This is a genomic window from Streptomyces sp. E-08, from assembly GCF_049913095.1.
Taxonomy (GTDB): domain Bacteria; phylum Actinomycetota; class Actinomycetes; order Streptomycetales; family Streptomycetaceae; genus Streptomyces.
The window spans coordinates 7,927,084-7,984,754 of record NZ_CP183971.1 but is presented as its reverse complement, the minus strand read 5'-3'; the positions used below and the strand labels follow the sequence as shown (position 1 = coordinate 7,984,754).

Genomic DNA, 57,671 nt, shown 5'->3' with positions numbered 1-57,671 from the left:
CTACCTTCTGCTCACCGCCGAGGGCGGCACCGATGTGGACCACAGCGTGGTGGCCGCCCGTGCCGACCGGGTGACCGGCCCCTACCGGGGTGTCCCCGGCAACCCGGTCCTCGCGCCCTCCGGGGGTCCGGTCACCTGCACCGGGCACGCGGACCTCGTCCAGACCCCGCAGGGAGACTGGCGGGCCGTCCTCCTGGGCGTCCGGCCGGGCTCCGCCCTCGGCCGCGAGACGTTCCTCGCCGACGTCGCCTGGGACCAAGGCCGTCCGGTCTTCACCCCCGTCGCCCCCACCGGCCGCGGCGGAGCCGTCCACGACGACTTCGCTGCCCTCTCCGCCGACTGGAACACCCTGCGCACCCCGCGCTCGCGGTTCTGGTCCACGGGTGACGGGCTGCGGCTCCGGCTGCGTCCCGAGCGCCTGGGCGAGCGCACCACCCCGTCCCTCCTGGCCCGCCCGCAGGAGCAGCCCGACTGCGACGTCTCCACCGAACTGCGCTTCTCCCCGGTGGCGCCGGGTGAGGAGGCGGGCCTCGCCGTGGTCCTCGACGACGACGCCCACCTCCTGTTCCTCCGCACGGCGGAGGGGTTGAGTCTGCGCCGCGGGACCGAGATCCTCGCCGGCGTTCCCCTCCCTCCGGGCCCTGTCCGCCTGGGGGTCCGTATCCGCGGTTTCCGCCATTCCTTCTCCTACGCGGAACCCGGGGGTTCCTGGCAGGAGCTGGCCACCGTCGAAGCGACGTTTCTGACCCCGTTGTTCACCAGTGTGCAAATCGGTCTCTACGCCACGTCCCAGGGCAGCCCTTCCAGCAACGAAGCCCTTTTCTCGTGGTTCCACCTCGAAAACCGGCCATAGACGATAGGCGCAGATCAAGGGCGGTCCGCATCGAAATTCTTTCGAAGCGGGCCGCCCTTCGAAACATCTTCGAAAGCCTTGACTTGTTTCCGCCGCGTTTCCACACTGATTTCCGAGGCGGCGTCTCCCTTTTCGGTACGCCCAGTCAGCGCGCGGGTCTTTCGTTCATCCACGAAGACAGCACCGACGCGGATTCGTTCTGCCGCCTTCACAGCCTTCCGCGAATTCACTTCAGGAGGTTCTTTCATGCGCTCACGCGCTCTTCCCCCGACCACTCTCCGCCGGAGGACCGGCGGACTGTCCGCGGCGCTGATCGCCGGCGTCCTCGGTGCCGCCGCCGTGATCGTGGCGCCCCTCACCTCGCACGCCGCCGAGACCACGCTCGGCAGCGCGGCGAAGCAGAGCGGCCGGTACTTCGGCACGGCGATCGCCTCGGGCCGGCTCAACGACTCGGCGTACACGACGATCGCCGCCCGCGAGTTCAACTCGGTGACCGCCGAGAACGAGATGAAGATCGACGCCACCGAACCGCAGCAGGGACAGTTCACCTTCACCGCCGCCGACCGCGTCTACAACTGGGCGGTGCAGAACGGCAAGCAGGTGCGCGGCCACACCCTGGCCTGGCACTCCCAGCAGCCCGGCTGGATGCAGAGCCTCAGCGGGAGCGCGCTGCGCCAGGCGATGATCAACCACATCAACGGCGTGATGGCCCACTACAAGGGCAAGATCCCCCAGTGGGACGTCGTGAACGAGGCCTTCGCCGACGGCAGTTCGGGTGCCCGGCGCGACTCCAACCTGCAGCGCACCGGCAACGACTGGATAGAGGTCGCGTTCCGCACCGCGCGCGCCGCAGACCCGGCCGCCAAGCTCTGCTACAACGACTACAACGTCGAGAACTGGAACTGGGCCAAGACCCAGGCCATGTACGCGATGGTGAAGGACTTCAAGCAGCGCGGCGTACCGATCGACTGCGTCGGCTTCCAGTCGCACTTCAACAACGACAGCCCGTACAACAGCAACTTCCGCACCACGCTCCAGAGTTTCGCCGCCCTCGGCGTGGACGTGGCCGTCACCGAACTCGACATCCAGGGCGCCTCGCCGACGACGTACGCCAACGTGACCAACGACTGCCTGGCGGTCCCGCGCTGCCTCGGCATCACCGTGTGGGGCGTGCGCGACACCGACTCCTGGCGAGCCGAGCACACGCCGCTCCTGTTCAACGGCGACGGCAGCAAGAAGCCGGCCTACACCTCCGTGCTCAACGCGCTGAACGCCGTCTCCCCGACACCGACGCCCACGCCGACGCCCACGCCGACGCCCTCCCCCGGTGCCGGACAGATCAGGGGAGTCGCCTCGGGCCGCTGCCTGGACGTGCCCGGAGCCGTCACCACCGACGGCACCCAGGTCCAGCTGTGGGACTGCAACGGCCGCACCAACCAGCAGTGGACCTTCACCGCCGCCGGTGAGCTCAGGGTCTACGGCGACAAGTGCCTCGACGCCGCCGGCACCGCCAACGGCACCAAGGTCCAGATCTACAGCTGCTGGGGCGCCGACAACCAGAAGTGGCGCCTCAACTCCGACGGCTCCCTCGTCGGCGTCCAGTCCGGCCTCTGCCTCGACGCCGCCGCCAACGGCACGGCCAACGGCACCCTGATCCAGCTCTACACCTGCGGGAACGGCACCAACCAGCGCTGGACCCGCAGCTGATCCCACACCGTCGACGGAGGGGAGCCAGGATGATCCCGGCTCCCCTTTCGGCGTGTCAGAGGGGACGGTTTCCGTAGTACGCGTCCGGGCCGTGCTTGCGGGTGAAGTGACGGTCCAGGACGTGCTGCGGGGGTTCGACCGTGCCCAGGGCGATGGTGTGGAGCGCCATCTCGGCCACCGCCTCGCAGATGATGGCGTGCTCCAGGGACGTGGTGGCGTCCTCGCCCCAGGTGAAAGGGCCGTGGTGGGCGACGAGGGCGCCGGGGACCTCCCTGGCCCGGGTGTCGTCACGGCCCAGCAGGTCCACGATGACCTGGCCGGTGTTGTACTCGTAGTCCTTGGCGCACTGCTCGGGCGTGAGGGCCGCGGTGACGGGGACGGGCCCGTTGAAGGTGTCCGCGTGGGTCGTGCCGAGCACCGGTATCGGGCGCCGGGCCTGGGCGAAGGCGACGGCATGGGTGGAGTGCGTGTGGGTCACGCCTCCGATGGAGGGGAAGGCCAGGTAGAGGCTGCGGTGCGTCTCCGTGTCGGTGGACGGGCGCAGGCGGCCTTCGACGACGCTCCCGTCGGCCAGGGAGACGACGACGAGGTCCTCCTCCCTCAGGACGTCGTAGGCCACGCCCGAGGGCTTGATGACGAAGACGCCGGCTTCCCGGTCCACACCGCTGACGTTGCCCCAGGTGAGGGTGGCGAGCCCGGCCCGGGGGATGCGGAGGTTGGCCTCCAGCACCTCGCGGCGCAGCTCCTCGGGAACGATGGTGCTCACGGAGGACTCCGTTCTGGTGGGGGCGGAGGCGGAAGCGGAGGCGTTCACAGGCTCTGCGCCAGACGGTGGTAGGCCTGGTTCCAGCGCAGCTCGCGCGTGAAGCGCCGTACGGTCGTGTCCTCGTCGATGACGGCGAGTTCGGTCCGGAGCATCTCGGCGAGGTCGTCGAGCTCCTCGCCGCCGAGGGCGGTGGTCAGGACGGTGTGGTGCGGGGCTCCGGCCGTCAGCCAGGCCTCGGTGGACGTGCGGAGGTCGGGGCGGGGCCGCCAGACGGCGCGCGCGACGGGCAGCTGAGGCAGCGGCTCGGGCGGCGCGACGACGTCGATGTGGTTGGCGACAAGACGGAACCGGTCGCCCATGTCCGCGAGGCCGACGACGACGGCCGGACCGGGGTCCGCGTCGAAGACGAGGCGGACCGGGTCCTCGCGTCCGCCGATGCCGAGCGGATGGATCTCGCAGGCGGGCGTGGCCGTGGTCAGGGAGGGGCAGACCTCCAGCATGTGGGCGCCGAGGATGAGCTCCTGCCCGGGCGTGAGGTCGTAGGTGTAGTCCTCCATGAAGGAGGTGCCGCCGGGCCGGCCGTGGGCCATCGCCTTCAGGGTGCGCAGCAGGGTGGAGGTCTTCCAGTCCCCCTCGCCGCCGAAGCCGTAGCCGTCCGCCATCAGGCGCTGCACGGCGAGGCCGGGCAGCTGGCGCAGGCCGCCGAGATCCTCGAAGTTCGTGGTGAAGGCGCGGAAGCCGCCTTCCGTGAGGAAGGCGCGCAGACCGGCTTCGATGCGGGCGGCGTAGCGCAGGGATTCGTGGCGCTCGCCGCCGGGCCGCAGCTCGGGCGCGAGGGCGTAGAGGTCCTCGTACTCCTTGACGAGGGCGGTGACGGTGTCGTCGGGGGCGGCGTCGACGGCGGCGACGAGGTCGTTGACGCCGTAGGTGTTGACCGACACGCCGAACCGCAGCTGGGCCTCGACCTTGTCGCCTTCGGTGACGGCGACATCGCGCATGTTGTCGCCGAACCGGGCGAGCTTGAGGGTGGTGAGCTCGGCGCGGCCGACGGCGGCGCGGGCCCATCCGGCGATGCGGTCGACGACCTCGGGGTGGGACACGTGGCCGGCCACGGTCTTGCGCGGGACACCGAGGCGGGTCTGCACGAATCCGAACTCGCGGTCGCCGTGGGCGGCCTGGTTCAGGTTCATGAAGTCCATGTCGATGGTGGACCAGGGAAGCCGGCTGTTGGACTGGGTGTGCAGGTGCAGCAGGGGCTTGCTCAGGGCGTCGAGGCCGGCGATCCACATCTTGGCCGGGGAGAAGGTGTGCATCCAGGCGATGAGGCCGATGCAGCGGTCGTCGGCGTTGGCCTCCAGGCAGACCGCGCGGATGGCGGCCGCGTCGGTGAGGACCGGCTTCCACACGATGCGGACGGTCATCCGGGGCTGGTCGGCGAGGGTGTCGCGGATGGCGCGGGACTGTTCGGCGACCTGCGCCAGGGTGTCGTCGCCGTAGAGGGCCTGGCTGCCGGTGAGAAACCAGATCTCGCGGTCGGGCTGGGCGAGGGTCATGTCGGGTGTGCTCCTCGGAGGTGCGGGGTCGGGGGGTCGGAGGGGTCCGGCCTTTCGAGGCCGCGGGGTGGGCGGGCCTGTCGAGGCCGGGGGGGGTGGGCCTGACGAGGCCCCGGGGGTGGGCGGGCCTGTCGAAGCCCCGGGGTGGGGTGGACGGCGGCCCGGTCAGCCGGTGACGGTGGTGGTGCGTGCGGTGTTGCGCATCCGCCGCAGGCGGTGCAGGAGGAGGTCCGGGCCGGTGCCGAAGTGTTCGTGGAGGGCGCGGTACTCGGCGAAGAGCTCGTCGTAGGCATCGGCCCGTGCGGGGTCCGGGAGGTACGCGTGGCGCTGCACGCTTCCCATGACGGAGGCGGCGGCGCGGACGTCGGGGTGTGCGCCCGCGGCGACGGCGGCGTGGATGGCCGAGCCGAGGGCCGGCCCCTGCTCGGACGTGCCGAGGGAGACGGGGCGGCGGAGGACGTCGGCGTGGATCTGCATGAGCAGCGTGTTCTTCTTCAGGCCGCCGGTGACGATGAACTCCTCGACGGGGACGCCGGCGTCCTCGAAGGTCTCGACGATCAACCGGGTGCCGAAGGCGGTGGATTCCAGCAGGGCCCGGTAGACGTCCTCGGGGCGGGTGTCGAGGGTGAGGCCGGCGACGACTCCGGAGAGGTGGTGGTCGACCAGCGGGGAACGGTTGCCGTTCATCCAGTCCAGGGCGACGAGACCGTGTGCGCCGACGGGCTGCCCGGCGGCCTTCCGGGTCAGGAGCTGATGCAGGTCCTCGTCCGCGGCCTCCGCCTCGGCCCGGTAGTGGTCCGGGACGCCCTGGCGGAGCCACCAAGCGAAGATGTCGCCGACGGCGCTCTGGCCGGCCTCGTAGCCGTAGGCGCCCTCGACGATGCCTCCGTCGACGACCCCGCAGATGCCGGGGACCTCGGCGAGGGTGGCGCCGTTGAGGACGTGGCAGGTGGACGTGCCCATGATGGCGAGCATGCGGCCGTTCTCGACGGCGCCCGCCGCGGGCGCGGCCACGTGGGCGTCGACGTTGCCGACGGCGACGGCGATGCCCTCGGGGAGGCCCGTCCAGCGCGCGGCCCGGTCGCTCAGCCCGCCGGCGCGGGAGCCCAGGGGCGACAGCGGGTGCTCCAGGCGCGTGGCGGGGAAGTCGGCGAAGTCCGGGTGGAGCCGCGCGAGATAGCCGGGAGAGGGGTAGGCGCCGTCCTGGTGGATGCCCTTGTAGCCGGCGGTGCAGGTGTTGCGGGACTCGCTGCCGGTGAGCTGCCAGACGATCCAGTCGGCCGCCTCGATCCAGCGGGCGCAGGCGGCGTAGACGGCCGGGTCCTCTTCCAGGACCTGGAGGGCCTTGGCGTACTGCCACTCGGAGGAGATCCTGCCGCCGTACCGTGCGGTCCACTTCTCGCCGAGGGCGTGGGCGAGGGCGTTGATGCGGTCGGCCTGCTCCTGGGCCGCGTGGTGCTTCCAGAGTTTGGGCCAGGCGTGCGGGTGGTCCGCCCACTCGGGCGTCAGGGCGAGCGGGGTGCCGTCCTGGGTGGTCGGCAGGACCGTGCAGGCGGTGAAGTCGGTGGCGATGCCGATGACGCGGACCGGGTCGACCCCGGCGTCGGCGAGGGCCGAGGGAACGGCGGTGCGCAGGACGTCCCGCCAGTCCTCGGGGTGCTGCAGGGCCCAGTCGGGCGGCAGGAGGGCGCCGGTGGAGGGAAGGCGTTCTTCGATGACCGCGTGGCGGTACTCGTGGACCGCCGAACCGAGTTCGGCGCCGTCCCGGACCCTGACCACGACGGCGCGCCCCGAGAGGGTGCCGAAGTCGACACCGATGGTGCAGGCCTCGGGGTGGTGACGGGCTGCGGGGTCGGAAAGGGCGTGTGTGGTCACGATGGGGTCTCTCTCGTCATGAGCAGGGGTCGGAGGAGCATCCAGATTGTTAACGCTCACAATTGACTTGGACAAGAGGTAGGTGCGGTTCTGTCGAAGATTGGGCGAGAAATGAGACGTTGAAAGTGAGCGCTCACTTCATGCGGGGACAGAGCCCCGCAGCCGCGACCCACCGACCGACGCACGCCGACCGACGCGGGCGGGCCCGCGCGCCGCGCACCTGCGCCGCCCGCGACGAGACCCCTTTCGCGGGCGGCGAGGCGGCGCCGGTGGCGGCGGGGCCGCGCCGGTGGTGGCGAGGCGGCGCCGGTGGTGGCGAGGCGGCGCCGGTGGCGGCGGCCGTGACGGCGAGCGCAGTCCGACGCGTCCGTCCTCGTCCGACGCGTCCGTCCTCGTCCGACACGTCAGTCCTCGTCCGACACGTCAGTCCCCGCCCGACGCGTCAGTCCCCGCCCGACGCGTCAGTCCCCGCCCGACGCGTCAGGCCTCGCCCGACGGGCGGGTGCTCGCGCGCATGATGAGCTGCGGTTCCACCAGGAGGTGCTCGGCCTTCCGGGCGCGGCCCTCGATGTGGTCCACGAGGAGCCCGATGCTCCGGCGCCCGATGGCGGCGAAGTCCTGGCGGACCGTCGTCAGGGGCGGAGGGAAGTACTCGGCCTCCGGGATGTCGTCGAAGCCGGCGACGGCCACCTGCCCGGGCGTACGGATCCCGCCCTCGCGCAGCGCCCGCAGGACACCGAGAGCCATCTGGTCGTTGGCGACGAAGACGGCCGTGACCGGGGTCGCCCCACGGCGGGCCAGGGCGAGACCCGCGAGCTCCTGTCCGGCCCGGTACCCGGAGAGCGGGCTCCAGTCGCCCGCCAGTACGCGGGGCGGCCGGACGCCGTTCTCCTCCAGGACCGCGCGCCAGCCCGCCGTACGGGCCTCGCTCTCCAGCCAGTCCTCGGGTCCCGCCACGTGCCACACGGTCTTGTGCCCGGCGGCGAGCAGGTGCTCCGTGACCATGCGGGCGCCGAGCTCCTGGTCGAGGGAGACGCCGGGCAGGTCGAGCTGATGGCCCCCTTCCACCGTGACCACGGGGAAGGGCGCGTCCAGCTCGGCGAGCGCCTGCACGTGCGAGCGCTGCGGGGTGATGGCGACGACACCCTCCACGCCCCAGGACGCGAGGTGGTCGATGGCATCCTTGAGCCCCTGCCCCGATCCCGTGCGCAGACTGACGGTCGAGACGAGGTAGCCCTCCTCCCGGGCCGCCTCCTCCAGGCCGGTGAGGGTGCTGGCGGGACCGTACAGGGCGGTGTTGACGGCGATGACGCCCAGTGTCCTCGTACGGCGCGTCACCAGGGCGCGCGCGGCGGAGTTGCGGCGGTATCCCAGCCGCTCGATGGCCAGGGTGACCTGGTCCCGGGTGGCCGCGCGCACGTTGGGGTGCCCGCTCAGCACCCGGGAGACGGTCTGGTGGGAGACCCCCGCCTCTCGTGCGACGTCGGCCATCGTCGGCGGGCGGACGTCTTCCGCGGGCTGCGCCACGTTCGCCTCCCTTCTCCCTGCTCACGACTGCGTATCGATGCGAGAAAAACCTTAGCGCCTCTTGTATCACGCAGTTGTGAGCGCTAACAATCTACCTCGACCGGGGCGCCGACGCCCTGGCCACCCAGCCGGAACGGCGCCGTCCCGGTGGTGCGAGGACCCGCGCCGCCGTCGAGCCGTCTCCCGGTCGGAGCCGCCCTCGACGACGGGATTGCCAGGTAACGCCCATGAAGAAGTTCCGATCCGCATCCGCCCTCCTGGCCGTGACCACCGGCTGCGCCCTGCTCCTCACCGCCTGCGGGCAGAACAGCGAAGGGGGCAGCCAGGAGTCGAAGGACCAGCAGGACCTCACCATCGGCATCGCCATGCCCACCAAGTCCTCCGAGAGGTGGATCGCCGACGGCCGGAACATGACCGCGAGCCTGAAGAAGGCCGGCTTCTCCACGACCCTGCAGTACGGAGAGGACGACCCCGACCAGCAGGTCGCCCAGATCGAGAACATGATCACCCAGGGCGTCGACGCCCTGGTCGTGGCCGCCATCAACGGCGAAGCCCTGTCCAACGTCCTGCAGCAGGCGGCTGACGCGCACATCCCGGTCATCTCCTACGACCGGCTCATCCTGGGCTCCCCGCACATCGACTACTACGCCTCCTTCGACAACGAGAAGGTCGGCGAGCTCCAGGCCACGTACATCGTCGAGAAGCTGGGCCTGAAGGGCGGCGCGAAGAAGGGCCCCTTCAACATCGAGCTGTTCGCCGGGTCCAACGACGACAACAACACCAAGTACTTCTTCAACGGCGCCATGAAGGTGCTGAAGCCCTACCTCGACAAGAAGCAGCTGGTCGTGCGCTCGCAGCAGACCCGGCTCAACCAGGTCACCACCCTGCGCTGGGACGGCGGGACGGCCCAGAAGCGCATGGACGACCTGCTGACCTCCTCGTACTCCACGGCCCGGGTCGACGCCGTGCTCTCCCCCTACGACGGCATCTCCATCGGCATCCTGTCCGCCCTGAAGTCCGACGACTACGGCAGCGCCGCGAAGCCCCTTCCGGTCGTCACCGGCCAGGACGCGGAGGTCGCCTCCGTGAAGTCGATCATCGCGGGCGAGCAGACGCAGACCGTCTACAAGGACACCCGCGCCCTCGCGCAGGTCGCCGCCGACATGGTGACCGCCGTCCTCGCCGGCAAGAAGCCCGAGGTCAACGACGAGTCCACCTACGACAACGGCAAGAAGGTGGTTCCCGCCTACCTGCTCACCCCGGTCAGCGTCGACAAGACCAACTACCAGAAGGTCCTGGTCGACTCGGGCTACATCGACGCCAAGGACCTGCGGTGATCCCCGCGCCCAGCCCCGCACCCGGCCCCGCGCCCACCCCCACGTCCACCCCCGGCCCCGTCCTCGAGATGCGGTCCATCGGCAAGTCCTTCCCCGGCGTCAGGGCTCTCTCCGACGTGACCCTGTCCGTGGCGCGCGGCGAGGTGCACGCCCTGTGCGGAGAGAACGGCGCCGGGAAGTCGACGCTCATGAAGGTCCTGTCCGGTGTCCACCCGCACGGCAGCTACGAGGGGGAGATCCTCTTCGACGGCGAGCCGTGCCGGTTCAAGGACATCAGGGCCAGCGAGCGGCGCGGCATCGTCATCATCCACCAGGAGCTCGCGCTCGTCCCCTACCTGTCGATCGCCGAGAACGTCTTCCTCGGCAACGAGCCGGCCAGGCGCGGGATCATCGACTGGCGCGAGGCGCTGCGCCGCGCCTCCGAGCTGCTGCGGCGCGTCGGGCTCGACGAGCACCCCGAGACCCGGGTCGCCGACATCGGCGTCGGCAAGCAGCAGCTCGTGGAGATCGCGAAGGCGCTGGCGAAGGACGTCCGTCTGCTCATCCTCGACGAGCCCACCGCGGCGCTCAACGACGAGGACAGCGCGAAGCTGCTGCGGCTGATGCAGGAGCTGAAGGGCCAGGGCATCACCTCGATCATCATCTCGCACAAGCTCAACGAGATCTCCCGGATCGCCGACTCCGTCACCATCCTGCGCGACGGACGGTCCATCGAGACGCTGGACGTCAAGGACCCGTCCACGACCGAGGAGCGCATCATCCGCGGCATGGTGGGGCGGGACCTCGACAGCCGTTTCCCCGACCGCACGCCGTACGAGGGCCCGGCCGACGCCGATCCCGTCCTGGAGATCCGGGACTGGACCGTGCGGCACCCGCTCGACCGCGGCCGCAAGGTCGTCGACGGGGTCTCGCTCCGGGTCCGCCGCGGCGAGATCGTCGGCGTCGCGGGGCTCATGGGGGCCGGCCGGACCGAACTCGCCATGAGCGTCTTCGGCCGGTCCTACGGCCGGTACGAGCGGGGCACCGTGTTCAAGGACGGCCGCGAGGTCCGTACGCGTACGGTCCCCGAAGCGGTCGCCCACGGCATCGCGTACGTCACGGAGGACCGCAAGCACTACGGTCTCGACCTCGGGGACTCCGTGAGCCGGAACATCTCGCTCGCCTCCCTCGGCACCCTCGCCCGCCGCGGCGTCGTCGACGCCCACGAGGAACGCAAGGTCGCCGAGCGGTTCCGGCGGACCATGAGCATCAAGACGCCGAACGTCCTCGAACCGGTGGGCCGCCTCTCCGGCGGCAACCAGCAGAAGGTCGTCCTCAGCAAGTGGATCCTCGCCGGCCCGGACGTCCTCATCCTCGACGAGCCCACGCGCGGAGTGGACGTGGGCGCCAAGTTCGAGATCTACACCGTGATCGACCGGCTCGCCGCCGAGGGCAAAGCGATCCTCCTCATCTCCTCCGAACTGCCCGAACTGCTCGGCATGTGCGACCGCATCTACACCATGGCCGCCGGGCGGCTGACCGGTGAGGCCGGCCGCGAGGACGCCACACAGGAAGTGCTGATGCGGCACATGACGCAGGACTCCCCCGCACCACCGTCGGTCACCGCAGGCGCCGACTCCAGCGAAGGACACCAGGCATGAGCACCGACCTCAGTACGGAACCGACCACCCCCGCACCCCCGGGCCGCGGAGCTCCGTCCACCGGGGCGCCACTGACCCGCGTGCTCGTGGACGGCGTCCGGCGGAACATGCGCCAGTACGGCATGCTCTTCGCGCTCGGCCTGATCGTGCTCCTGTTCCAGATCTGGACGGGCGGCGACCTCCTGCTGCCGCGCAACGTCTCCAACCTGGTGCTGCAGAACAGCTACATCCTCATCCTGGCCATCGGCATGATGATCGTCATCATCTCCGGGCACATCGACCTGTCGGTGGGCTCCCTGATGGCGCTGGTCGGCGGGATCGGGGCGGTGCTCATGGTCGAGCACCACGTGTCCTGGCCCGTCGCGGTGGTCCTCACCCTGCTCCTGGGCGCGGTCGCCGGCGCGCTCCAGGGGTTCTTCATCGCGTACGTCGGCATCCCGTCGTTCATCGTGACCCTCGCGGGCATGCTCCTGTTCCGCGGGCTCACGGAGATCTTCCTCAAGGGGCAGACGCTCGGTCCGTTCCCGGACGGGCTGCAGAAGGTCGCCAACGGCTTCCTGCCGGAGGTGGGGCCGCAGACCAACTATCACAACCTGACCCTGCTCCTCGGCGTCGGACTGATCGCGTACGTGGTCTTCCAGGAGGTGCGGGACCGGCGCCGACAGCGGGAGTTCGCCCTGGAGACGCTCCCCACGGGCCTCTTCGCGCTCAAGGTGACGGCGCTCGTCGCCGCGGTCCTCTTCACCACCCTGCTGCTCGCCAGCTACAAGGGCGCCCCCGTGGTCCTCCTGATCCTGGCCGCGCTACTGGTCGGCTTCGGCTACGTGATGCGCAACGCGGTGATCGGCCGTCATGTGTACGCGATCGGCGGCAACCTGCCCGCCGCGAAGCTGTCCGGGGTCAAGGACAGAAAGGTGACCTTCGCGGTCTTCCTCAACATGGGCATGCTCGCGGCGCTCGCCGGGCTCGTCTTCGCGGCGCGCTTCAACGCGGCCTCGCCGAAGGCGGGTGTGAACTTCGAGCTGGAGGCCATCGCCGCCGCGTTCATCGGCGGGGCCTCGATGAGCGGGGGCGTCGGGACCGTCCTGGGCGCCATCATCGGCGGCCTGGTCCTCGGCGTGCTCAACAACGGCATGAACCTCGTCGGGGTGGGCACCGACTGGCAGCAGGTCATCAAGGGGCTCGTGCTGCTCGCGGCGGTCGGCTTCGACGTGTGGAACAAGCGCAGGGCGGGCGCCTGACGCCGCTCCCGACATGACTGTGCCCGCCGGGTTCCTCCACCGGCGGGCACAGTCATGTCCCGGCGTGCCCGTACGCGGTCAGGCGCGCGTACGGAACCGCAGGACGGTCCTCGACCGGTACTCCTCGCCGGGGCGCAGCACGGTGGACGGGTCGCCGGGGCGGTTCGGGGCGTCGGGGAAGTGCTGGGTCTCCAGGGCGATGCCGGCGGCGGCCCGGTAGGGCGTACCGCTCTTCCCGAGGACCGATCCGTCGAACTGCCCCCCGCTGTAGACCTGGAGTCCCGGCTCCGTGGTCAGCACCTCCATGCAGCGGCCGGTGGCGGGGGCGTGGAGGACGGCGGCCCGGCGCGGCGTCTGTTCGTCGTTGCGCCCCAGGACGAAGTTGTGGTCGTACCCGCCGGCCGCGCCGGGCCGTGCCAGGGCCTCGCCGATCCTGAGCGGCCGGCGGAGGTCGAACGCGGTGCCGGACACGGGGAGGTGGTCGCCGCGGGGGATGAGGTCCTGGTCGACCGGCGTGTAGCGTTCGGCGTGGACGGCCAGTTCATGGCCGAGGACGTCACCGGCGCCCTCGCCTTCGAGGTTGAAGTAGGCGTGGTTGGTGAGGTTGACCAGGGTGGGGGCGTCGGTCACCGCCGTGTAGGAGAAGGTGAGCTCGTCGTCGCGGCTGATGAGACAGCTGACGGTGACGTCCAGGTTGCCCGGGAAGCCCTGGTCGCCGTCGGGGCTGCGGAGCTGCAGGAGCACGCCGGTCCGCTCCGCGCTGTGCACGCTCTCGGCTTCCCAGACCCGGGTGTCGAAGCCGTCGGTTCCGCCGTGCAGGCAGTGGCCGCTCTCCTGTGTGGCCAGTTGGTAGGGCGTGCCGTCCAGGGAGAAGCGGCCCCGTGCGATGCGGTTGGCGTAGCGGCCGACGGTGGAGCCGAAGTAGCGGGCGGTGTCGGCCGTGCGGGCGGGGTCGCGCGGGGCGAGGACGACGTCGGCGGGGGTGCCGTGCCGGTCCGGCACCCACAGGCCGTGGAGCCGGGCGCCGAGGGTGTGCACCTCGGCCGTGAGTCCGTCGGGGAAGCCGAAGATCCAGCGTTGTCCGGGGTCCGTGGCCGTGGCCGGGAGGCAGACCGGTGGGCCGCCGGTGAAGAGGGGGTGGGTGGACGGGGTCATGGGAGTTCCTTGTCGGGAGTGCGGCGCGGCCGGGGAAGCGGGGCGCGATGCCCCGCTTCCCCGGCCGTGGTCGTTCTGGCGGGTGGTCAGTGGTCCGCTCGGGAACCGCCGAAGAGCCGTTGGAGGAGGATGAAGACGAACAGCAGCCCGCCGATGACGATGCGTGTCCACCAGGAGCTCAGCGTCCCCTGGAAGCTGATGACGGTCTGGATCAGGCCGAGGACCGTCACGCCGAGCGCGGTGCCCAGGACGAAGCCGGAGCCCCCGGTGAGGAGGGTCCCTCCGATGACGGCGGCCGCGATGGCGTCGAGCTCCATGCCGACGGCGTGCAGGGCGTAGCCGGACAGCATGTAGAAGGTCATCAGCAGACCGCCGAGGGCGGAGCACAGCCCGCTCACGGCGTACACCGCGACCTTGGTGCGTCCCACGGGCAGGCCCATGAGACGGGCCGAGGACTCGTTGCCGCCGAGGGCGTAGACGGTCCGCCCGAAGCGGGTGTGGTGGAGGACGACGAAGGCGAGCAAGAGCACGACCAGGGCGATGACCACGGCGGGAGAGACGAAGAGCCCGCCGGGCAGGAGCACCCTCGTCTGGGCGATCCGCGTGGTCGTCGGGTCGGTGAGGGAGAGGGACTCCGTGCTGATCATGTAGCAGAGGCCGCGGGCGAGGAACATGCCCGCGAGGGTGACGATGAAGGGCTGGATCTCGAAGGTGTGGATCACCCAGCCCATGAGGGCGCCGCCCCCTGCTCCCACCAGCAGGACCAGCGGCGCCGCCAGGGCGAGCGGCACGCCGTTCTGTTCGACGAGCGAGGCCGTCAGCATCGTCGACAGGGCCACCATGGAGCCGACGGAGAGGTCGATGCCCCCGGTGAGGATGACGAACGTCATGCCGATCGCCACGACGAGCAGGAAACCGTTGTCGATCAGGACGTTGAGCAGGACCTGCGCGGAGAAGAAGCCTTCGTACCGCACGGATCCGACGGAGAACATCGCGACCAGCAGCGTGGCCGTCACCATGAGCGGCAGGCGGGTGGCGTGCCGTGCCGAGAACCGCTGGAGCGGCCTGCTGAGCGAGTCGAGGGTGGTGCTCACGGGTGGACCTCCTGCCGGCGCGCTCCCCCGTCACCGGCCGCGGGGGCCGGTTCCGGGCCGGCCGGTCGGCGACGGTGCGGGAGTCGGGCGCGGAACGCGGGCGACTGGGCGAGACAGACGACGATGACGACCAGGGCCTTGAAGACGAGGGTGGTCTCCGGTGGTACGCCGAGGGTGTAGATGGTGGTCGAGAGGGTCTGGATGATCAGCGCGCCCAGGACCGTCCCGCCGAGGGAGAAGCGGCCGCCCGTGAGGGCGGTGCCGCCGATGACCACGGCGAGGATCGCGTCCAGCTCGATCCACAGGCCCGCGTTGTTGCCGTCGGCGCTGGACACGTTGGAGCTGATCATCAGGCCGGCCACCGCGGCGCACACGGCGCTCACCACGTACACCATGACCAGGAGCCCGGCCGCCCGGATGCCGACGAGCCGGCTGGCGACCGGGTTGCCGCCCACCGATTCGATGAGCATGCCGAGCGCGGTCCGCCGGGTGACGAGGGAGGTCGCCGCGACGAGGGCCGCGGCGAGCAGGACGGCGAAGGGGAGCGTGAGCCAGTAGCCTCCGCCGATCATCTTGTAGGGGCTGCTGGACACGCTGATGATCTGGCCGTCGGTGATCAGCTGGGCCACGCCCCGCCCCGCGACCATGAGGACGAGCGTGGCGACGATGGGCTGGACGCCGAGCCGGGCGACGAGGAAGCCGTTCAGGAGTCCGATCGCGACGGCGACGCCGAGCGCCGGAACGACCGCCGTCAGGACGGTGGACAGGCTCCCGGGGTCCTGGGCGGTGGCGATGTGCTCGCACGCGAGGGCGCCGGCGATGGCGACCGTCGAGCCGACCGAGAGGTCGATGCCCCGGGTCGCGATGACCAGCGTCATGCCGAGCGACACCAGGACCAGGGGGGCGCCGAACTGGAGGATGTCGATGAGGCTGCCGTACAGGTGCCCGTTCTGGACGCGTACGGCGAAGAAGTCGTGGGTGAGCGCGACGTTCCCCAGGAGCAGGGCCGCCAGGGCGGCGGCGGGCCAGAACAGGCGGTGCTCGGTGAGCCGCCGGGTGCCGGGCGCCCGGGCCGGGCGCCCCCCGGCGCCGGTGTCGTCAGGTGGTGTCATGAGGTCGCTCCGGTGGCGATGGCGCCCAGGATCCGGTCGGGCGTCAGGGTCGGGTCGTTGGGGAGGGTGGCGACGAGACGGTGGTCCCGCAGCACGCCGACCCGGTGGCTCAGCCGCAGGACTTCCTCGAGTTCGGCGGAGACGAAGAGGACCGCGGTGCCCTCCGCCGCCAGGCGGGTGACGAGTCTTCCGATCTCCGTCCTGGCGCCGATGTCGATGCCCCGGGTGGGTTCGTCCAGGATCAGGAGGTCGGGGTCGGTGAGCAGCCAGCGGGCGAGCAGCACCTTCTGCTGGTTGCCGCCGCTGAGGTTGCGCACCTGGGCCTCGGGGTCGGCCGGGCGGATGTCGAGGACCTCGGTCCAGCGGGCGGCGATCTCGTCCTGTCGGGTACGGGAGAGGGGTTTCGTCCAGCCTCGTGCGGCCTGCAGGGCGAGCACGATGTTCTCGCGGACCGTGAGTTCGCCGATCAGCCCCTCGGCCTTGCGGTTCTCCGAACAGAAGGCGATCTTGTGGGCGATCGCGGCGCGCGGTGAGCGCAGGGCGACGCGCTCGCCGTCGATCCGCAGCTCGCCCGCGTCCGCGTGGTCGGCGCCGAAGAGCAGCCGGGCGGCCTCGGTGCGGCCGGATCCGAGGAGTCCGGCCAGGCCGATGACCTCGCCCCGGTGGATGTCCAGGTCGTACGGCTCGATGGAACCGGACCTGCCGAGTCCGCGGGCACTCAGGAAGGGGGCGTCCGTGGGGCCGGAGACGGCGTCGGTGGCGACGGGGGAGGTCTCGGCGGGCTCGTCCGGGGTGCGTGGTTCGCTGCCGACCATGCGGTGGACGAGGGTGACGGGGGTCAGTTCGTCGATCCGGTACTCGCCTTCGGGGCGACCGTTGCGCAGGACGGTCACCCTGTCGCAGAGGTCGAAGACCTGGTCGAGGAAGTGGGTGACGAAGAGGATCGCGACGCCCCGGTCTCGGAGCCTGCGGACCAGCGCGAAGAGCTGGGCGACCTCGTCGCGGTCGAGGCTGGAGGTGGGTTCGTCGAGGACGAGCACCTTCGCCTGGATGTCCACGGCGCGGACGATCGCGACGAGTTGCTGGACGGCGAGGGAGTGGGCGCTGAGCGGGCGGCGGACGTCGAGGTCGAGTTCGAGCTCGGTGATGAGCCGCGCCGCACGGCGGTGGAGGGCCGACCAGTGGACGAGGCCGAGGCGCCGGGGCTCACGGCCGATGAGGATGTTCTCCGCGACGGAGAGGTTGGGGCACAGGTTCACCTCCTGGTAGACCGTGCTGATTCCGGCGTGCTGGGCTTCCAGGGGTTCGGTGAACCGCTGGGGGGTGCCGTCGACGGTGACCGTTCCCGCGTCGGGCGGGTGGACCCCGGTGAGCACCTTGATGAGGGTCGACTTGCCGGCGCCGTTCTCGCCCATCAGCGCGTGGACCTCGCCCGGGAAGAGGCGCAGGCCCACGCCGTCGAGGGCGAGGACACCGGGGAAGGCCTTGCGGATGCCGTGGGCCTCCAGGACGGGCCGGTCGGTGGGGGTGGGCGTGGGGGTGTGAGGGGTGGGTGGGGCTGCCATCCGCCCTCCTCTCCTGAGGGACCGGGGGCGGCGCGTCGGCCGCCCCCGGTCATGTGCGGGCGGTGGGTCAGTACTGACGGCTCGGCAGGGCGGCCTCGGCCTGGTCCTGGGTGAAGACGCCCTCCTTGACCTCGACCCGTCGCGGGACGTCCTCGCCCGCCGCGACCTTCTTGGCGAGTTCCATGAGCTGGTCACCGAGGAGCGGGTTGCACTCGACGACCACGTTGATCTTCTTCTGCTGCATGGCGACGAAGGCGTCCTTGATGCCGTCGACGGAGATCACCTTGATGTCGGTGCCCGGCTTCTTGCCCGCCTCCTCGATGGCCTGGATGGCGCCGAGGGCCATGTCGTCGTTGTGGGCGTACAGGACGTCGATGTCCTCGTGGGACTTGAGGAAGGCCTGCATGACCTCCTTGCCCTTGGCCCGGGTGAAGTCCCCGGTCTGGGAGGCGACGACCTTGAACTTGGGGTCGCCCTTGATGGCGTCGGCGAAGCCGGCCTTGCGGTCGTTGGCGGGTGCGGAGCCGGTGGTGCCCTGGAGTTCGACGAGGTTGACCGGCTCGGAGGTGCCCTCGTACTCCTTGACCAGCCACTTGCCCGCCTCCTCGCCCTCCTTGACGAAGTCGGAGCCGAGGAAGGTCCGGTAGAGGGAGGTGTCCTGCGAGTCGACCGCGCGGTCGGTGAGGATCACCGGGATGCCGGCGTTCTTGGCCTCCTTCAGGACGGTGTCCCACCCGGACTCCACCACCGGCGAGAAGGCGATGACGTCGACCTTCTGCTGGATGAAGGTGCGGATGGCCTTGATCTGGTTCTCCTGCTTCTGCTGCGCGTCGGAGAACTTGAGCGTGATCCCGGCCTTCTCGGCCGCCTCGCGCACGGACTTGGTGTTGGCGGTGCGCCAGCCGCTCTCGGCTCCCACCTGGGCGAACCCGAGCACCAGCTTGCCGTCGGAGGAGCCCTTGCCGGAGCCGCCGGTGGTGCCGGTGGTCACGGGCTCGGTGGTGCAGGCGGTCAGCACACTGCCGGCCAGGGCGGCGGCGGCGAAGACGCGGAGGGCTCTGTGGGCCATGTCGTGGTTCCTCTCGGGACGTGCGGCGGACCAGACGGAGCCCTGATGGGTTCAGGGTCCGGTGAAGGCGTGGCTGCGCAGGGGTGGTTGAGCCGGAAGGAGCCAGGGCGAAGCGTCGGCCTCGACGATCGGCGCTGGCGAATGCGACACATTGTGAGCGCTAACAGAGTTGTAACTCAAGGGTTCGTACGGCTGTTACCGGTTCTTGATGCACATGGGGAGCCGCTGGCCAGAAAAGTTGTGAGCGTTAACACGCGACCAGCGGCCGACCTCCTTGAGCTCGCCCTGGCGCTCCAGGATCGCGCTCAGGTGGAGCGCGGCTCGCCGGTGGCCGCGCGCGGCGGCCTGCCGGAACCTCCACCACCTGACGTCGCGACGGCCCTCACCGCCGTGGGCGAGGCGCCGTCGGCCTGCTCGCGGTGCAGCTCCTCGCCGCCTGCTCCCCCGGCGAGTCGACGGTCATCGGCAAGGACCCCGGCCCGGCCGATCTGTCCCACCGCTTCGGAGCCACCGCCCGGGCGCCGCTCGCGGGGGTCCCCGACAGCGTGCCGTCCCGTCACGCGCTGGCGCGGACGACCAGGCGCGTGGGCAGGATGAGCGGGGTGGGGTCCTGTCCGTGGATGAGCGCGACCAGCATGCGCGCCATCTCCCGGCCGAGACCCTCGATGGGCTGGTTCACCGTGGTCAGGGGCGGATCGGCCATCCGGGACACGTCGAGGTCGTCGAACCCGACCACGGCGACGTCCCCGGGGACCGACCTGCCGGCCCGGCGCAGCGAGCGGAGTGCGCCGGCCCCCATGTTGTCGCTGGCGGCGAACACCCCGTCCAGGTCCGGATGCCGGTCAAGGAGCGCCGCCATCGCGGCGGCTCCACCGGCCTCCGTGAAGTCGCCCGCTTCCGGGGGGTACGGATCGAGGCCGGCCGACAGCATGGCGTCCCGGTAGCCGCGGTGCCGGGCGCGCCCGGCCTCCGTGTCCAGCCGCCCGCAGATCGTGGCCACCCGGGTGCGGCCGGCCGCGATCAGGTGCTCGGTCGCCGCGCGGGCTCCGCCGGCGTTGTCGACGTCCACGTACCACCGGGGGTCCAGACCGACGGGACGCCCGCCGAACACGACGGGAATCTCCGCCTCCTCGGCCATGCGGGCCAGGGGATCGTCCTCGCGGAGCGCCATCAGCATCACGCCGTCGGCACCCTTGGCCCGCAGCAGTCGCTCCACGCGCCTGCGGCCCCGGTCGGAGGCGGCCAGGCACAGCATCAGGTGGAGGTCGGCGTCCTCCAGGGCCGCCGATGCCCCCACGATCACCTGGGCGAAGAACGGATCCGCGAAGATCGACGGGTCCTCCCCCGAGACGACCAGGGCCGCCGCGCCCGTCTGACGGGTCGCCAGTGCGCGGGCGGTCGGATTCGGGACGTATCCGAGCCGGTGAACGGCCCGTTCGACCGCTTCCCGTTTGGCGCGGCTGACGTGCGGGGCGTCGTTGAGGACGCGGGAGGCCACCGACCGCGAGACACCGGCCAGTTCGGCCACCTCGTCGAGGGTCGACTGCCGGCGTGGCACACCTTCCGCCATGAACTGCCCTTCCTGTCACGAGTCGTACGCAGGGAGACTGGAAGCGCTTCCAGTTCGAGGACTGTAAAGGTTTCCAGCCGCCGCGTGAAGTGCTGGTCAAAAGGCGCCACTTGACAGGCACACCGGCACGTCACACGATACGGCCCACACCCCAGGACGCCCGGAGAGCCGACTGGTACCGCTTCCAGTGGGAGCGCTTCCACGAACTCCACGGCTCCGGGGGGAGCCGCCGTACCACCGCACTTCCTCAGTGCGCCGCCAGCTCGGGACGAGAGCGTGCGGCGCGTCCCCCGTCAGGAAACCGAGGTACTGTCATGCGCCGCCGAATCCACGCCCTCGCGGCAGCCGTCCTCGCGCTGCCGTTGGCGCTCGCCGTCGCCCCGTCCGCCCACGCGGCCGACCCGACCACCATGACCAGCGGGTTCTACGTGGACCCGAACTCCAGCGCCAAGCAGTGGGTCGCCGCCAACCCGGGTGACGGGCGGGCACCCGCGATCAACGCCTCCCTCGCCAACACCCCCATGGCCCGCTGGTTCGGCTCCTGGAGCGGCACCATCGGCACCGCCGCGGGCGCGTACGTCGGCGCTGCGGACTACGCGGACAAGCTGCCCCTCATGGTCGCCTACAACATCTACCTCCGCGACTCGTGCGGCGGGCACTCCGGAGGCGGCGCTTCCTCGCCGGCCGCCTACGCGAGCTGGGCCGCGCAGTTCGCCGGCGGCATCGCCGACCGCCCGGCCGTGGTCGTCCTCGAACCGGACTCCCTCGCGGACTACGGCTGCCTGAACCCGACCCAGATCCGCGAACGCCAGGGCATGATCAGCGGAGCCGTCGCAGAGTTCAACCGCCAGGCGCCCCACACCTGGGTCTACCTCGACGGCGGCAACCCCGGCTGGGTGAGCGCCGGGACGATGGCCCAGCGCCTCCACGAGGCCGGCCTCCGGCAGGCCCACGGCTTCTCCCTCAACATCTCGAACTACTACACCACCGCTCAGAACACCGCCTACGGCAACGCCGTCAACAGCGAACTGGCCGCCCGCTACGGCTACACCAAGCCGTTCGTCGTCGACACCAGCCGCAACGGCAACGGCTCCAACGGCGAGTGGTGCAACGCGGCCGGCCGCCGCATCGGCACGCCCACCCAAGCGGGCGGCGGTGCCGAGATGCTGCTGTGGCTCAAGACCCCGGGCGAGTCCGACGGCAACTGCGGCGTCGGAGCCGGCTCCACGGCCGGACAGTTCCTCCCCGAGGTCGCCTACAAGATGATCTACGGCTACTGAGCCTCACCCTCCCCCGGTTCCTGTGGCCCGGCGCCTCCCGTCCCGCCCCGCGGCCGGGCCACAGGGACCACCGGCCCCTCTCCCCACCCATCGACCAGGAGAGCACCATGAAGCCACGCACCCCACGGCGCAGAGCGACCGCCGCCCTCGCGGCGCTCGCGGCCTGCGCCGCCCTCACCGCGACGCAGGGGCAGGCGCAGGCCGCACCCTCCGGTGACGGGATCTCCCCGACCACGAAGTTCTACGTGGACCCGCACAGCAAGGCCGCCGAGCAGGCTCTCACCGACCTCGGGAAGGGCGACCTCGCGAACGCCGTCAACATGGCGAAGCTCGCGAGCTGGCCGCAGGCCGACTGGTTCACCGAGGGCACGCCCGCCGAGGTGCGCGCGGAGGTGAACGGCCTCGTCCGCAAAGCCCGCGCGGTCGACCGGACACCCGTCCTCATCGCCTACGACGTGCCCGGCCGGGACTGCACGCAGTACTCCAGCGGCGGAGCCGCGTCCTCGGCCGCGTACCGGCAGTGGATCGACGCCTTCGCCGCCGGCATCGGCGACCGCAAGGCGGTGGTCGTCGTCGAGCCCGACGGTCTGGCCCTCCTCCCCCGCGACTGCGGACCGAACGCGGACCCGACCGGCGAGCTCACGGCGGCCCGCGTCGCCGACCTCGCCTACGCCGTCAGGACACTCAAGGCCAAGCCCCGCACCACGGTCTACCTCGACGCGGGCAACGTCCTGTGGCGGCCCGTCGGCGACATGGCGAAGCGCCTGCTCGATGCCGGCGTCCGGGAGAGCGACGGCTTCGCCCTCAACGTGTCGAACACCCACCCCACCGACCACAACGCCAGGTACGGCACCTGGATATCGAAGTGCATGTGGTGGGCGACCGAGGGCCCCGAGGAGACGCGCGGCCACACCGACTGGTGCGCCACCCAGTACTACTCCCCGGCCGCGCCCAACGACGGCACCCCCGGCAGCGTGGTGAACTCCGCCGACCCCACCACGTGGCGCTGGACCGACGCCTGGTTCGACCGGACCATGGGCGACCCCCCGGCCGACGCGCTCCACCGCTTCGTCATCGACACCAGCCGCAACGGACGCGGCGCCTGGACCCCGGAGCCCGGCAAGTACACCGGCGACCCGGAGATCTGGTGCAACGCCCCGGGCCGCGGCCTCGGCCCGCGCCCCACCGGCGACACCGGCGTCCCGCTCGTCGACGCCTATCTGTGGATCAAGATCCCGGGCGAGTCCGACGGCAGCTGCACCCGCAACACCGGCGGCACCATCGACCCCGAGTACGGCATCGTCGACCCGCCCGCCGGCACCTGGTGGCCGGACCAGGTCCACGGCCTGGCGCGCAACGCGGCACCGCGGCTGACCTTCAACCACTGAGCCGCGTCCGCCCGCTGTCCCCCGCCCCTGGTGCTTCGCGTGCCAGGAGCGGGGGGCCGTCACCGGAGCCGTACCGGGACTTCACCGGTCCACCGGGGCCCGGACGGCTCCGATCAGGGCTGTTCGACCCGGAAGTCGCCGGTGGCCGGGTGGGGTTCCGCCAGGATGTCGCCCGAGGATCCGAGTCTCGCCCGGAGGTGGAGGGTCGCCCCGAGCATCACGTCCTGGAGGAGCTCGCGCCGGATGCCGAGGCTCAGCCGGGAGTCCGTGATGCCGGCGGAGATCAGGTCGGCCACTCCCGGCACGGGGCGGGAGGCGAGTACCTGGCAGGTGACGAGGTCCCACTCGTCGAGGCGCGGGTGGGCGGTCCGGGAAAGGAGCCGGAGGGTGAGCGCGGTGAGGTTCTCGACGGCCTGGACCACGTGTTCACACCCCCACGGGAGCCGCGGCCCGGCGGCCGTCGAGGTACGCGATGAGCGCCGAGGAGATGGCCAGGCCGGTGTGCGCCTCGTAGTAGCTGTACGCAGGCATCGGATTGACCTCGAAGCACACCCACTCGCCGTCGGGAGTGCGGCGCAGGTCGATGCCCGCGAGGGGCAGGCCGAGCGAGGCGGCGAGGTCGACGCAGCGCCGGGCCGTGTCCGGGGGCAGGTCGTGCGGGGCGAGCCGGGCGGACCTGCCGTCCCGGTCGGCGTAGCGGTAGTCGATCGCGTCGCTGTCGACGGCCGCCGCGTAGGTGTCCTCGCCGACGACGTGGACGCGGACGTCCTGGCCCGGCACGTAGGCCTGGAACTGCGTCGGCAGTCCGCGGACGAGGGCGAGCCGGCTCTCGTCGGCGCCGGTGAACTCCCTGACGATGGAACGGATGCCACTGACCGACTTGTAGACGATCCGGCCGTGCCGGGCGCGGAACGCGAGGATCTCGTCGGGGTCGTCGCTGACCAGCGTCTCCGGTACGGAGAAGCCGGAGCGTCCGATGAGCTGGGCCTGGTACGGCTTGGAGGAGTTGGACTCCATGGCGCGGGGCCGGCTGACCACGACGGCCGGGGTGGTGTCGAGCCAGCCGACGAACCACTCCTGGAACGCCGCCGCCCGCGCCCGGGCCGCCGGGTCGCCGTCGGTGGGCGGCTCCAGCGGGCGGGCGTACACGGCCGACACGTCGCCGAGCGGGACCCGCATCCCCTCGACGGTCAGCCGGGCGTCCAGCGCGCCCGTTCCGACGACGAGGTCGTAGCGGGCGATGTGGGACTGGTCGATCACCAGGTGCCGCAGGTCGGCGTCCCGCGCGGCGTTGATCGCGCGGGTGAGGGGCGGGTCGTCCGTACGGCCGAAGAAAAGGATCACTCGGGCCTCCTCGCGGGATCTTCGGCGACGGCCACCATGAAGGAGGCGGTGGCCGCGACGTGCAGCGGGTCGTCGAGGCGCGGGCACAGCCGCACCTCCGTCACCACGGGGCCGGCCGCGCGGGGCGCGAACCGGAGCTCGAAGTGCCGTGTGCCGAGGGCGCCGGCGAGGCGTCGGCAGCGCTCGCCGTGTTCCTCGGCGCGGGGACCGATCACGCGGTCCCCGGCGACGAGCAGGCTGTCGCGGTACGCCGTCGGCTCCTCCGGCAGCACGTCGACCGGGACCGGCGACGTGGGGCCGCCCGGCCAGGCGAGCCGCGGCGCGTGCCGTTCGCCGGGGACGGTCGGGCCCACCAGGCCGCCGCGCGTCGCCCCGCCCCGCCGGGCGACCGGCAGGCCGCACTGCTCGGCGTGGACCAGTGCCGTCGTCGGGGAGACGGTCCCGTTGGCCGTCCCGTACGCGCCGATCAGGCCGATCACCCGGGGCGCGAGGGACAGCAGCCAGCTGGCGACCAGCGCCTGCCGCTCGCTGTGCGCGTACAGGGCGTCCTTGGCGCGGGGGCCGTTCTCGGCGCCGGCGGCGAGCGGCATGCCCGGCAGGCGGTGCAGCACCGCGCCGATGGTCCGGTCGTCGAGCACCTGCCCGGAGGGCAGGGTGATCCGGGTGGACGCCTCTCCCCCGCTGGTCACCCGGTGGCTCCACCGGGCGCGTGCGAGGTCGGCGGGCGTGAGCGTCAGGACGCCCCCGTGGCCGCCCCGGGCCGACAGCGCGCGGGCCACCGCCGCCGCGCCGCCGTCACCGGGTGCGGCCAGGAGCAGCAGGGTTCCGCTCACTGCGGAGGGAGGCTGTCGTACGAGCGCTTGGCCTGCGCGTCGCCGGCCTCGACGGCTTCCCGCAGCGCGTCGGCGCCCTGTCCGTACTGCGGCCCGCCGATCAGGTCGGGTCGCAGTTCACCGCCGATGAACGGCTCGGCGGGGTCGTCGGTGCCGCCGGCGCCCACGGTCTGCTCCAGTGCGGCGAGCCGGGTCTGCAGGTCCACGATCGCGGCGGCGGTGGGGTCGCTCTCCCCGCCCGTCGCTCGCGCCCTCCCGCCCGGAGGGTTGTCGAAGTCGTCCTTGACCTCCTTGTACGGCGGCTTGTCCTCCCTGCGGTCCTTCAGGTCCTTGTGCTCCTTGAACGGCTCCTTCGTCTTCACCTCCCCGTCCTTGCGGTCCTTGAAGTCCTTGACCTCCTTGGACGGTTCCTTCGCCTCCTTGAACGGCTCCTTGATCTCCTTGAACGGCTCCTTGATCTCCTTGTGCTCCTTGAGCTCCTTGATGGGGGCCTTTCCGCAGGAGACCGCCACGGAGGCCGTCATGGTGGCGGCCGACGGCGAGATCCGGGTGACGGAGACACAGGAACCGGCGCCCGCGTAGGACTTCGAGTCGGGTGAGCTGGTGGAGGTGAACGAGGTGTTGCCGCTGCTTCCGGGGTACGGATCGCCGGCGTCGCCGCGGTTCTGGTTCAGTTCGAGGTTGCGCTGGTTGTCGGCCTGCACGAGGCCGACCTTGTAGTGGTGCTCGTCCCGGTTGTTCGGCTGGTTCTCGTCGATGTGCCAGATCAGCAGCCCGTCTCCCGGCAGCGAGGCGTCGTAGCCGGTCCGCTGGCGGTTCTCGAGGAGGAAGTACTCGCTGCCGCCCGCGCCGTTCTTCCAGAGCCGGTGGACGGTGTGGCTGGACTTGACGTCCGGGAAGGACTCACTGCCGCTGGTGGTGACGACCTTGGTCGTGGCCCAGCCCTGACTGACCTTGCACCAGGCGGACGGGTGCGTGGGGATGTCTCCGCCTCCGCCCCAGGAGCCCGCTCCCATCAGGCACCACGAGCCGACGCCCTCGGAGCTGTCGTCCGTGTCGTAGAGGTCGGGGAAGCCGAAGAGCAGATGTCCGAGTTCGTGCGCGCAGACGCCGATCTTCGCGTCCTCGGAGATGGTCAGGTAGCCGTAGACGTTGGTGCCGTCGGTCTGGTGCACGGCGGGCAGGGTCGACTTGTGCGACCAGATGTGGAACGGCTTTCCGGTCTCGTCGGCGGCGGGCCCGGCGTGCACGACGATGAAGGCGTCGACGTAGCCGTTCCCGTCGTTGTCGAAGGGCGCGAAGTTCACACTCGGGTCCGCGGCCTCCACGGCGGACTTCGCCATCTCCGGTGACCGGAAGGGCCCGCTGGGCCTGCCGATGCCGAAGTTGTTGGCCGCGTACCAGTCCATGGTCTCGGGCATGCGGTACGGACCGTGGACCTCGCCGACCAGGTCGATCAGGCCGTTCGTGACCTCGCGGTAGTACTCGCGCACGCTGCCGTGCGGCATGGCGCCGAGTGAGAAGAACAGCTTGTCGAGGTCCGCCGCCGACTTCGTCATCGGCTTGTCGGAGAAGTCGACCAGGACGACGACCGCCCTGATGGTGCCGCGCAGCGGCGCCCGGTCGGCCGCCGCCGCGCTGATGGCGGCGCGGGGAGTCCCGGGTGGAAACTCCTCCGGCGGGAAGATCGTTCCGTCGTCGAAGCCCAGGGGTGTGGGCGTGCTCGTGAAGCCGAGCAGATGGGTGAGCTCGCCCGGACCACCGCGTGCTTGCTCGAGTTCCTCCAGCATGCGCCGGCGTAGTTCCGGGCTGGGGGCGACGGCACAGAACGAGGAGGAAGGGACGGCGGCACGGTCGACCATGTCGACTCCATAGAGTGATGGGATGTCGCTTACCGTAGGCACGGTAATCCTCCCCGGTTACGGGGGCGCGTTGAACGAACGAGCCGCGGACACATGCGCTCCCCTGGGCGGCGCGCGCCACACACGGGACGCGCCGATGTGCGCCCCCTTCACGCCCGCCGTCGACGGCCACCGCTCAGAACGTGCCCGTGCGCGAGGCCGTACTCACTCGTCGGGGCCACCGTTACGGGACAGCCGCCCGGCGAGCGCCGCCACGATCTCGGCCCGCGCCGCCCTGGCCCAGGCGTAGTCCGGATCCATGCCGGGCGCCCGGTCGTGATCGGTCAGCGCCGGACGGCCGGGGAGCGTCCGGGGTCAGCGCGATCGCCTCGTCGAAGTCGGCGAACGCCTCCGTGTACTGCCCGCGCCGCCGGCACTCCTGTCCCGGACCGACAGCGCCCGGCTCCGCTGGAAGTCGGTGGGCCCTGCCTGGCCGAGGAGCATGCCGAGCTCCGCGATCGACGCCGCCGAGGAGGAGTCGTACCGTCAGGCGGATCGCGGTCGCCGCCGCCTTGACCGGCGCGTCTCGGTCAGGGAGTGGACCGCAGCTGCGGCGCCTGCCACGTCATCCCCGGGGGCTGGAGCAGGGGCGAGGGCTCGGGGCCGGGGTCATCGGTGTCGACGACTCCGGCGGCCGTGTGGTCGAAGTCGACGGGCCAGCGGGTGTGCTCACTGGCCACGGCACCGGTCAGGCGTGCGTCGACAAGATGGGCGGTGCTCAAGTCGGTGCCGCGCAGGTCGGCCATGCGGAGATCGGCGCGTTGGAAGACCGCGCCACGGGCGACGGCCTTGCGCAGGTTCGCCTCGCGCAGGTCGGCCTCCGTGAAGTCGGCGTCACGCACGTCGGTTTCGACCAGCTTCGCGCCCCGTAGGTCGGCCAGAACGCAGCGAGCCCGGCGGAGAATCGCAGTCGTGAGGTCGGCGTGCCGCAGGTTCACCGAGACCAGGGACGCCTGGGTCAGATTGGCGTGGTACAGACCCGCGGCCTCCAGGCAGGCACGGTCGAAGTTGACCTCGGGGAACCAGAGTCCGTCGCAGTCGGCCCGGCGCAGGTCCGTGATGCTGAGATTGACCCAGGACTGCTCCCGGTGCCGGCACAGCACGCCGAGCGCGGTCAGCGCCACCTGGGCGTCGGCGGCGCGAGTCTCCAGGGGGGCGATGTCGTTGATGGGCACGTCTCCCGCCGGTGCTTCCGGCCCGGCGGGCGGCCAGGGCAGGTGCGTACGCAGATACGCGGCCTGGATGGAGATGATGGCCTCCCGGTCGCGGGCGGACTGCTCCGCGATCCGCCACAGCGCGTGCAACCCGCCGATGCGCACGTCCAGCTTGTCGCTGCCGAGCTGGTCGACGGCCCGGCTGAACCGGTCAGTGACGTAGCCCTCCTGGGTGGCGCGCAGACCGTCCTGACTCACCCGCAGTTGCCGCCAGGTGGCATACGCGCCGAAGAGTACGACCAGGCCGCCGACCACCTGCAGAAACGTCGTACGGACATCGTTCACCGCCTTCAGTCGATCCTGTGCGGCGACGCTCGCCCCGGAGAGATCGTGGTCGACCACCACACCCGGCAGTACGACGAACACTGCGCCCAGAACGACCAGCCCCGCCGCCCCGGCCACGAGAGCCACGGCTGTACGACGCCTGACCAGCCCGCCGCGCCATGCCCGCCGCCCGCGGTCCGGTTCCCCCATCTCCATGGGCACAGGAGCTTAGGCTCCGCCCAGTAAACGATCAAGAGTGCTGTGGCACGGGCCCGTGACATGAGAACGACCGTATGAGTGAAGCGAGTTGTGGGATCGACCACTGCCGGCGGGCCGCGACTTCGGCGTCCCGGACCGGCCGGGGTTTCGGCTGCGCACACTGGAGGACCTGTTCGCCTACGCCGAGCGTCGGGCTCAACTGCCTGATCGACCGCGCATGTCCGCGGCCAGCGCCGCGTAGATGTACTCGCTGCCCCAGCGATCCCCGTCGAGATCGTTCTCGACCAGATGCGCCTCCCGACGCATCCCGAGCCGCTCACAGACCCGCACGGACCCGGTGTTCTCCACGTCCAGCCGTGCGTAGAGCCGGTGCACGCCCAGTCTGTCGAAGGCGAACCCGGCCAGCGCCAGGGCCGCCTCGGTCGCATAGCCGTGGCCCTCGTGATGGGGGTCGAGAGTCCAGCCGATCTCGGCCTGGGCCGCGCGGGCATGGGCCAGGGTGAGCGTCACCTCGCCAAGGACGCCGGGCTCATCGCGTCGGCACACGGCAAGCGCCAGCTTGTCCCCGTCGGCGCACCACACCGAGTGCGCCGCGCGCTCGGCCACAACCTGTTCGCTGCGCTCCCGCGTGTGCGCCGGCCGGTACAAGTAGCGCGCCACGCTCGGCAGGCTCTGGTAGGCGTACAGGTCGTCGACGTCGCCGGGAGTGAACAGACGGAGCGACAACCGGGGCGTGGTCATCGGCAGCAGAGAGGCGATGTCCATGCGGACCTCCGGAACGCGGATCTGGATCAAGATGCGGACCGATTGTCACATCGCGACTGACGGGCAGCCACGCCTTTTCCCAGCAGCGCCCGACAGCCGCACCAGGCCGGCGCGGCCCTCGTCCTCGATGGACGGGAGGGCGGGGCGCCAGCTGCCGTAGGCGGTGATCTCGCGGGCGCCGTCCATGGCTCCGGGCAGGGTGGAACTCGCGGACGGCAGCCCTGCCCAGCGCCATCGGGCGGGGCAGCGACGAGAGGAGTGTGTCCAGCCCCTCGGCAGGGAGCTGCCACACCTATGGACTGTCTCCCTGAAAGGCTATGGGTGCCATTCCTGCTGGTAGGCGGGGTGTTCGGCGTATGACTGGCCAAGGACTCGCAGCGCGTATGCCAGACCGGCCGAGCGGGAGTCCGAGGGAGTCATGGCTTTGTAGTCGTTCGCCAGTTGCTCGATCAGGTCGAGCATGGGGAGGTGGCTGTCGAGAAGAGCCTCGCCGCCCAGGGTGCCCGCCACGTAGGCGTAGGCGTGGTTGTCGTCCATGATGCGTGCGACCAGGAACTCCACAAGATCGTCCATGCGGTCATCCTCGCGAACAAGGTGCTTCAGCTGTCAAGCGGCCTACCAGACGAGGACGGCGGCGAGGTGGAGTGCGGCCTGGTAGGCGATGGCGAGCTTGTCCGTTCACATGGCCAGGCCGCGCCACTGCTTCCGCCTCCGCTTCGTCCCGGCGGCGCAGGTCGCTGCACACCTCGGGCCGGTCCACGTGGGCGGCACGGGTGTACGCGGCCCGCACCCGCTCCACTGTCGTGATCATGCTGTTGCCTCCGCTGTCTCGACGGGAGTGAGGACGACGAGCGCGATGCCGGACCCAACCCGTCCGCCGCCATCGACAACCCCTTCACCTCCAGGGTCCGCTCGGCCTGGAGCCATGCGACGAGACCGACCCCACCCGGGGGCGGCATGCACGCGGTGCTCGGTCGCCGATCTCGGGGCCGATGCGGGCGGCGAGGTCGAAGCGGGGACGGAATCCAGGCATCCATGGACATGTCTGATTGCTGACGCAATTTCAATTGCAATCCCTGTGGACAACCACCCCCCAATGGCCCGGCATCCCCTAACTCGCCGCTACAGTACCGATTTAGGACACTATCCCCCATTCATGGGTAACGTGGCGCTTCCAATTCGTCACCCAGAATGAGACGAAGCATGTGACCTAGCTCACAACGGAGCCACGATCAGCGATGGATATTCGCAATGGCGAACGTTCCATCGGCAGGCGCGACACAAGCCTCGACCTCCGTCAGTTCGCCGCCGGCCGTGCCGTCCAGGCACAGGCGTCCCCCCTTGTCGCGAAGGTCGACGGCGAACTTCGTGACCGCGCCGGACCGCCTCAGGTCGTGGATGCGCTCGTCGATGTAGCCGAGGCCGTTCAGCACCTTCCTGACCTGGGCGGGATCGGGCTGCTTGAGCTGCAGGAGCGCCTCGGCCACACGCTGTTCGTGCTGGACGCCGGCGCACCAGTCGCGTGCGTCCAGTTCCGCCTCCGGGCCGGCCGTGGGGGCGACGGGCTCGACCGCGCCGCCCGGCGGCGGCTCCACCGTGGCACCGGGCGGCGGCTCCACCGGAGCGGTCGGCGGCTCGCCCTCCGGGGTGGCCGGCGACTCCCTCTTCGTACCTGGCGGGGGGCACTCCCGCGCCACCTCGTCCAGCATCTTGGTGAAGGCCGCGTCCTTCCCGGCCGAGACGGAGTCGACGGCCTTGGCCCGCGCCCCGGGGGGATCCGGCTGCTCGGAGCCGCAGGACGCCAAGGTCAGAACGGCGAGAGCCGTCACCGTCAGGGTGCGCCGACGGCGGCGCAATACGGGGTCAACTGCCTTGATCTGGGCTCGGGTTCGCTTCATGTACCCAGTCTTGGGCCAGGCCGCACAGGCCACATGAGTACGCGTACTCAACCTCGGGCGGCAGACGAGGAACTTCACTGCTGCAAGGAAGCGGAAGCAACTTCCGCTGAATACAAGCCACTTGTGGTCGCGATCGACGCAGGTCTACGGTCCGCAGCGATCAAGCAACATTCCTACGACACGAGGGGGGAACTCGTGCGCAAGACAGCCCTGCCCGTCATGGCCGCGCTCTCCATGGCACTTCTGCTCCCGCAGACCGCCGGAGCCGTCGTCATCGTGCAGCCGCAGGCCGCGGCCGCCACTGTCGATCCACCGCTGGCCGACGGGGAGATCCAGCAGGTCGGTCCCGGCCAGTACTCCACCGCGGAGAAGTCCTTCGAGCTGTACGAGACCGATGTGGCCGAAGGCCTCATGGGCCGTACCCACACGGTGACCGAGGGAGCGGACGGAGTCGCCAGGCCGGAGTCGGCGCCCGCGACCCGTCCGGACCAGGGCGTCTTCGGACCCGGGTGGGAATCCGGGTTCCTGGGGGGTCAGCTCAACCGCAAGCTGGAGCAGAAGGCCGACTCCGTCGTGGTCACCGACCTCGACGCGAAGGTCTCCGTCTCGTACGCCCTGAAGAGCAGCGTCGACTACCCGAGCGGCGGCGGTGTCAAGAAGTACGAGACCGCCACCGGCGACAAGCTCACCGAGACCACCACGTACAACGAGGCCACCGGCACGCTGGTGACCACCGCGGTCGAGACCCTCGCCCCCGCGACCGGCACCCCGGACACCGACGTGACCGGCGACGAGGACGCCGGCGCGGCCATCGGGGTCGCCAACCTCACGGCCACCTACAACTGGAAGCAGGTCGCTCCGGGCACCGACAAGTGGCGCGTGACCAGCCTGGGCAACCTGGCCGACGGCGCCACCGCCACGGTCTCCTACGACACCAAGGGCCGGGTCAACACGGTCAGCGAGCCCGCCACCGCCGACGCTCCGGCGCAGTCGGTCTCGGTCAAGTACTCGACCGCCACGACGGCCACCGGCACGGCGCTCGGTGAGTACACGGGCCGCGCCAAGGAGATCACCCTCACGTCGGGTGCCACCACGCAGACGCTGGCGCGCTACTCCTACGACGCCTCGGGTCTGCTGCGCAACGTGACCAACCCGGTCGAGGGCACCGACCCGGTCTCGTCGTACGCCTACGACTCCACGGGGCGTGTCTCCGACATCGCCTCGCCGACCAACGGCGAGTGGGACCTGACGTTCCCGGCCGAGTCGGCCGAACCGAACGCCGCGCCCGTCGGCACCGACCTGCCGTCCTCGACCGAGCCCCTGCAGGGCCCGGCCGGCGACGGAACCGCGACCGCGCCTCCGGCCGGGGACTTCACCACCGGTGAGATCAACGACCCGCAGGCCTACCCGCGTTACTGCAACCGCGCCACCGAGTGGATGTGGTACCTCAACCGCGGCTGCGTCGCGTGGGCGGCGCACTACGGCTGGCACTGGCCGTACTTCCGGTACACGCCGACCGGCTTCCGCGTGGCGGGCATCATCTACGACGGCTGCAGCACCCCCGGCCCGAACATCAGCCGCCCGGGCGGCTTCAACTTCCGCGCCGCGTGTGACAGCCACGACTACGGCTACGGCCTCATCGGCAACACGTACAAGGGCTACAAGTACTACCTGGACCGCAGCAAGAAGTCGAACGTCGACAACGCCTTCTACAGCACGATGAAGACGCACAGCTGCAAGGCGTACAACATCCTGGTCCGCTGGAAGTGCAACTCCTACGCGTACGTCTATCTCAAGGCCGTGGCCTGGAAGGGGCACCCGAAGAACGGTGCCAACAAGACCTGATCACGGGTCCGCGCACCTTCTGACGACGCACAGCACGAGCGCCTGACGGAGCACGCTCCTCGGGCGTGAACGGGCCGGGTGGCGGACACCTCTCGCCACCCGGCCCGTTCCGCGAGGACCTTTCACCACATCGCCCCCATCTCCCCGGGCTGCGCCATGTCTGCTTCCCCACGGGGCCGGCCATGACGCGCCCCCTGCTCACCGAGGCACTATGAAGAGAACGATCTGGGCGACGGTCGTCACCGCGATGACGGCCGTGACCCTCGGCGCCGCGATACCGGCCCACGCCGTCACTCCGGCGAGCACTACGACAGCGGCCGGAGCCGCCGCCGACCCGGTCGACCCGCCGCTCTACGACCAGACCGCGGGCGGCGACAAGGTCCGCGTCAACGTCGTCACACAGACCCTCGCGGACGTGGCCACCGCCGCGACGGCCGGCGAGAAGAAGCAGGAATTCGAGACCGTGCCGGTGGTCACCCTCAAGGTGGACCGGGCCGGCCTCGACCGACTCGCCGCGCAGCCGCACGTGGTCAGCGTCACCGAGGACAAGGTGGAGCCGCCGACCCTGGACGAGAGCATCCCCCTCATCGGCGGTGACGCCGCCTTCGCGGCGGGCAAGACCGGTACGGGCCAGGCGATCGCCGTCCTGGACACCGGCGTCGACACCGGCCACCCGTTCCTGAAGAACCGGGTCGTGGCCGAGGCCTGCTTCTCTCCGAGCGATGCCGAGAGCGGCGTCGTCAGCCTGTGCCCGAACGGCGCCGACGCGCAGGAGGGCATCGGTGCCGCCGACACGGCGGCCGGACCCTGCGCGACCATGGCCGACTGCGATCACGGCACCCACGTGGCCGGTATCGCCGCGGGCAACGGCACCGGCATCACGGGCGCTCCCAAGCACGGTGTGGCGCCGGGCGCCAACATCGTCGCCATCCAGGTCTTCAGCCAGTTCACCACCGAGGAGTTCTGCGGTGGCGCCGCCCCCTGCGTGGGCAGCTACCAGAGCGCGCAGCTCAAGGGTCTCGAGCACGTGCTGAAGCTCAAGCAGGCCGGTACGCCGATCGTCTCGGCCAACCTCAGCCTCGGCAACGGCCGTTACACCACCGCCTGCGACAGTGATCTGCGCAAGCCGGTCGTGGACAGCCTGCTGAGCGCCGGCGTCGCCACCGTGATCGCGGCCGGCAACAACGGGCACACCGACGCGGTGAGCATGCCCGGCTGCATCTCCTCCGCCGTCACGGTCGGCTCGACCACCGACGACGACGAGCTGTCCGCCTTCACCAACCGGGGCCCGCTGCTCGACCTGTTCGCCCCCGGCACGGGCATCGTCTCCTCCGTGCCCGGCGGCACCTACGCGTCCAAGAACGGCACCTCCATGGCCGCGCCGCACGTGGCCGGTGCGTACGCGGTGCTCAAGCAGGCCTTCCCCACCAAGAGCATCGCCGACCTGACCGCCCTGCTGAAGAGCAGCGGCCGCGGCATCGTCTACACCGGTGCCACCACCCCGCGGATCGACCTCGGTACCGCAGTCGCCGGCGGGGGCACCACGAAGCCGGCCGGGATGACCGACTTCAACGGTGACGGCGCGGAGGACATCGCGATCTCCGATCCCCAGGCCACCGTCGGCACGGACGCCAAGGCCGGTCTGATCCGCATCGTGTACGGCGGCGGCAAGGGAACCGCGGAGATCAGCCAGGACCTGGACTGGGTGCCCGGCGGCTCCGAGGCGGACGACTACTTCGGCGAGACCCTGGCCACCATCGACTGGAACAAGGACGGCTTCACCGACCTGGTCGCCGGAACCCCGAGCGAGACCGTCGGCACCGCCACCGACGCGGGCTTCGTCGACATCCTGTACGGCGCGGCCGGCGGTCTTGGCACCGGCACCCTGAAGGCCACGCACCTCGAACAGGGCACCGGCACGGGTGCGATCGCGGCTTCGGCGTCCGAGGCGGGCGACCGCATGGGCCACAGGATCGCGGCCGCGGTGAACGACGCCGGCCGGCCGTACCTGGTCATCGGCCTCCCCGGCGAAGCCATCGGCAGCGTCGCGCAGGCGGGTTCCTCGTTCTACGTGTACGGCACCGCCAGCGTCGCGGTGAGCCAGGCGACGGCCGGGGTTCCCGGTGACCCCGAGGCGGGCGACCTCTTCGGCTGGTCCGTGGCCGCCGACCAGAACTACATCGCCATCGGCTCCCCCAACGAGGCCCTCGGCAGCACGGCGAAGGCCGGCGGCGTCGTGATCCTCGACGCCAACCGCTTCGACTCCACCGGCCACCCCCTGCCGCTCGCCGGACTCGACCAGGACAACGCGGCCATCTCCGGCGGGGCCGAGGCGGGCGACCAGTTCGGGTACGCGGTGGCCATGGCCCCGTTCCGGGCCAGCGGCTCCGCAGCCGCCACGGAGTCGATCCTGGCGATCGGTTCCCCCGGTGAGAGCGTGACGATCGGCACCGAGGACCGTGCCAACGCGGGCCGTGTGGTGCAGATCCGCATCAAGCCCGACGGCACCTGGAGCTACCTGCGCGAGCTCAAGCAGGGCACCGCTGAGGACGATGTGTCCGGCACCTCGGAGACCGGTGACCGCATGGGCGAGTACCTCGCCGCCGTCAACACCGCCCCCGGTTCGGTGAGCACCGTGGCGTCCATGCGGCTCGCCGTGGGAACGCCCGGTGAGGACATCGGCGCCGTCGCCAACGCGGGCGCGGTCCACACGTTCTCGCTGGCCGGATCGGCCGGTCCGAACGACCGTTGGATCGAGGCCGGCGACGGCGACGGCGTCCCCGGTCCCCCCGGCGCGAACCAGTACATGGGCAGGAGCATCCACTTCACGACGACAAAGCTGTACGTGGGCATGCCCTCCGGGCCCGTGGCCACGGGCGCGCTCTACGCGCTGCCGATGTCCAACGTGACAGGGGGCGGCACGGTCGCCGCCACCACCACGTACAAGCCCGGCTCCGGTGGTCTCCCGGCCAACGGCGTGGCCTTCGGCTACTCGGCGCGTTAGACGGCAGCGGAAGTGAACAGCCCCCGAAGGCACCGGCCTTCGGGGGTTCCGCCCGTCCGCCGTGTGACGTACCGGCTCTGGTTGGTGGCACCGTTGCGGGTCCACCGGATCACCCTGGCGCCGGCGGCGGTCGAGACCCCGACCGATCCCCCGTCCGCCGGAGGACACCAGGATGCCCGCCCTCGCGCCGCACGACGGGGAGAACCCACGGTTCCGGGCGTTCTGATCACTTCCCCCGCAGTTCCCTCCCCGTCCGACATGCGCCGGACGGCGCCGGGGGTGAGATTGGAGGTGTACGGCCCACCGGACGGCGACGCCTCGGCGGCCGGGCCGGACGAGCGGAGGAGCAGTCGATGACGACCCACCCAACTGCACCCGGACGGCGGGCGGAGGCGCGCTTCAGCGGACGGCCGGTGCGCTCCGCCGCCAGAATGCTCTTCGGCCTGTGCCTCGTGCCCCGGCCGGTGCGCGCCTGACGTCCGGGACCCGTACCCGTGGCACACGGAACAGCGACGGAGGGTCCGCCGCGCCTCGTGCTCGTCGTCGGCGTCGCCGGGTCGGGCAAGACGACGGTGGGGCGTCTCCTCGCCGAACGTCTCGGCTGGGAGTACCGGGACGCGGACGAGTTCCACTCGGAGGCCGAACGCGCCAAGATGGCTGCCGGTCGTCCCCTCACGGACAGCGACCGAGGGCCGTGGCTCGAAGCGATCGGGACGTGGATGGACGAGGCGATCGCCGACCGTCGCCACGCCGTCGTGACCTGCTCCGCGCTCAAGCGCGCGTACCGGGACGCTCTGTCGGCCGGGCGCCCGGAAGTCCAGCTGGTGTACCTGCACGGATCGCGCGAGCTGCTGCGCTCGCGGCTGGCCTCTCGGCGGGGTCACTTCTTCCCGGCGGACCTTCTGGAGAGCCAGCTCACGGACCTCCAGGAGCCGGAACCCGACGAACGCCCGTTGGTGGTGGAGATCGACCAGCCTCCCGAGGCCGTCGTCACGGCCGTTCTCTCGCTGATGGGCCGGGAATCCGCTTCCGGGGCGCAGGCGTCCGGATCGGGCTCGGAACAGGCCCTCCGCGCCGTCACGCGCGACGGGCACCCGGAGCTCCCCGGCCCCACGGGCGAGTCGTGGCGGTTGGTCCGCGGAGCACAGAGTGCGGTGGTCGTCCAGCTGGGCGGCGCCCTGCGCGACTACGTCGTCCACGGCCGACCTCTGCTCGACGGGTTCCCCGCCGGGTCCGCCATCACGGGCGGACGGGGACAACTGCTCGTCCCGTGGCCGAACCGCGTGGGCGGCGGACGCTACGACTTCGGGGGCAGGACCCTGCAACTCCCCCTGACGGAGGTCGAGAGGAACAACGCGATCCACGGACTGCTCCGCTGGACCCTGTGGAAGCTGCTCGCCCGCACCGATGACGCGTTGACGCTCGGTACGACGCTCTGTCCTCAGCCCGGATATCCGTTCCTCGTGGAGGTCCGTGTCGAGTACCGGCTGGGGCCGGAAGGGCTCAGGACCACCGTCCACGCCACCAACACCGGGACGGAGACCGCCCCTTACGGAGTGGGGCAGCACCCCTATCTGACGGTCGGCACCGAGCTCGTCGACAGTGCCCTGCTGACCGTTCCCGCCCGGTATCTGTTGCGTACCGACGAACGGGGTCTGCCGATCGGCCGGGAGCCCGTCGACGGCACCCCGTACGACTTCCGCACCGCCCGCCCCCTCGGCGGTCTGCGGCTGGACACCGCCTTCACCGGACTCGACCGCGCCCCCGACGGCCGGGCCTTGGTGCGACTGGCACATCCCTCGGGGCTGCGGGGTGTCGACCTGTGGCTCGGCGAAGGCACGCGGTACGTGCAGGTGTACACGGGCGACACGCTGGCCGAACCCGAACGGCGGCGCCGCGGTGTCGCCGTGGAGGCCATGTCCTGTCCGCCGGACGCCTTTCGCAGCGGCACGGATCTCACACTCCTGGAAGCGGGTGCCACGCACGTGCTCCGGTGGGGCCTCAGCCCATGGGGGCCGCCGTGACTCCGCCCGCCCCGCCCTCGGCCGTGCCGGGTATGAGCACGCGGGACTTCCGGGCGCTCTACGAGCGGCTGCGGGGCGAGACCGCGCAGCCGGCGGTCGACGGTCGATGGGGCGCACTCCGCCATGTGACGCCCGAGCGGGTCGTGGCCGCCGTCGCTGAGGTCCGCCTCGGACGTACGGTGTCGCTGGCCGCTCCGATCGAGACCGTGCCGGGGCCCGACGACCCCGAGCCCGCGGTGCACCGGATGACCGGGCCGGCTCCGGACGACCTCGGCGCTCAGGGGCTGCACTTCGCCACCGACCGCTTCGCCATGAACGTGCACGGGGACGCGGACAGCCATCTCGACGCGCTCTGCCACGTGGTGTTCGACGGGGAGCTGTACGGCGGGGTGCCCGCGGGCACCGTGACGCCCGAGGGCGCCCGTGCGCTCTCCGTGGGCCTGGTCGCGGACGGCATTGTCGGCCGGGGCGTGCTGCTGGACGTCCCGCGGCTGCGGGGCGTGCCCTGGCTGGAACCGGGCGACCAGGTGACCTGGGACGATCTGTCGGCCGCGGAGGCCGCGCAAGGGGTCCGCGTCGGACCGGGAGACCTGCTGTTCGTACGGGTGGGGCATCGCCTCCGTCGTACGGAACTCGGACCGTGGGACGCGGCGACGGCTCGGGCCGGCCTCCACCCGACCGCCGTGGGGTTCCTGGCCGAGCGGAAGGTCGCCGTCCTGGGCGGAGACGGCAACAACGACACCGCGCCCAGCCCGGTGCGGGGCATCTCCTTCCCGGTGCACGTCCTGGCCATCCATGCCATGGGCATCCCTCTGATGGACTACCTGCAGTTCGAGGACCTGGTCGCGGTCTGCGCGCAGGCGGGGCGATGGAGTTTCCTGTGTGCGGTCGCCCCGCTGCGGCTGCCCGGAGCCACCGGCTCGCCGGTGAATCCGATCGCGGTGCTGTGACCGACGGGGCCGCCCGGCGCCCCTGCTCCGGTCGCCGTCCAGGGGGCGGGCGGATACGTTCGAACGGGTGGGACGCTCGGCCCCGCACAGCGGGACATCAGGCCCGAGCCAGTTCAGGGCCGTGATCACAAGGACGGTGGTCGCCGTGGGTGACGACCCTCATTACGACGTCATCATCATCGGCACCGGCGCCGGCGGTGGCACCCTCGCTCATCGGCTCGCGCCGTCGGGCAAACGCGTACTCCTCGTCGAGCGCGGCGGCTATCTGCCGCGAGAGCGGGACAACTGGGACTCGACGGCCGTGTTCGTCAAGGGCAAGTACCGGGCGGCGGAGTTCTGGCTGGACAAGGACGGCAGCGAGTTCCCGCCCGAGGTCAACTACTACGTCGGCGGAAACACCAAGTTCTACGGCGCCGCCCTCTTCCGGCTGCGCCCCGAGGACTTCGGCGAGCTCCGTCATCACGGCGGCCTCTCCCCCGCCTGGCCGATCCGGTACGAGGATCTGGAGCCGTACTACACGCAGGCCGAGCACCTCTATCTCGTCCACGGACGGCACGGCGAGGATCCGACCGAGGGCGCCGCCAGCGCCCAGTACGCCCATCCGCCCGTGGAGCACGAGCCGCGCATCCAACAGTTGAGCGACGACCTCGAGAAGCGCGGTCTGCACCCCTTCCACCTTCCGATCGGTGTCAATCTCAGCCAGGCGGACGGCGGGCGGGCCACCCACTCCAGCGTCTGCATCCGGTGCAATCGGGTGGACGGCTTCCCGTGCCTGGTACGCGGCAAGTCGGACGCCGAGGTCATCTGCGTGGAGCCGGCTCTGCGTCACCCCGACGTCGAGATGGTCACGGACACGCAGGTGGTGCGCCTGGAGACCGATGCGAGTGGGCGCACGGTCAACACGGTCGTCGGACGGCTGCCCGACGGCTCGGAGGTGCGGTTCACGGCGGATCTCGTGGTCGTCTCGTGCGGGGCGGTCAACTCCGCCGCGCTGCTCCTCGCCTCGGCGAACGAGCACCATCCGAACGGCCTCGCGAACAGCTCCGACGTGGTCGGCCGCTTCTACATGCGGCACAACAACCTGGCCCTGATGGCGGTGTCGAAGGAGCCCAACGACACCACGTTCCAGAAGACCCTGGCCCTGCACGACTGGTACCTCGGGGCGGACGACTGGGACTACCCGCTCGGCGGCATCCAGATGCTGGGCAAGTCGGACGCCGAGCAGATCCACGGCGAGGCCCCGCGGTGGGCCGGTACGGTGACACCGGACATGCCGTTCGAGGTGCTGGCGCACCACGCCGTCGACTTCTGGCTGTGCGGCGAGGACCTGCCCCTGGCCGACAACCGGGTCACCCTCGACGGTGACGCCCGCATCCACCTCGCCCTCGACGAGAAGAACAACGTCGAAGGCCTGAAGCGCCTGCGGCACAAGCTGCAGGGCATGCTCGGCCACCTGGGCATGCACGAGCACCACCTGCTGTCCCACAGCATCTATCTGCACAAGGGCATGCCGATCGGTGCGACGGCGCACCAGGCGGGCACCGTGCGCTTCGGCACCGACCCCGCCGCCTCCGCGCTGGACGTCAACTGCAAGGCCCACGACCTCGACAACCTGTACGTCGTCGACACCGGCTTCTTCCCGAGCATCGGCGCTGTCAACCCGTCCTTGACGGCCATCGCCAATGCCCTCAGGGTCGGCGACCACCTCTTGGCTCGGCTGGGCTGAGGCCGGCAGCCGTTGGGCCGATCAGACGAAGACACTCGGTCCAACGGCCCAACGGCGGTCCTCCTCGCATGCCGCCCGCCCATGTCGGTGATTGCGTGACCTCCATGCCCGCCCGGCAGCAGCCGGACGGGGCGCAGTCGCGCAGCGAGGAGGCAGGGCAACATGGGTTCCACCGTGGAGACACCGCGGGGTGTGATCCCCGCACGTCTGCTGCAGGGCCAGAAGGCCCTGGTCACCGGGGCCAACTCGGGCATCGGCAAGGCCACGGCCATCGGCCTGGGCCGAGCCGGCGCCGACGTGGTCGTGAACTACGTGGCCGACCGTGACGCGGCCGAGGAAGTGGTCAAGGAGATCGCCTCGTTCGGGGTGCGCGCCGCGGCCTACGAGGCCGACGTCTCCCAGGAGGACCAGGTCACGGCCATGATGAACCGGATGGTCGAGGAGTTCGGGACCATCGACGTCCTGGTGGCCAACGCAGGACTGCAGCGCGACGCCCGGCTCACCGACATGACGCTCGCCCAGTGGCAGAAGGTCATCGACGTCAATCTCACCGGTCAGTTCCTGTGCGCCCGGGAGGCGGCCAAGGAGTTCCGGCGCCGCGGCGTGGTCCCCGAGGTGTCCCGCGCCGCCGGGAAGATCATCTGCATGAGTTCGGTGCACCAGATCATCCCGTGGTCGGGCCACGTCAACTACGCGTCTTCCAAGGGCGGTGTGCAGATGATGATGCAGACCCTGGCCCAGGAGCTCGCACCGGAGAAGATCCGGGTGAACGCGGTCGCCCCTGGGGCGATCAAGACGCCGATCAACCGCGCCGCCTGGGAGACGGCCGAGGCCCGGGAGGACCTGCTGAGGCTGATCCCGTACGACCGGATCGGCGACCCCGAGGACATCGCCAACGCCGTGGTCGCCCTCTCCTCCGACCTCATGGACTACGTGGTGGGAGCCACCCTCTACGTCGACGGCGGGATGACCCTCTTCCCGGGCTTCGCCACCGGCGGCTGATCCTGTTCCCCCACGTCACGAACAGCGAAGGCGCGTATGCCCACCTCGTTCCACCTGCTGGCGGATGCCCCGGCCCAACTCCTGCCGGCCCGGGAACTCATGGCCTTCACCCTGGCGTCCCACATCATCCTGGTACCACTGGGCGTGGCATTCCCCTTCATCACCCTGGTCATGCACTACCGCGGGCTGCGCCGCAAGGACGCCACGGCACTGCTCCTGGCGCGGCGCTGGTCGGCCGTCATGGCGGTGCAGTTCGCGCTCGGCATTGTCACCGGCACCGTGCTGTCCTTCGAGTTCGGCCTGCTCTGGCCCGGCCTGATGGGGAGGTGGGGTGACGTCTTCGGCCTCGGATTCGGCGTGGAGGCCTGGGCGTTCTTCCTGGAGGCCGTACTCATCGCGATCTATCTGTACGGATGGCGGCGGCTGAAGCCCCGGACGCACTTCCTGCTCGGGCTGCCGCTCCCGGCGGCCGCGCTGCTCGGAGCGTTCGGCATCCTGGCCGCCAACTCCTGGATGAACACGCCGCAGGGCTTCTCCCTCGACTCCGGGGGAAACCCGGTCGACGTCGACGTCTGGAAGGCGATCTTCACGCCGATGTTCGGGCCGCAGTACTGGCACTTCGTCGTGGCGATGATCCTCACCGCGGGCTTCGTGGTGTCGGGTGTCTACGCCGTGGGCTGGCTGCGCGGCCGCCGGGACCACTACCACCGGCTCGGTTTCGCCGTTCCGTTCACGATCGCCGCGGTGGCCACTCCGGTGCAGTTCGTCCTGGGCGACTCCATCGCCAGGTCGGTGTTCCACAAGCAGCCGGTGAAGTTCGCCGCGATGGAGATCGTCTGGAAGACCGACACCCGTGTGCCGGAGTACCTCTTCGGGCGCCTGCAGGAGGACGGGAGCGTCAAGGGCGGCATCAAGATCCCGTTGCTCGACTCCTTCCTGGCCGGGTTCAGCCCGGACACGGAGGTGGTGGGACTGACCTCCGTCCCGGCGGACCAGCGGCCGACGGCCACTCAGGCGACCATCGCCCACTGGGCCTTCGACCTCATGGTCCTGATCGGGTCCGTACTGGTGCTGCTCGCCCTCTGGTACGGCCTGGTCTGGCTGCGGCACCGACGGCTGCCCGCGTCGAAGTGGTTCTACGGCCCGGCCGCCTGTGCGGGCGTCGCCTCCGTCGTAGCCGTCGAGTCCGGTTGGATCGCCACCGAGGTGGGCCGTCAGCCCTGGATCGTCTACCAGAACATGCGGGTCGCCGAGGCGGTGACCGCCACCCGCTCCACCACCCTCTGGATCATGCTCGCCGTGGTGATGGTGGTGTACGTGTTCCTCTTCGCCTCGTTCCTCGTGATCCTCCTCAAGATGCGTACGCGCTGGCGGCTCGCCGACGAGCAGCGGGCGGCAGGAGGGCCGTCGCCCCAAGCGCCGGAGACGGACACTCCCTACGGGCCGCGGGCACCCGTCCCCGCGGGTGACGCCCCCGCCGCGGACGGCGACGCCGGGGCCGAAGGCGGCCACCGATGACCGCCGACCTCATCGCCGTGGTGCTGATCCTCGCCGTGGCCGCGTACGCCTCCGCGGGCGGCACCGACTACGGGGCCGGCTTCTGGGACCTGACGGCGGGGGGCACGGAGCGCGGAAGACGCCCCCGATGGCTCATCGACCACGCCATGGCTCCCGTATGGGAGGTCAACAACGTCTGGCTGATCTTCGTTCTCGTCATCATGTGGACGGGATTCCCCACGCTGTTCCAGACTGTGTTCTCGGCGATGTGGCTCCCCCTGGCGCTGGCTGCCGTGGGCATGGTCCTGCGCGGCGCCGGCTTCGCGTTCCGCAAGCCCTCCCGGCGGCTCGCCGGCCGACGGCTGTATGGTGCCGTGTTCGCCATGGCCTCGGTCGTCACGCCGTTCTTCCTCGGTGCCGCCGTCGGCGGGGTCGCGTCAGGGCGGGTGGCACCCGGCACCGAAGCCTCGGTGGACGCCTGGGCCAATCCCACCTCCCTGATGTTCGGGCTGATCGCCATCGCGGCGGCGGCCTTCGTCGGCGCGGTCTTCCTCACGGGGGACGCGCGCCGCTTCGGCGCGACCGATCTGGTCGGCCATTTCAGGTGGCGGGCCCTGAGCAGCCTCGCCTTGCTCACCGTCCTGGCCGTGATCACCGGGTTCGTCACCCACGAGGACTCCCCCTACGTGTGGCACGGGCTCACCCGCGGTCTCGGGCTGTTCTTCGTCGTCCTGGCCGGAGTGGCCGCCCTCGCGACGGCCTGGCTGCTCCGGCGGACGCCCGGCGCGTGGATGCGCGTCACGGCGGTCGGGGTCGTCGCCTCCGCCGTCGTCGCCTGGGGCATGGCCCAACGCCCGTACCTCCTCCCCACCTCGCTGACCGTGGCCGACGCCGCGGGCGCGCCCGCCACACTGACGTGGCTGGCGATCGTCACCCTGGTGGCCCTCGTGCTCGTCGTGCCGGCGGTCGTCCTCCTCTACCGGCTGGACACCCGCGGAGAGCTGGAAGAACTCTCCGACGCCGAGCTGCGCGGAGGAAGCGGCACGGACGGCGAGGACACCGCACCGAGCGGCTGAGCACCCCTTCCCGACCTCGCGCCTGAAATCCGACGAAGGAGCCGCTGTGACCGACGACGAGATCCTTCTCGGACTCGCCCTGACCGTGGTGCTCGCCACCGGCTCGCAGATCCTGGCGAGCAGGCTGCGCCTCCCGGCCCTGATCATCCTGCTGCCGGTCGGGTTCGCCGCCGGTGCGATGACGGACGTCATTCATCCGGACAACTTGCTGGGGCCGACCTTCTCCGACCTGGTGTCGCTCTCCGTCGCGGTGATCCTCTACGACGCCGGACTGGGGCTCGACCTGCGCAAGCTCGCCGGCCGCACCCGGGGAATCGTGGGACGGCTGCTCGTGTACGGGGTGCTGCTCACGTTCCTGATCGTCGCGTCGGTGTCACCGGCGATGTTCGACATGCCTCTGCGCGTGGCCGCGATGCTCGGCGTGATCCTCGTCGTCTCGGGGCCCACGGTCGTCGGTCCGCTGCTCGACTTCGTGCGGCCGACCGACAAGGTGCGACGCATTCTGATCTGGGAAGGGACTCTGACCGACCCGATCGGCGGCATCCTCGGCGCGCTCACCTTCCACGCCATCGCCACGACGCACCAGGTCGACGTCGGCCGGGGATACCAGCTGGGGCAGTTCGGCCTCAGCCTGCTCGTCGGGCTGGTCGGCGGGGTCGCGGGGACCGCGCTGCTGTGGTTCACGCTGCGGACCCTTCGGCTCGGCGAGACCCTCGGCACTCTGGCTCAACTCGCCACCGTGATCGCCGTATCGGCGGTCTGCGACATGGTGCGGGACGACACGGGGCTCATCGCCGCGATCGTCACGGGTCTGGCCGTCGCCAACCTCCGCGGCTTCGACATGCCGGCCCGGCGTCCCTTCTTCGAGACCCTCGTCCAGCTGATCATCGGGCTGCTCTTCGTCTCCATCTCCTCCACCGTCACCCCGGCATCCCTGGTACCGGTACTCCTTCCCGCGCTCGCCCTCATCGCGGTCCTCGTCCTGGTGGTGCGGCCGCTCGTGGCCTTCGCCGCGACGACGTACTCGGGCCTGGGCCGCCAGGAACGGGCCTTCATCGGATGGATGGACCCACGCGGCATCGTCGCGGCGGCCACGGCGTCGACCTTCTCCGCCGGCCTGGTCCAGCGAGGGGAGAGCGGGGCCGCGAAGATCCTTCCCGTCACGTTCCTGGTGATCGTGGGAACCGTCCTGCTCTACTCGCTGACGGCCGCACCCGTGGCCAGGCGCCTGGGCGTCGTCAAACCGGCGGGCACGCGCATCCTCCTGGTGGGCGGGGAGGCGTGGGTGGTCGACCTGGGAAGGGCCATGCGGTCCGCGGGACTCGACGTGTTGATGTGGGCGGGGCTCGACGAGGAACGGGATCGGATCAAGGAGGCGGGGCTCGATCTGGCCAAGGGCGACCTGCTGGCCACGGCCATCAACCCCGGGGCGCGGATCGAGGGAGTGACGGCCGTGTTCCTGGCCACCGCCGACGACGACTTCAACGCGCTCGCCTCGGTCGTGATGCAGGACAACGTCGAGGGGCCCGTCTACCGGGTCGGCCCCCCGCACGACAGCCATGGAGTGGTGGCTCCCTACACCGGCGGCGACATCCTCTTCGGCCGGTCCCTCGTCCGTCACGTCCTGGCGGAGCGGTACGAGCAGGGCGCCCGGTTCGTGGTGCAGCCGGCCTCCACCCCGCTGCCGTCGGGGCAGGACCCTCTCTTCGTGGTACGGGCCGACCAGCGGCTCGACCCGGTCACCGAGCGGCAGGAGACCGTCCTGCAGGAGGGCGACACGGTCGTTCTCCTCGGTTCCGTCCCGCCGGCCGGCGAGCGGTGAATCCCGCGGGCCCTCCGCGTGCTACTACCTCCCGCCCCCGCGTGCTCCCTTGAGCCTCGCGTCCAGGGTGATGGCCGCGTCGATCAGGGCCAGGTGCGTGAAGGCCTGGGGAAAGTTGCCCAGCTGTTGCCCCGTCAGGGCGATCTCCTCGGAGTACAGGCCCAGGTGGTTGGCGTAGGTGAGCATCTTCTCCAGCACCAGCCGGGCCATGTCGGTGTGTCCGGCCCGCGCCAGGGCGTCGACGTACATGAACGTGCAGAGGGAGAAGGTGCCCTCGGAGCCGCGCAGTCCGTCGGGTGACGCCTCGGGGTTGTAGCGGTAGACCAGGCTGTCGCTGACCAGCTCACGGTCCATCGCCTCAAGGGTGGTCTTCCACTTCGGGTCTTCCGGCGTGATGAAGCCGACCGTCGGCATGCGCAGCAACGACGAGTCGAGCACGTCGTCGCCGTAGTGCTGCACGAAGGCCTGCTTCCCGGGGTCCCATCCCCGGCTGAGGACCTGCGCGTAGATCTCGTCGCGCGCGTCCACCCAGTGACCGCCGGCCGCGGGACGGCCGTCGTCGTAGGCGATCCGCAGGGCGCGGTCGAAGGCGACCCAGGACATCACGCGGCCGTAGGTGAAGTCCTTCCGGCCGCCGCGGGTCTCCCACAGCCCTTCTCCGGGCTGGTCCCAGTGGTCGACCAGCCAGTCGAGCAGCGTGTGCAGCGCGGTCCAGCCCCCGGTGTCGAGATGCATGCCGTGCTGGTGCGCGAAGTAGATGCTGTCGAGCGCCTCGCCGTAGATGTCCAGTTGCAGCTGGTTCGCGGCTCCGTTGCCGATGCGGACCGGCGCGGAACCGCGGTACCCCTCCCAATGGTCCAGGGTCTCCTCGACCAGATCGGAGGTGCCGTCGACGCGGTACATGATGTTCAGCGGCCCGGTGCCGTTCCCCTCGCCGGCCTTCTCCTTGACCCGGTCGTGCAACCAGCCGATGAACGCGGACGCCTCTTCCCTGAAGCCCAGTCCCAGCAACGCGTACACCGAGAACGACGCGTCACGGATCCACGTGAACCGGTAGTCCCAGTTGCGCTCTCCGCCCAGTTGCTCCGGCAGACCCGTCGTCGGCGCGGCGACCAGGGCACCCGTCGGTGCGTAGGTCATGAGCTTCAGGGCCACGGCCGAACGTTCCACCGCCTCCCGCCACCGGCCCGAGTAGGTGGACTGGCCGAGCCACGAACGCCAGAAGCCGACCGTCTCGTCGAAGAGCTGCTCGAACTCCGCCACGCTGACCTCGTGCGGCGGCCCGGCGGGAGACGACTCCAAGACCACGCCGCGCTGCTGCCCCGCCTGCAGGGCCAGACGGAAACGGAGGTCGTTGTCACCCGAGAGGCTGGTCAGCAGCCGGTCGTCCTGCGGCTCACGGACGGCGTGGACGGCGAGGTCCAGGTCCTCCGAGGTGAACAGGGCTCCGTGCTCCGTGATGTGCAGCTCGTGGGGCTTGCGCCCGTAGTCGAAGCGCGGAGCGATCTCCCCTTCGAAGGTCATGCTGCCTCGTACGCAGCGCAGCATGCGGACCAGCCGGTGGCGGTCGGTCGCCGTCGTGCCCGTCACCGGCATGAAGTCGACCACCTCGCCCGCCCCGGCCTCGGTCATGAAGCGCGTCACCAGCACGGCGGTGTCCGGGTGGTAGAGCTGTTTGGTGGTGTACGAGTCCGCGGCCGGCCTGACGGTGAAGTGGCCGCCCTTCCGCCGGTCGAGCAGGGCGCCGAAGAGGCTGGGCGAATCGAAGCGCGGACAGCAGAACCAGTCGATCGTCGCATCGGTTGTCACGAGGGCCGCGGTCTGCAGGTCACCGATCAGACCGTGGTTCTCGATCAGGGGGTAGTCATCCATCCTGAGCCCCTTTCGGCCCCGTCGGACAACGCTCGGGCACCGTCGCACAGCGCCCGAGGCGGTCCGGGCACCATTCGGCCAGCTTAGGCCGACCGTGTCGTCCCGTCCTGGCGAGCGATTCGCATCGGGCGGTGACGGGAGCTCGGCCGCTGCGCCGCCCCGAGAAGGGTCCTACCGTGAGGTGGCAGCGCTCCCACTGAGGGAGCCGCGTGCTCATGCGCCTCATGAGAACGGCTCCGTGACGACGGCGAGAGGTGTGCCCCGCACAGCATGGGCGTCGGCCACCCTGTCGCGCGAGGGTGGAGGTCGTCAGCGGCCTCCTGCTCCTGGGCCGAGCGGTCGACACTGCTCGTGGCCGGTCGGATCCGCGGCCCGCTCATGCGTCGCCCGTTCGGCGGACCCGCCGCGCAGGAGGCAGTCGGCACTCGTAGCGTCGGGCCGACGGAGTTCGCAGAGCACCTGGGAGATACCGATGGCAGACGAGTCACTCGAGAAGCTGGCCACGGAGGCGTGGATCTACGGGTACCCGCTGGTCACGGCAGCCATGACCAAGGGTTCCATGACGGCGGTTCCGGCCCGGGACGACGCGCGTCGGAAAGCCCCGGTCAACCAGTTCTGCTACATGCGCGCCACCCCGGACGCCTCCTTCACCGAGGTCGTGTCGCCGAACGCCGACACCCTGTACTCGAGTGCCTGGCTCGATCTGTCGGATCAGCCTCTGGTGCTGACCCTGCCCGACTTCGGCGACCGATTCTGGATGGTCCCGATCCTGGACGCCTGGTCCGATGTCTGCGCCGTCGTCGGCCGACGCGAGCACGGCCCGTCCGCCGGCCCGTTCCTGATCGCCGGACCGTCCTGGTCGGGAGCGACCCCGTCCGGCCTGACCCTGCTGAAGTCGCCGACCGCGGTGAACTGGATCATCGCCCGGTACGCGACGAGCGGCCCGTCGGACTTCCCGTCCGTCAACCGGCTCCAGGACGGCACGCGGCTGATCCCCCTGTCGGAGTGGACCGGCGACCCCGACGACTACACCCCTCCCACCGACGTTCCTGTTCCCACCGGGGCCGACCCCACGACGCCGCCCGTCGACAAGGTCCACGCTCTCAGCGGCCGCGAGTACTTCGCTCTCCTCAACCGGATGATGGTGGACAACCCTCCCGCCCCTGCCGATGCCCCGTCCCTGGGTCGTTTCGCCAAACTCGGCATCGCAGCCGGCGCGAGCCTGGACGACCTGTCCCCCGAGGAGCTCGCCATCCTGGACGCGGGTGCGCGGCGCGGCCCGGAGGTCCTGCGTGATCTGCTCGCCCGAGCGGAGTCCGCGAAGTCCGGTGGGTGGACCGTCCACCGAGGCCTGGGTGACTACGGAACCGACTACGACAAGCGCGCGGTCATCACCCGGTTCGGGTACGGAGCCAACCTCGACGCCGACGCCCTGTACCCGCACGCCACCACCGACGCCGACGGCCGGCCTCTCGACGGTGCCCACACCTATGTGCTGCACTTCGAAGCCGGCGAAGCCCCGCCCGTCGACGGCTTCTGGTCCCTGACGATGATGAACGAGCGTCAGCTCTTCGCCGACAACCCGCTGAACCGCTACGCGATCGGCGACCGCAGCGGTATGCGGACCAACCCCGACGGCTCCCTGGACATCCACGTCCAGCACGACAGCCCCGGAGCCGACCGCGAGAACAACTGGCTGCCCGCACCCGCGGGCAGCTTCAACGTCTTCCTGCGCCTGTACTGGCCCCAGCAGGCCGCCCTCACCGGCGACTGGACCCCGCCGCCCCTGCGACGCACCAGCTGATCCCAGGCCCTGGTCGCCTCCTCGTCGCGCCACGGCACCGGACGCCGCTCGTCGAGCCGCGTCGGTCCCGTGGTCGTCCGCTGGACCGTCCTCCAAGGAGCTGATGCGCATGTCGGCCGACAGTCCTGTCGGACCACCTGGCGAGCCGCCACCGACGGATCCCTTCGCCCTGGTCAGGACCCGCGGATACGTCGGGCTGCTGGTCATCGCCGCGGCGCTCGGAGTGCCGATCTCCGCGGCCGCGTACGGCTTCCTCGCACTGGTCGGCGAGCTCCAGACCTGGACGTACACCGACCTGCCCAAGGCGCTGGGATTCCGGGAGACGCCTCCCTGGTGGCCCCTGCCGCTGCTCGCCGTCGCAGGCCTGCTGGTCGGAGCGACCATCCGGTACCTTCCCGGGACCGGCGGTCACAAGCCCGCCGAGGGTCTGTCGACGGCCGGTGCGCCGAAGCCGCTCGAACTTCCGGGCATCTTCGTCGCCGCCGCCGCCACGCTGGCCCTCGGTGCCGTCCTCGGTCCCGAGGCACCGCTCATCGCCCTCGGCAGCGGCACGGCCGTCTGGCTCGTACGCCTGGTCAAGCCGGACCTGCCGGAGCAGGTCGGGTCCGTGGTCGGCGCCGCCGGAAGCTTCGCCGCGGTCAGCACCCTGCTCGGGTCACCCCTCACCGGGGCGTTCCTCCTCATGGAGGCGTCGGGAATCGGCGGGCCGATGCTCGGGATCGTCCTGGTGCCGGGCCTGCTCGCCGCCGGCGTCGGCTCGCTCGTCTTCGTCGGCCTGGACAGCTGGACCGGTCTCGGCACGTACTCCCTGGCGCTGCCGGCTGTCCCACACGCCGACACGCCCGATGTCACCGAGTTCGGCTGGGCACTCGTCATCGGACTGGCGGCGGCCCTCGTCGGCACGGGCATCCGGCGGCTCGCCCTCCTGGCGCAACCCCGTGTCGAGCGGCACCGGGTGACCGCCACCGTGCTGATGGGCCTGGTGGTCGCAGGGCTCGCCATCGCCTTCGCCGAAGGCACGGGGAAGGCCGCGACCGAGGTGCTGTACTCGGGGCAGAGCGCCCTGGGCCCGCTGCTCGCGAACAGCGCCTCATACTCCGTCGGTACGTTGACCCTGCTCATCGTGTGCAAGGGACTGGCGTACTGCGCCTCGCTGAGCGCGTTCAGAGGAGGCCCGATCTTCCCGGCGATGTTCCTGGGGGCGACGGGCGGGATCGCGCTGTCCCACCTACCGGGGCTGGAACTCACCCCCGCGTTCGCGATGGGGATCGGAGCCATGTCGGTCACCATGCTCGGGCTCCCGCTGACCTCGGTGCTGTTGGCCACGCTCCTGCTGGGATCGCAGGGCCTCACCGTCATGCCGCTCGTCATCGTCACGGTCGTGGTCGCCTACGTCGTGTCGAAGCGACTCAGCCCGCCGCCGACCGGCCGGGCGCAGGCTCCCGCACCGGTAGGACCGGCGACGCGGTGACGCAACGTCCCGCCCACGTCAGGGCCGGCCTCGGACCGGCCGCACGTGGCGCCCACCGCGGGTGGGCCTCGCTCTCACGAGGCTCGCTCTCCGCGTCGGCGCGGGAGCGCGTGAGGAACCTTGATCGCGTGCGGCGGCACCACGGGTGTTCCTTCGCCCACCCGGCACGCCCCTGGAGGCATGCGTTCTCACGTCACTTCGATGATGCGCCCTGACGGGCACCGGCACGGACCCTCGGCCGGGGGTGGAACGCCCTTGAGCGCCTCCGCATGCGGGTGGCGACCGCGACGGTCCCCACGGCTCCCAGTACGGCCCAGGTGACGGGGTGGGTCCACACCGCGGTGTCGAGCTGCTGGGCGAGGACGAAGAAGCCCATGACCACGACGAACCAGCCGAACGCCTTGCGCAGCGCGTCCTGCGGGATGCGGCCCGCGAGGCGGGCGCCGATCAGGCTGCCGATCACGGCCGCCACCGTCACGGTCGCGGCGATGCCCCAGTCGATGGAGACGCCGGAGAGGTGACCTGCGAGTCCGGCGAAGGACTTCATCGCGATGACCAGGAGCGAGGTGCCGACCGCGATGCCCATCGGCAGTCCGCCCAGGATGGCCAGGGCCGGAACCACGAGGAATCCACCGCCGGAACCGACCAGGCCGGTCACGGCACCGACGACGACGCCCTCGACCGCGATGTGCTTCAGCGGCAGGTCACGGTGGGCGGGCCGGGCCTTCTTCGCCCCGTCACGCGGTTTGCGGAGCATCGCGTAGGCGGTGGCGAGCATCATCAGCGCGAACGCGACGAGCAGGACGGTGCCGGGAATGTACTCGGCGACGCGGCCCCCGGCATAGGCACCGACCATGCTGAAGGCGCCGAAGAGCAGTCCGGTCTTCCAGCGGACCCTGTGGGCGCGGGCGTGCGGGATCAGGGCGGCGAGGCTGGTGACGCCGACGACGAACAGCGAGGTGGCGATGGCCTCCTTGGTCTCCTGCCCGGCGAGGTAGACCAGGATCGGGACGGTGAGGATGGACCCGCCGCCGCCGAGGATGCCGAGGCTGACGCCGATCAGGAGGGAGGCCGCGATGATGACGGCGGTCACGACGCGCTCCGCAGCTCCGCGATCACGGTGCGGACGTCGGTGCGCGGGCCGCGGTTGTAGGAGAGCTTGGAGAGCAGCACGCCCATGGCGCAGGAGTTGCTCAGCGCGGCGTAGGTCAGGCCGGCGCCGATCGCCGTGCCGATGAGGTGGACGCCCGGGACGGCGATGCCGACGAGGCCGGTGGCCAGGACGACCGAGCCCGCGACGAGGCGGACCTGGCGCTCCATGTCCCACCGCTCGGGGCCCCGCTCCACGGGAGCACTCGCCGCCTCCCAGGCGGTGATGCCCCCTTCCAGGACGCGGAGGTCGGGCAGACCGGCCTGGGCGAGGGCCTGCTCGGCCTCCTTCGCCCGCTGTCCGGAACGGCAGACGAGCACCACCTCCTCGTCCAGGTGCGAACGCAGCTCCGCGTGGTGCTCGCGCAAGGTGCTCAGCGGCACGTTGTACGAGCCGGCGATGTGGGCGGTGCGGAACTCGCCCGGGGTGCGCACGTCGATCAGGCGCGGGGCGTTGCCCTCCTGGACGAGACGGTGCAGGACGGCGGGGGTGATCGACTGGATGGTGCGCTCGGCGCTCATGCGGGACTCCGGAAGACGTATACGGGTGGGGGTATGCAGCATGCAGTGAGCCGCGGTGACGGCTCAGGCAGACAGGGGTGAGGGGCTCGTCGCGGGCGGGCGGTGCGGCCCCGCCCGCGACGCGGGGGCGGAGGAGCGGGGGCAGTGCGGCCGTCGCCTCCGCCGACCGTCCGGCGGTGCACGGCGGGAAGGACCCGGAGCCGTGACGGCCGGCGGTTCGTGGACGGTCGGGCGCGCTCAGACCTTGACGGATTCGGCCGCGAGGGCCCAGGCGGCCCAGCCGCCGAGGATGTCGGAGACGTCCTCGATGCCGCGGTGGCGCAGCAGGCTGGCGGCGATGGAGGAGCGGTGGCCGCCCGCGCAGTGCAGGACCAGCGGCCGGTCGGTGGCGAGTTCGCCGACCCGGGAGGGCAGTTCACTCAGCGGGATGTGCAGGGCCTCGGGGATGAAGCCGTTGGCCTCGCGCTCGCCGCAGGTGCGCACGTCCACCACGAGCGGCGGGTTGTCTCCGGCGAGGGCGGCCTTGAGGTGGGTGGCGGTGAGGCGGCTGGCGGGGGTGACCTCGCCCTCCATCACCCGCAGGGCGTCCTCGGGGTTGCGGACGTAGCCCACGACACGGTCGAAGCCGATGCGGGCGAGGCGGGTGACGACCTCCTCCTCCCGGTTCTGAGGGGCCATCACCACCAGTTCGTCCGCGGGGTCCAGGACGGTGCCGGCCTGTTCGGCGAACCGGCCGTCGGCCGGCACGTTCACCGCACCGGTCAGGTGCCCGGCCGCGAACTCCTGCGGATCACGCGTGTCGACCACCACCGCGCCACCCGCCCGCAGCCCGGCGAACTCCTCCAGGGACAGCGGCCGGGCCGTGGCGGCGGAGTCGTACAGGGGGCGCTCCTTGCGGTTGAGGTCGGCGTCGTAGGCGAAGTAGCCCGGCGCCGCGGACTGTCCCGCCGTCACCAGCGCGACGAACTCCTCCCGGCCCATCGGGGCACAGGCGTAGTTGGTCGCCCGCTGGTCACCGATCGTGGAGGACCTCTCCGTCGACAGGTTCTTCCCGCAGGCCGAGCCCGCGCCGTGGGCGGGGAAGACGCGGACCTCGTCCGCGAGGCCCATCAGCTTGTTCTGCACACTGTCGTGCAGCATCCCGCCCAGCTCCTCGGCCGTCACGCCCACCGACGCCAGCAGGTCGGGTCGGCCGACGTCACCGATGAACAGCGCGTCACCCGTCAGGACGCCGTACGGGACGGTGTCGGCGGCGTGTTCGTAGACGAGGACGCTGATCGACTCCGGGGTGTGCCCCGGTGTCTCCATGACCTCCAGCACCACGTCGCCCAGGGCGATCCGCTCGCCCTCGGCGAGGTGACGGACCGGGTACTCCGTCTCTGCCCGCGAGCCGTAACCGATCCACGCGCCGGTCTCGTCGGCCATCTCCAGGTGGCCGGCGACGAAGTCCGCGTGGAAGTGGGTGTTGATCACGCCGACCACGGTGAACCCGTGCGCCCGTGCATCGGCGAGGTACTCCGACACGTCGCGACGCGGGTCGACGACGACCGCCTGACCGGTCTGCTCGTCGGCGATCATGTACGACGCCTGGGACAGGCAGTCGAGGTAGTACTGGGCGAAGAACACGGCGAACCTTTCGACGGAGAAGGCGGTCGCGGAGCGGAGCACCGCGAGACGGGAAGAAATGCGCTGAGGGCGGGCGGCCGACCGTTCAGGCGGCCCGGGCGTCCGTGCCGCGCACGACCGGGCGACCGGTACGGACCCACCCGGAGGTGCCGCCCGCGACCGAGACCGCGCGGAATCCGGCGGCGTCCAGATGCTCCGCGGCCCAGGCGCTCCGGTTGCCGCTCGCGCAGATCACGTAGACGAGCCGGTCGGCGGGGAGCACGGCGAGGTGGGTGCCGAGCTCGGAGAGCGGTGCGGTGCGGACCCCCGGTACGTGGCCGGCGCGGTACTCGTCCGGTTCCCGTACGTCGATGGCGAAGGCGCCCTCCGCCAGCTCGGAGGCGAAGACGTCCAGATCCACTTCATGCATGGAAGATCACTCTTTCGAATACCCCCCGGGGTACTTGCGCCGTCGACTGTAAGCAGAGGCGACGAGGGAAGTCAAATACCCCTAGGGGTATTACACAGCACAGCCCCACCCCTTGCGGACGGGGCGGGTAAAAATACCCGTAGGGGTATGGTGGTCTGCGGTTATCAAAACAGACGGGAGATCGAGATGACACGAGGGATCACGGCGAGGCGGCCCCCGCCCCCCGTCACCCCCTCGCCCGGCACCGTGCGTCTGGGCCTGCGGGAGAACAGGACGCAGTTCGTCCTGCTCGTCCTCGTCACGGCGGCGGTCGGGGCGCTCGTCGGTCTGGAACGGACGACGGTCCCCCTGATCGGCACCGAGGTCTTCGGGCTCGCCGGGAACCTGGCCGTCTTCTCGTTCATCGTCGCGTTCGGCCTGGCCAAGGCGCTCACGAACCTGGCCGCCGGCGCGCTCACCGCCCGTTTCCGGCGAAGACAGCTCCTGCTGACCGGCTGGCTGATCGGCGCACCCGTGCCGTTCGTCCTCGCCTGGGCGCCCTCGTGGTGGTGGATCGTGGCGGCGAACGTCCTGCTCGGCGTCAACCAGGGGCTGACGTGGTCGATGACCGTCAACATGAAGATCGACCTCGTGGGGCCCGGCCGCCGGGGACTCGCCACCGGACTCAACGAGGCCGCCGGCTACGTCTCGGTCGGTGCCACCGCTCTGCTCACCGGCTGTCTCGCCACCCACTACGGGCTGCGCCCCACCCCCGAACTCATCGGCGCGGTCTTCCTCGCCGCCGGACTCGGACTGTCCCTCCTGGCCAAGGACACCGCCGCCCACCTGGCCCTCGAACTCTCCCGCCACCCGGCACCCCGGGGCGGCGAGAACGGCAGGCCGTCCTTCAAGGAGACCTTCGCCCTTACGTCATGGCGCGACCGGTCCCTGCGCGGCGCCAGCCAGGCGGGGCTGGTCAACAACCTCAACGACGGCCTGACCTGGGGCGTCTTCCCACTCCTCTTCGCCGACCACGGACTCGGCATCGCCGCGATCGGCCTGATCAAGGGGCTCTATCCGCTCCTGTGGGGCATCGGCCAGATCCCGGCCGGCCACCTCGCCGACCGGATCGGCCGCAAGCCGCTCGTCGTGACGGGCATGCTGGTCCAGGCGGCGGCGCTCCTCCTCGCCCTCGTACTCCTCGACCGCCCGCTTCTCGCCGGAGTCGTCTCCGCCGTCGGCCTGGGCCTCGGCACCGCGCTGGTCTATCCGGCGCTCATCACCGCCGTCTCCGACCACGCCCACCCCTCCTGGCGGGCCCACGCCCTCGGCACGTACCGGTTCTGGCGCGACATCGGCTACGCCGCCGGCGCCCTGACGGCGGGCGTCCTCGCCGACGCGCTGGGCCTGGACGCCACCGTCCTCGCGGCGGCCGTCCTCACGGCGGCCTCGGGCCTCCTCGCCGCCCGCTGGATGACCGACCACCCCCGAACCTCGCGGGCTCGGCCGGGGCCGGGGTGATGGCCCGTCACCTTCGGTAGCAACACCCGTGTCGATCGCGAGGACCGGGGCAGACGCAGGATTCTCCGGCTCCACCTGGGGAAGCCGGCGACCTTGCGGCTGTACGGCGCCGGCCGCGAGCAGCGAAGAAGCGACCAGCCCGGACACATTCAGCGCTGATAGGTCCCGAACAGGGTCCCGGAGGCCAGCTCCCTGCCCCTCAGGGCACGGTGCACGGCCTCGGCGCCCGGGTGGCCGCGCAGAGGCAGCGGCTCGGACAGCGCGTACAGCCGGAAGAAGTAGCGGTGCGGCCCATGCCCCGGTGGAGGCATCGGCCCACCCCAGCCCGCCTGCCCGAAGCCGTTGGGCCACGGCAGGCCCCCCTGGGGCACCTGGCCCTCCGCCACCCCGGTGGTGCCCGGGTCGATGCCCGTCACCAGCCAGTGCAGGAAGGTCGCCCCCGGCGCGTCCGGGTCCTCGCACAGGAGCACCAGCTCCGTAGCCTCACCGGGCACTCCCGACCAGGTCAGGGGCGGTGAGTCTCCCTCCCCGGTGTAGCGGCGGGGGACCACCGTTCCGTCGTCGAACGCGGTGCTGCTGAGTTGCATTCCGTTCATGCGCGCCGCACTACCCTCTACGCCGCCACCGGCACCGGTCCACACCGCATATCCCCCGAACGGCCGAGGCCACCCGGCCCGACCATGTCGACCCGGAAGAACCCGGTGAGCAGGAACACGGTGAAGGGCACGCTCAAACCGGTGTACGCGGCGCACAGACCGGAAGCGAGTCGACCAGGTCGACCGCGCTGAACATGAAGAACACGGGGATGAGAAGGACCTGGCCCGGAACACCGAGGCCCAGGACGAAGAGCGTCGTCAGCGGTCCTGCCGCGCCGCTGAGCCGACGGCTGAGGGCATAGGCCGCCGGGGCGGCCGGCACCACGGAGAGCACAGCCGCGCTCGAGCTCACCAGGATGGTGTTCACGGCGGCGTGGCCGAATCCGGAGTCGAACGCGACGGCGTAGTTGGACAGTTGCACGCTGGTCGGAAGTGACCAGGGGCGGGCGAAGATGTCTCTGGCGTCCCGCAGCGAGGACAGCACCATCCACAGCAGCAGGAACCGGTTCGCGAGCACGAAGAGCCGCACGAGAGCCAGACCGAAGGGCCGAAGGCGCAGGCGTGGGCGGGGGCGTGGGCGGAACGGGGACGACCGCGGGATGTCGA

Annotated in this window: 46 protein-coding genes and 2 pseudogenes (1 of these 48 running past the window's edge); 21 read left to right on the top strand and 27 right to left on the bottom strand. The window is 71.0% G+C overall.

Annotated elements, in window-relative coordinates; all coding sequences use genetic code 11:
* Positions 1-853, top strand: partial view of a glycoside hydrolase family 43 protein gene (locus ACN9MM_RS36470; protein WP_426368054.1) — the 3' portion only. The gene continues 584 nt to the left of window position 1, outside the view; the window shows 853 of its 1,437 coding nt (coding positions 585-1,437); its start codon lies beyond the left edge, outside the window; it ends in the stop codon at positions 851-853.
* 14 nt (positions 854-867) lie between these two features.
* Here ACN9MM_RS36470 and ACN9MM_RS36465 read toward each other — a convergent pair whose 3' ends face one another.
* On the bottom strand, positions 868-1,101 hold the full coding sequence (locus ACN9MM_RS36465) for a hypothetical protein (RefSeq protein ID WP_426368053.1): 234 nt from the start codon (positions 1,099-1,101) through the stop codon (positions 868-870).
* Between ACN9MM_RS36465 and ACN9MM_RS36460 the strand changes: the two genes are divergently transcribed.
* Positions 1,100-2,560, top strand: coding sequence for an endo-1,4-beta-xylanase (locus ACN9MM_RS36460; protein WP_426368052.1), 1,461 nt, complete (start codon positions 1,100-1,102; stop codon positions 2,558-2,560). The genes ACN9MM_RS36465 and ACN9MM_RS36460 overlap by 2 nt on opposite strands.
* 55 nt (positions 2,561-2,615) lie before the next feature.
* Here the strand turns inward: ACN9MM_RS36460 and araD are convergent, their stop codons facing one another.
* From araD to ACN9MM_RS36440, 4 genes are all read right to left on the bottom strand, one after another.
* Complete coding sequence (gene araD / locus ACN9MM_RS36455) at positions 2,616-3,326, bottom strand: L-ribulose-5-phosphate 4-epimerase AraD (RefSeq protein ID WP_426368051.1); 711 nt, start codon at positions 3,324-3,326, stop codon at positions 2,616-2,618.
* 44 nt (positions 3,327-3,370) lie between these two features.
* Positions 3,371-4,879, bottom strand: a complete 1,509-nt coding sequence (araA, locus tag ACN9MM_RS36450; protein WP_426368050.1) for an L-arabinose isomerase — start codon at positions 4,877-4,879, stop codon at positions 3,371-3,373.
* A gap of 165 nt (positions 4,880-5,044) precedes the next feature.
* A complete protein-coding gene (gene araB / locus ACN9MM_RS36445; RefSeq protein ID WP_426368049.1) occupies positions 5,045-6,754 on the bottom strand; it encodes a ribulokinase in 1,710 nt (569 codons plus the stop codon).
* Between the two features lie 480 nt (positions 6,755-7,234).
* A complete protein-coding gene (locus ACN9MM_RS36440; protein ID WP_426368048.1) occupies positions 7,235-8,281 on the bottom strand; it encodes a LacI family DNA-binding transcriptional regulator in 1,047 nt (348 codons plus the stop codon).
* A gap of 227 nt (positions 8,282-8,508) precedes the next feature.
* On the opposite strand from ACN9MM_RS36440, the gene chvE reads away from it, so the two are divergent.
* The 3 genes from chvE (at position 8,509) to mmsB (ending at position 12,499) form a co-directional block, all read left to right on the top strand.
* Positions 8,509-9,618, top strand: a complete 1,110-nt coding sequence (gene chvE, locus ACN9MM_RS36435; protein ID WP_426368047.1) for a multiple monosaccharide ABC transporter substrate-binding protein — start codon at positions 8,509-8,511, stop codon at positions 9,616-9,618.
* A 68-nt stretch (positions 9,619-9,686) separates the two neighbouring features.
* On the top strand, positions 9,687-11,258 hold the full coding sequence (mmsA, locus tag ACN9MM_RS36430) for a multiple monosaccharide ABC transporter ATP-binding protein (protein ID WP_426368923.1): 1,572 nt from the start codon (positions 9,687-9,689) through the stop codon (positions 11,256-11,258).
* Complete coding sequence (mmsB, locus tag ACN9MM_RS36425; RefSeq protein ID WP_426368046.1) at positions 11,255-12,499, top strand: multiple monosaccharide ABC transporter permease; 1,245 nt, start codon at positions 11,255-11,257, stop codon at positions 12,497-12,499. The genes mmsA and mmsB overlap by 4 nt, the downstream gene beginning before the upstream one ends.
* Positions 12,500-12,577: 78 nt before the next feature.
* Here the strand turns inward: mmsB and ACN9MM_RS36420 are convergent, their stop codons facing one another.
* From ACN9MM_RS36420 to ACN9MM_RS36395, 6 genes are all read right to left on the bottom strand, one after another.
* Entirely contained in the window at positions 12,578-13,654 is a 1,077-nt protein-coding gene (locus ACN9MM_RS36420) for an aldose epimerase family protein (protein WP_426368045.1), read from the bottom strand.
* 86 nt (positions 13,655-13,740) lie between these two features.
* Positions 13,741-14,748 (bottom strand): galactofuranose ABC transporter, permease protein YjfF, encoded by a 1,008-nt coding sequence (gene yjfF / locus ACN9MM_RS36415; protein WP_426368044.1) that lies wholly within the window; start codon positions 14,746-14,748, stop codon positions 13,741-13,743.
* On the bottom strand, positions 14,745-15,860 hold the full coding sequence (locus ACN9MM_RS36410; protein ID WP_426368043.1) for an ABC transporter permease: 1,116 nt from the start codon (positions 15,858-15,860) through the stop codon (positions 14,745-14,747). Before ACN9MM_RS36410 ends, yjfF begins: the two co-directional genes overlap by 4 nt.
* Positions 15,857-17,425 carry a sugar ABC transporter ATP-binding protein gene (locus ACN9MM_RS36405; protein WP_426368042.1) on the bottom strand — a complete coding sequence of 523 codons (1,569 nt, stop codon included), beginning with the start codon at positions 17,423-17,425 and terminating at the stop codon, positions 15,857-15,859. The genes ACN9MM_RS36410 and ACN9MM_RS36405 overlap by 4 nt, the downstream gene beginning before the upstream one ends.
* A 67-nt stretch (positions 17,426-17,492) precedes the next feature.
* Complete coding sequence (locus ACN9MM_RS36400; protein ID WP_426368041.1) at positions 17,493-18,494, bottom strand: ABC transporter substrate-binding protein; 1,002 nt, start codon at positions 18,492-18,494, stop codon at positions 17,493-17,495.
* Positions 18,495-19,050: 556 nt separating this feature from the next.
* Positions 19,051-20,064 (bottom strand): LacI family DNA-binding transcriptional regulator, encoded by a 1,014-nt coding sequence (locus ACN9MM_RS36395; RefSeq protein WP_426368040.1) that lies wholly within the window; start codon positions 20,062-20,064, stop codon positions 19,051-19,053.
* Between the two features lie 314 nt (positions 20,065-20,378).
* Here ACN9MM_RS36395 and ACN9MM_RS36390 point away from each other — a divergent pair, with 314 nt between their 5' ends.
* Together ACN9MM_RS36390 and ACN9MM_RS36385 are read left to right on the top strand one after the other, a co-directional pair.
* Positions 20,379-21,344, top strand: a complete 966-nt coding sequence (locus tag ACN9MM_RS36390; RefSeq protein ID WP_426368039.1) for a glycoside hydrolase family 6 protein — start codon at positions 20,379-20,381, stop codon at positions 21,342-21,344.
* 107 nt (positions 21,345-21,451) lie between these two features.
* On the top strand, positions 21,452-22,732 hold the full coding sequence (locus ACN9MM_RS36385) for a glycoside hydrolase family 6 protein (RefSeq protein ID WP_426368038.1): 1,281 nt from the start codon (positions 21,452-21,454) through the stop codon (positions 22,730-22,732).
* Between the two features lie 113 nt (positions 22,733-22,845).
* Here the strand turns inward: ACN9MM_RS36385 and ACN9MM_RS36380 are convergent, their stop codons facing one another.
* The 5 genes from ACN9MM_RS36380 to ACN9MM_RS36360 all read right to left on the bottom strand — a co-directional run bounded on the left by ACN9MM_RS36380 (position 22,846) and on the right by ACN9MM_RS36360 (position 28,408).
* Positions 22,846-23,154: a hypothetical protein gene (locus ACN9MM_RS36380; protein ID WP_426368037.1), complete on the bottom strand. Its 309-nt coding sequence runs from the start codon at positions 23,152-23,154 to the stop codon at positions 22,846-22,848.
* A 4-nt stretch (positions 23,155-23,158) separates the two neighbouring features.
* Entirely contained in the window at positions 23,159-24,076 is a 918-nt protein-coding gene (locus tag ACN9MM_RS36375) for an ATP-grasp domain-containing protein (protein ID WP_426368036.1), read from the bottom strand.
* Positions 24,073-24,909 carry a hypothetical protein gene (locus ACN9MM_RS36370; RefSeq protein ID WP_426368035.1) on the bottom strand — a complete coding sequence of 279 codons (837 nt, stop codon included), beginning with the start codon at positions 24,907-24,909 and terminating at the stop codon, positions 24,073-24,075. The genes ACN9MM_RS36375 and ACN9MM_RS36370 overlap by 4 nt, the downstream gene beginning before the upstream one ends.
* A complete protein-coding gene (locus ACN9MM_RS36365) occupies positions 24,906-26,771 on the bottom strand; it encodes a M6 family metalloprotease domain-containing protein (RefSeq protein WP_426368034.1) in 1,866 nt (621 codons plus the stop codon). The genes ACN9MM_RS36370 and ACN9MM_RS36365 overlap by 4 nt, the downstream gene beginning before the upstream one ends.
* A gap of 569 nt (positions 26,772-27,340) precedes the next feature.
* On the bottom strand, positions 27,341-28,408 hold the full coding sequence (locus tag ACN9MM_RS36360; RefSeq protein ID WP_426368922.1) for a pentapeptide repeat-containing protein: 1,068 nt from the start codon (positions 28,406-28,408) through the stop codon (positions 27,341-27,343).
* A 196-nt stretch (positions 28,409-28,604) separates the two neighbouring features.
* Between ACN9MM_RS36360 and ACN9MM_RS36355 the strand changes: the two are divergent.
* Positions 28,605-28,694 (top strand): annotated as a pseudogene (locus tag ACN9MM_RS36355) (transposase family protein); the annotation flags it as partial.
* Positions 28,695-28,702: 8 nt separating this feature from the next.
* Here the strand turns inward: ACN9MM_RS36355 and ACN9MM_RS36350 are convergent.
* From ACN9MM_RS36350 to ACN9MM_RS36335, 4 genes and pseudogenes are all read right to left on the bottom strand, one after another.
* Entirely contained in the window at positions 28,703-29,272 is a 570-nt protein-coding gene (locus ACN9MM_RS36350) for a GNAT family N-acetyltransferase (RefSeq protein WP_426368921.1), read from the bottom strand.
* Between the two features lie 315 nt (positions 29,273-29,587).
* On the bottom strand, positions 29,588-29,845 hold the full coding sequence (locus tag ACN9MM_RS36345) for a DUF6221 family protein (RefSeq protein ID WP_426368033.1): 258 nt from the start codon (positions 29,843-29,845) through the stop codon (positions 29,588-29,590).
* A gap of 42 nt (positions 29,846-29,887) precedes the next feature.
* Positions 29,888-29,983 (bottom strand): annotated as a pseudogene (locus tag ACN9MM_RS36340) (IS5/IS1182 family transposase); the annotation flags it as partial.
* A gap of 521 nt (positions 29,984-30,504) precedes the next feature.
* Positions 30,505-31,170: a hypothetical protein gene (locus tag ACN9MM_RS36335; protein WP_426368032.1), complete on the bottom strand. Its 666-nt coding sequence runs from the start codon at positions 31,168-31,170 to the stop codon at positions 30,505-30,507.
* A 195-nt stretch (positions 31,171-31,365) separates the two neighbouring features.
* Here ACN9MM_RS36335 and ACN9MM_RS36330 point away from each other — a divergent pair, with 195 nt between their 5' ends.
* The 10 genes from ACN9MM_RS36330 (at position 31,366) to ACN9MM_RS36285 (ending at position 46,116) form a co-directional block, all read left to right on the top strand.
* Positions 31,366-33,015: a phospholipase A2 gene (locus tag ACN9MM_RS36330; protein ID WP_426368031.1), complete on the top strand. Its 1,650-nt coding sequence runs from the start codon at positions 31,366-31,368 to the stop codon at positions 33,013-33,015.
* 211 nt (positions 33,016-33,226) lie between these two features.
* Positions 33,227-36,019: a S8 family serine peptidase gene (locus ACN9MM_RS36325; RefSeq protein ID WP_426368030.1), complete on the top strand. Its 2,793-nt coding sequence runs from the start codon at positions 33,227-33,229 to the stop codon at positions 36,017-36,019.
* Between the two features lie 353 nt (positions 36,020-36,372).
* Positions 36,373-36,495, top strand: coding sequence for a hypothetical protein (locus ACN9MM_RS36320; RefSeq protein WP_426368028.1), 123 nt, complete (start codon positions 36,373-36,375; stop codon positions 36,493-36,495).
* Positions 36,496-36,513: 18 nt separating this feature from the next.
* Positions 36,514-38,043 carry a gluconokinase, GntK/IdnK-type gene (locus tag ACN9MM_RS36315; RefSeq protein ID WP_426368027.1) on the top strand — a complete coding sequence of 510 codons (1,530 nt, stop codon included), beginning with the start codon at positions 36,514-36,516 and terminating at the stop codon, positions 38,041-38,043.
* Between the two features lie 32 nt (positions 38,044-38,075).
* Positions 38,076-38,993, top strand: a complete 918-nt coding sequence (locus tag ACN9MM_RS36310) for a cyclase family protein (protein WP_426368025.1) — start codon at positions 38,076-38,078, stop codon at positions 38,991-38,993.
* Positions 38,994-39,138: 145 nt separating this feature from the next.
* Positions 39,139-40,719, top strand: coding sequence for a GMC oxidoreductase (locus ACN9MM_RS36305; protein ID WP_426368024.1), 1,581 nt, complete (start codon positions 39,139-39,141; stop codon positions 40,717-40,719).
* 162 nt (positions 40,720-40,881) lie between these two features.
* Positions 40,882-41,721, top strand: coding sequence for an SDR family oxidoreductase (locus ACN9MM_RS36300; protein ID WP_426368022.1), 840 nt, complete (start codon positions 40,882-40,884; stop codon positions 41,719-41,721).
* A 36-nt stretch (positions 41,722-41,757) separates the two neighbouring features.
* The gene (locus ACN9MM_RS36295) at positions 41,758-43,239 is read left to right on the top strand and encodes a cytochrome ubiquinol oxidase subunit I (protein ID WP_426368021.1); all 1,482 of its coding nucleotides are present in this window, start codon (positions 41,758-41,760) and stop codon (positions 43,237-43,239) included.
* Positions 43,236-44,294 (top strand): cytochrome d ubiquinol oxidase subunit II, encoded by a 1,059-nt coding sequence (locus ACN9MM_RS36290; RefSeq protein ID WP_426368020.1) that lies wholly within the window; start codon positions 43,236-43,238, stop codon positions 44,292-44,294. Before ACN9MM_RS36295 ends, ACN9MM_RS36290 begins: the two co-directional genes overlap by 4 nt.
* A gap of 46 nt (positions 44,295-44,340) precedes the next feature.
* Positions 44,341-46,116, top strand: coding sequence for a cation:proton antiporter (locus ACN9MM_RS36285; RefSeq protein ID WP_426368019.1), 1,776 nt, complete (start codon positions 44,341-44,343; stop codon positions 46,114-46,116).
* 24 nt (positions 46,117-46,140) lie between these two features.
* Here the strand turns inward: ACN9MM_RS36285 and ACN9MM_RS36280 are convergent, their stop codons facing one another.
* Positions 46,141-47,988, bottom strand: coding sequence for a glycoside hydrolase family 15 protein (locus tag ACN9MM_RS36280; RefSeq protein WP_426368018.1), 1,848 nt, complete (start codon positions 47,986-47,988; stop codon positions 46,141-46,143).
* Between the two features lie 472 nt (positions 47,989-48,460).
* On the opposite strand from ACN9MM_RS36280, the gene ACN9MM_RS36275 reads away from it, so the two are divergent.
* Both ACN9MM_RS36275 and ACN9MM_RS36270 read left to right on the top strand, forming a co-directional pair.
* Positions 48,461-49,792, top strand: a complete 1,332-nt coding sequence (locus ACN9MM_RS36275) for a DUF1254 domain-containing protein (RefSeq protein ID WP_426368017.1) — start codon at positions 48,461-48,463, stop codon at positions 49,790-49,792.
* Between the two features lie 109 nt (positions 49,793-49,901).
* Positions 49,902-51,263 (top strand): chloride channel protein, encoded by a 1,362-nt coding sequence (locus ACN9MM_RS36270; RefSeq protein WP_426368016.1) that lies wholly within the window; start codon positions 49,902-49,904, stop codon positions 51,261-51,263.
* Positions 51,264-51,456: 193 nt separating this feature from the next.
* On the opposite strand, the gene ACN9MM_RS36265 is transcribed toward ACN9MM_RS36270, so the two are convergent.
* The 4 genes from ACN9MM_RS36265 to ACN9MM_RS36250 form a co-directional block, all read right to left on the bottom strand.
* Positions 51,457-52,356: a sulfite exporter TauE/SafE family protein gene (locus ACN9MM_RS36265; RefSeq protein ID WP_426368015.1), complete on the bottom strand. Its 900-nt coding sequence runs from the start codon at positions 52,354-52,356 to the stop codon at positions 51,457-51,459.
* Entirely contained in the window at positions 52,353-52,934 is a 582-nt protein-coding gene (locus tag ACN9MM_RS36260) for a rhodanese-like domain-containing protein (protein WP_426368014.1), read from the bottom strand. Before ACN9MM_RS36260 ends, ACN9MM_RS36265 begins: the two co-directional genes overlap by 4 nt.
* A 237-nt stretch (positions 52,935-53,171) precedes the next feature.
* Complete coding sequence (locus tag ACN9MM_RS36255; protein WP_426368920.1) at positions 53,172-54,560, bottom strand: MBL fold metallo-hydrolase; 1,389 nt, start codon at positions 54,558-54,560, stop codon at positions 53,172-53,174.
* 85 nt (positions 54,561-54,645) lie between these two features.
* Positions 54,646-54,969, bottom strand: coding sequence for a rhodanese-like domain-containing protein (locus ACN9MM_RS36250; protein ID WP_426368013.1), 324 nt, complete (start codon positions 54,967-54,969; stop codon positions 54,646-54,648).
* A gap of 186 nt (positions 54,970-55,155) precedes the next feature.
* On the opposite strand from ACN9MM_RS36250, the gene ACN9MM_RS36245 reads away from it, so the two are divergent.
* The gene (locus tag ACN9MM_RS36245; protein ID WP_426368011.1) at positions 55,156-56,469 is read left to right on the top strand and encodes an MFS transporter; all 1,314 of its coding nucleotides are present in this window, start codon (positions 55,156-55,158) and stop codon (positions 56,467-56,469) included.
* A gap of 149 nt (positions 56,470-56,618) precedes the next feature.
* Here ACN9MM_RS36245 and ACN9MM_RS36240 read toward each other — a convergent pair whose 3' ends face one another.
* Together ACN9MM_RS36240 and ACN9MM_RS36235 are read right to left on the bottom strand one after the other, a co-directional pair.
* On the bottom strand, positions 56,619-57,065 hold the full coding sequence (locus tag ACN9MM_RS36240) for a YbhB/YbcL family Raf kinase inhibitor-like protein (protein ID WP_426368010.1): 447 nt from the start codon (positions 57,063-57,065) through the stop codon (positions 56,619-56,621).
* A gap of 133 nt (positions 57,066-57,198) precedes the next feature.
* Positions 57,199-57,594 carry a hypothetical protein gene (locus ACN9MM_RS36235; RefSeq protein ID WP_426368008.1) on the bottom strand — a complete coding sequence of 132 codons (396 nt, stop codon included), beginning with the start codon at positions 57,592-57,594 and terminating at the stop codon, positions 57,199-57,201.
* Positions 57,595-57,671 lie beyond the last annotated feature (77 nt).

What these genes read in the sequence shown, in the direction of transcription:
- ACN9MM_RS36460 (WP_426368052.1), top strand. Translation starts at nt 1,100, where the DNA reads ATGCGCTCACGCGCTCTTCCCCCGACCACTCTCCGCCGGAGGACCGGC.
- ACN9MM_RS36465 (WP_426368053.1), bottom strand. Translation starts at nt 1,101, where the DNA reads ATGAAAGAACCTCCTGAAGTGAATTCGCGGAAGGCTGTGAAGGCGGCA.
- araA (WP_426368050.1), bottom strand. Translation starts at nt 4,879, where the DNA reads ATGACCCTCGCCCAGCCCGACCGCGAGATCTGGTTTCTCACCGGCAGC.
- chvE (WP_426368047.1), top strand. Translation starts at nt 8,509, where the DNA reads ATGAAGAAGTTCCGATCCGCATCCGCCCTCCTGGCCGTGACCACCGGC.
- mmsA (WP_426368923.1), top strand. Translation starts at nt 9,687, where the DNA reads ATGCGGTCCATCGGCAAGTCCTTCCCCGGCGTCAGGGCTCTCTCCGAC.
- mmsB (WP_426368046.1), top strand. Translation starts at nt 11,255, where the DNA reads ATGAGCACCGACCTCAGTACGGAACCGACCACCCCCGCACCCCCGGGC.
- ACN9MM_RS36420 (WP_426368045.1), bottom strand. Translation starts at nt 13,654, where the DNA reads ATGACCCCGTCCACCCACCCCCTCTTCACCGGCGGCCCACCGGTCTGC.
- ACN9MM_RS36410 (WP_426368043.1), bottom strand. Translation starts at nt 15,860, where the DNA reads ATGACACCACCTGACGACACCGGCGCCGGGGGGCGCCCGGCCCGGGCG.
- ACN9MM_RS36405 (WP_426368042.1), bottom strand. Translation starts at nt 17,425, where the DNA reads ATGGCAGCCCCACCCACCCCTCACACCCCCACGCCCACCCCCACCGAC.
- ACN9MM_RS36400 (WP_426368041.1), bottom strand. Translation starts at nt 18,494, where the DNA reads ATGGCCCACAGAGCCCTCCGCGTCTTCGCCGCCGCCGCCCTGGCCGGC.
- ACN9MM_RS36395 (WP_426368040.1), bottom strand. Translation starts at nt 20,064, where the DNA reads ATGGCGGAAGGTGTGCCACGCCGGCAGTCGACCCTCGACGAGGTGGCC.
- ACN9MM_RS36390 (WP_426368039.1), top strand. Translation starts at nt 20,379, where the DNA reads ATGCGCCGCCGAATCCACGCCCTCGCGGCAGCCGTCCTCGCGCTGCCG.
- ACN9MM_RS36385 (WP_426368038.1), top strand. Translation starts at nt 21,452, where the DNA reads ATGAAGCCACGCACCCCACGGCGCAGAGCGACCGCCGCCCTCGCGGCG.
- ACN9MM_RS36365 (WP_426368034.1), bottom strand. Translation starts at nt 26,771, where the DNA reads ATGGTCGACCGTGCCGCCGTCCCTTCCTCCTCGTTCTGTGCCGTCGCC.
- ACN9MM_RS36350 (WP_426368921.1), bottom strand. Translation starts at nt 29,272, where the DNA reads ATGGACATCGCCTCTCTGCTGCCGATGACCACGCCCCGGTTGTCGCTC.
- ACN9MM_RS36345 (WP_426368033.1), bottom strand. Translation starts at nt 29,845, where the DNA reads ATGGACGATCTTGTGGAGTTCCTGGTCGCACGCATCATGGACGACAAC.
- ACN9MM_RS36335 (WP_426368032.1), bottom strand. Translation starts at nt 31,170, where the DNA reads ATGAAGCGAACCCGAGCCCAGATCAAGGCAGTTGACCCCGTATTGCGC.
- ACN9MM_RS36325 (WP_426368030.1), top strand. Translation starts at nt 33,227, where the DNA reads ATGAAGAGAACGATCTGGGCGACGGTCGTCACCGCGATGACGGCCGTG.
- ACN9MM_RS36320 (WP_426368028.1), top strand. Translation starts at nt 36,373, where the DNA reads ATGACGACCCACCCAACTGCACCCGGACGGCGGGCGGAGGCGCGCTTC.
- ACN9MM_RS36310 (WP_426368025.1), top strand. Translation starts at nt 38,076, where the DNA reads ATGAGCACGCGGGACTTCCGGGCGCTCTACGAGCGGCTGCGGGGCGAG.
- ACN9MM_RS36300 (WP_426368022.1), top strand. Translation starts at nt 40,882, where the DNA reads ATGGGTTCCACCGTGGAGACACCGCGGGGTGTGATCCCCGCACGTCTG.
- ACN9MM_RS36295 (WP_426368021.1), top strand. Translation starts at nt 41,758, where the DNA reads ATGCCCACCTCGTTCCACCTGCTGGCGGATGCCCCGGCCCAACTCCTG.
- ACN9MM_RS36290 (WP_426368020.1), top strand. Translation starts at nt 43,236, where the DNA reads ATGACCGCCGACCTCATCGCCGTGGTGCTGATCCTCGCCGTGGCCGCG.
- ACN9MM_RS36280 (WP_426368018.1), bottom strand. Translation starts at nt 47,988, where the DNA reads ATGGATGACTACCCCCTGATCGAGAACCACGGTCTGATCGGTGACCTG.
- ACN9MM_RS36275 (WP_426368017.1), top strand. Translation starts at nt 48,461, where the DNA reads ATGGCAGACGAGTCACTCGAGAAGCTGGCCACGGAGGCGTGGATCTAC.
- ACN9MM_RS36270 (WP_426368016.1), top strand. Translation starts at nt 49,902, where the DNA reads ATGTCGGCCGACAGTCCTGTCGGACCACCTGGCGAGCCGCCACCGACG.
- ACN9MM_RS36260 (WP_426368014.1), bottom strand. Translation starts at nt 52,934, where the DNA reads ATGAGCGCCGAGCGCACCATCCAGTCGATCACCCCCGCCGTCCTGCAC.
- ACN9MM_RS36250 (WP_426368013.1), bottom strand. Translation starts at nt 54,969, where the DNA reads ATGCATGAAGTGGATCTGGACGTCTTCGCCTCCGAGCTGGCGGAGGGC.
- ACN9MM_RS36245 (WP_426368011.1), top strand. Translation starts at nt 55,156, where the DNA reads ATGACACGAGGGATCACGGCGAGGCGGCCCCCGCCCCCCGTCACCCCC.
- ACN9MM_RS36240 (WP_426368010.1), bottom strand. Translation starts at nt 57,065, where the DNA reads ATGAACGGAATGCAACTCAGCAGCACCGCGTTCGACGACGGAACGGTG.